This window comes from Paenibacillus glucanolyticus (genome assembly GCF_037333485.1).
Classification (GTDB): Bacteria; Bacillota; Bacilli; order Paenibacillales; family Paenibacillaceae; genus Paenibacillus_AQ; species Paenibacillus_AQ glucanolyticus.
In genome coordinates, this window is sequence record NZ_CP147845.1 from 57,672 (window position 1) to 115,342 (window position 57,671).

Below are 57,671 nucleotides of genomic sequence, written 5' to 3' on the forward strand. Positions count from 1 at the left end.
CGAGCTGCCCCAGCTCATCTCTTCTCGCGACATTCAGCTGTACGTTATAATTGCCCTTTGCCACATTCTGTGTAGCCTCGGTTAATTTCACGATGGGTTTCACGATATATCGCGTAATGACGCCAACCAACAGAATGCTCAGCAGGATGGCGATAGCCATAATGATCGAGAAGAAGATGCGCATTTCGCCAAACTGGACGGTAATATCGGGTCTGATGAAGAGTGCATGAGGGCTGCCGTCTACCTGCAGCGGAATGCCGATAGAGTTGCTTAATACATTGTCGAAGAAGCCGGTAATGAACAGCTCTGATGGAAACTCTGCGATGCCATGGTACACCGTACCGTTCAGCACTTGCTGCACGGTTTCAGGCGAGAGATCCCGTTCACGGAAGATACCGCCATAAAGCCACTCCTTGCCTTGATCGTTGACCAGATAGAATTGATAGCCGAGCTGCCCGATGTGCTGCAGATAATCATGAATATTGAGTTCCGGGTGGCTGTCATAGAAATCCCCGATGTCCTTGGCCATGGTGGTGACCTTCTGATCGTTATAAGGCTTAAGATTGTACTGGTAGTAGAGATTGGACAGCACAAAAGCAATCAAGCTGCTGGTCACCATAATAGCGATGGTGGTAAGTACGATGCGCGAATAGAGGGTCTTCATTGCGGCGAGGCCTCCAATTTGTATCCTACCCCCCGGATCGTTCGTATTTGAAAATCGCCGCTTCGGTCCGCAAAGCGCTCCCGCAGTCTTTTAATATGAACATCAACGGTGCGGTCATCTCCCTCAAAATCCGTCCCCCAGATGAGCTGAATCAGTTCCTCGCGTGAGAACGTCCGGTCCGGATAGCTTGCAAGCTGAGAGAGCAGCTCAAATTCCTTCATCGGCAGCATCAGCACCTTTCCGTGTCCCTGAACCTCATAACTTTTGCGGTCGATCGTGGTTTCGTTCAGATGAATTTTATCTGCGTTCACCATCTGATACCTCCGCAGCAGCGCCTTGATGCGAAACAATAATTCCTTTGGCTCAAAAGGTTTGGTTAGATAATCATCCGTACCCACAGCAAAACCCTTCTCCTTGTCCACGAGCTGATCCTTTGCCGTCAGCAGAATGACGGGAAAATCATAATACCGCCGAATCTCCTCGCAGAGCTGATAGCCGTCCATATTCGGCATCATGACATCCACAACAGCCAGATGAATCTGTTCTTCCGCCAAGCGAGCAGAGGCTTCCTTCCCATCAGCAGCTGTAAAGACCGTATACCCTTCCGATTGAAGATGATATTGCAGCAGCTCCCGAATATGCGCGTCGTCATCCGCGATTAAGATATGAATCATTACTAGAATAAACCCTCCTTCATATGCAGTTTCCAATTGACTATATATGTATCACAAATACCCCGGTCTGGTCGATTCCTGCCTTCACAACACGGGACTAGTGTGGCCTGAATTTACGTGAATCATGAAATATATCAAATAAGAAGTAGAAAAAATGGATAGAAAACGGTTGAAGCGATTCCGAGCCGTCAATACTGGAAAAAGAAAGCAAAAGCAATCATTGTCATGTCATTTCTGAGCATGCATGAGGAAGGAGGAGATACGGATGAATTGGATGAAATGGCTGCTAAAGGTCAGCCTTACCGCCATACTGGTGAGTACACTGACGATTGTGACAACGGGCATTGTGGTCAATGCTTATCTTCAATCGGTTCTTGCCAGTTTCAATATTCAACTGGAGACGGAGTCGGTGGGGGTTGGAGGCATTATGAAGACGATGCTGGGCATGGGTTCAGGCTCTATGCCAGATGGCAGCAGCGGGGACATTCCGAAGGCACAGGATCCCGCCGGTCAGGGTGCAGCATCTGATGATCTGACAGCAGGGGCAGGGGCAGATCAGAGCGGAGGGACAGAAGAGGACACCAAGGCGACTACAGGCTCATCGGGGGATTCGGACGAGCCGCCGGTTGATGATCAGGCACCGGAAGATTCTCTGCCCGTGATGGGGACCACTACGACGGAGTCCGATGATTCCTCCCTGGAGGATCAAGAGATCGTGATGTCTCCGACGGATATCGTGGATCGGAAAGAAAGTCTGTCGACAGCGGATAAGGAAGAGATTTTTACCATGCTGATGAATAAGCTGCCCCAATCCGAAATGCAGAAGATATCCGAGGCCATGGAGGATGGCCTGACGGCAGCGGAGCTTACGGAGATCGAAGAGGGCATATCCAAATATTTGAACCCGGAAGAATTCGATAAATTGATCTCGATGCTCAAAGAATAACGGTATGGCGGGTTTCAGACCCGGTTTGTCACTGTTTTGTCACTGACTGGCGAAAGTTGTATATTGGAAAAAATCAGGAAACCCGTGCTGCGCGCGGGTTTTTCGCTGTTTTCACAAACTTGAAATGATTGTAATGGCTATGTTAAAGTATACGAAGATCGAAAAGGTTAAAATTTTGATACCTTTTGACAGGTAGTGTCATATTCAATGCTAAGTCGGCAGGTTCAGATGAACAGAGTCTTACATATGAACAAGGCTTAAAGGAGAGAGACATGAAAGGTTCTAAGGGGAAACGGTGGATGAACAGCGTCTTGCGCAACCAGGCAGGCGAACATTCCGCCCACAACAACAACTCGAATAGCGGGTCCTCTGAGCCGTTGAGCCCACACAACCGGGGATGGAAATCACCGCGCAGATGGGTTTGGATATCGGCAGGGGCATTGCTCATAGCAGGATCGATATATACTGGCGGAAAAGCGTATGTGAACGCGAACACGATTCCGTTCTACCATGTGCTTGTAGATGGGAAGGCAGTTGGTACCATTCAAGATGATGCTCAGCTTGACCAGCTTCTGAAAGAGAAGCAGAAGGAATATCAGGAGGAGTATCCCGATGTTCTTATGGTACTTCATACTGAAGGTATCACAACCAAGGCGGACCGTTCCTATAAGCCAATCGTGAACAGCGAGGAAACCCTTGATAAGCTGGACGGCATGCTGAAGGCCTATGCCCGCGGCGTGGAGCTGAAGGTGAACGGAGAGACCGTGGCAATCGTGAAGGATCAGCAGACGGCACAAGCGGCCGTTGAGGCAGCGAAGCTGAAATTCGCTCCGGCTGCTGCCAAGAAGGAGCAGACGCAGAAGGTCGCCTTCACGAAGACCTCCGCATCGGCATCAAGCAAGAAGAACGATAACGGCAGCGGGCTCCAGTCGGTAGATATTAAAGAAAACATCTCGCTGGCCAACACGAAGGCCGATCCGAACAAGGTGCTGGACGTGGAAGAGGCGATGAAGGTGCTTACGGGCACCAAGGACAAGCCGGTGGTTTACACGGTAAAAGAGGGAGATACCATATCCTCGATTGCGCAGCAGTTCGGCATGAAGTCAGCTGACGTGATGGCATTGAATCCCCAACTGGAGGAGAAATACGTGCAGATCGGCGCCGAGCTGCAAGTGACGAAGCCGGAAGCGCCGCTTACTGTAAGAACGGTTGAGACGGTATCGGTGAAGCAGCCAAGCAAACCGGAAACGATTGTTCGCAAGAGCAGCGAACTTCCGCTTGGCAAGCGAAAAGTCGTCCGCCCTGGACGCGATGGTGTGAAAACGGTCGATTATATCGTAACCAAAGAGAACGGCAAGGTCATATCCAAGCAATGGACGGGTCAACAGGTGGTGCAGGAATCCCTGCCGGAAGTTGTGTACAAAGGCACCAAGGTGGCTCCTAAGAAAAAGACATCCACCGCAGCCATGAGCCAGAAATCCAGCGGCAGCATGTTTGCTTGGCCAGTGAGCGGAGCACGAATTACGAGTCCCTTCGGACATCGCTGGGGAAGAAGCCATGAGGGTGTGGATATGGTGGGAGGCAGTACCATTATGGCATCCGCCTCCGGAAGAGTTGTGTTTGCCGGTCAGCAGAGCGGCTATGGCAACGTCGTTATTGTCGATCATGGCAACGGATATCGTACCCTTTACGGTCATATGAGCAAGATTTCCGTTAGTAACGGACAATCGGTCGGACAAGGCTCCAAGCTGGGGGTCATGGGCAATACGGGCCGTTCTACGGGAACCCATCTGCATTTTGAAGTGCAAAAAAATGGAGTTGCCCAAAATCCGATGAATTATCTGTAGTTCTGTGTTATACTAGGGAAACCAATGCGACATAAGCCATTATTGGTTCATATATCATAATAGTGAAGATGGCCGCTCCTTAACGGGGGCGGTCATTTTTGCGTCTTGGCAGGTGGTGTGGGTGGAGGGGATGTGGGACAGAACGGGAAATATTTGCAGTGGTGTCGCAAGTGGTGTCCTTCTCCGTCGCTGTTGAATTCGGAAAATAGAAATGTGGCTTACGATGAAATTTTCCGAATTCAAAGGCGATCGCTCACGCTCTCCGAATGACCCCACTTGCTGCAGTCGAAGGTTTCCCTTATCTGTCGATCCATCCCCGCACCTTCCAGCCATGCTGCCGGAGCAAAGATGGCCGTCGCCTGAATCGGAGCGACCACTTAGGGGGGAGGGGATGTGGGACAGAACGGGAAATATTTGCAGTGGTGTCGCAAGTGGTGTCCTTCTCCGTCGCTGTTGAATTCGGAAAATAGAAATGTGGCTTACGATGAAATTTTCCGAATTCAAAGGCGATCGCTCACGCTCTCCGAATGACCCCACTTGCTGCAGTCGAAGGTTTCCCTTATCTGTCGATCCATCCCCGCACCTTTCAGCCATGCTGCCGGAGCAAAGATGGCCGTCGCCTGAATCGGGGCGGCCACTTAGCGCTGTGTGGGGGGGGAGAGGATGTGGGACAAAGCGGGAATTTGCTGCCGTTTACATTGAGATGGCTGCTCAGGAGCGGTGGGTGTGTAGCGGCGGCAGGTGTGGTAAAATGAAAAGAAGACCGTTTAAGTGAAGGTATGAGGTGAACAGGAAGATGCAGGGAACCATTCTGGTGGTGGATGATGAACAGCCCATCGCCGATATTTTAAAGTTTAACTTGGAAAAAGAGGGCTATGACGTCATCTGTGCTTTTGATGGCATTAGCGCCGTGGAGATTGCGCTCACGAAGCGGCCGGATTTAATGCTGCTTGATTTGATGCTGCCCGGTAAAGATGGAATGGATGTGTGCCGCGAGGTACGTGCCGCTAACCTGCAGATCCCGATCATCATGCTCACGGCAAAGGACGGAGAGATCGACAAGGTGCTTGGACTTGAGCTTGGCGCAGATGATTATGTGACGAAGCCGTTCAGCACGAGAGAAATACTGGCACGCGTGAAGGCGCAAATGCGCCGCCAGCAAAAGCCCGACAACTCAGCGGATAACACAGGCGGCACAAGTGCGGGTGGACAAGGCCTGCGGCTGTTCGAGCTGTTTATAGATACGGATATGTATATGGTATACAAGAGCGGGGAAGCGCTCGATCTGACGCACCGTGAATATGAATTGGTGTATTATTTGGCCCGGAATGCAGGCAAAGTGATGACGCGCGAACATTTGCTGCAGGCAGTATGGGGCTTTGAATACTTTGGCGATGTGCGGACCGTGGACGTTACCATCCGTCGACTGCGCGAGAAAATCGAAGAGAATCCTAGCAAGCCGGAATACATACTGACTCGGCGCGGACTAGGCTACCTGATGCGCAGCGCTAAAAACGGAGGCCTGTAATGAAGTGGCTGTCCTTCTTCCGCACCATTCAGGCGAAGGTCATCATCATTTATGTCCTTCTCATTCTGATCGCGATGCAGCTGATCGGGGTGTATTTTGTGAGTGCGATGAAGAACTCGCTGACCAGCAACTTCACGAAGGATTTGCAGGAGCGCGCCGAGCTGATGTCAGTGCTGGCAGCTAAGACCCTTGGCGGCGAGAATGATTCGGAAGAGGATTCGATCGACAGCCTGCGGACTATGGTGAACAATCTGTTCAATTTGAACGGAGCCGAGATTCAGGTGCTGGATTCCACGGGACGGGTTCTCACCACCTCGCTGCCTTCGCATGCAGACTACGTGAACACCAAGAATACACAAACGGTTGTCAGCCGGGCATTGCAGGGAATACAGGATAATGAGGAATATATTATCGATGATGATAATATCCGCAAGAAAGTGGTGGCCAAGCCGGTCATGTATAACGAGAAAATCGTCGGTGCCATCTACATTGTGGCCAGCATGAGCGAGCTGTACAGCACGATGCAGCGGATCAACAATATTTTTATATCGGGGATTCTGTTGGCGCTTGGCTTAACCGCGGTGCTTGGCGTCATTCTGTCGCATACGATTACCCATCCGATCAAGGAGCTGACCAAGCATGCCCGGGCCGTTGCGGACGGCCGGTTTACCGAGAAAACGCCGGTGTTCGGCAGCGATGAGATCGGCCAGCTCAGCCAGGCGTTCAACTATATGACCAGCCGTCTGCGCGAAGCCCTCTCGCAGAACGAAGAAGAGAAGGAGAAGCTTGCTTCGATTCTGACCAATATGAGTGACGGCGTTATCGCAACCGATGAAGCGGGACGTGTCATCCTGATGAACCGGCGCGCCGGGGAAATGTTGGGCGTGGAGGGGGAGGAGCTGGCAGGACATGATATCGTATCCCTGCTGGGCCTAGAGGAATCCGAATCGGAGGCGCTGGCGCGCAGTGAAGGGCATGATTCCAAGCTGCTGGAGATTGTGCCGCGCGAGGGCAGCGAGCCGTTCATGATGCGTGTGACTTTTACGCCGATTCACCGGCGGGAGATTGGTATTACAGGCACCATTGCCGTACTGCAGGACGTTACAGAGCAGGAGAAGCTGGAAGCGTCGCGGCGGGAGTTCGTGGCGAATGTATCCCATGAGCTGCGTACGCCGCTGACCACCATCAAGAGTTATACCGAGGCGCTGGAGGATGGGGCGCTGGAGGATAAACAGATGGGGCCGCGATTTGTCGGCGTCATCCAGAACGAGACCGGCCGGATGATCCGACTGGTAACGGACCTGCTGCACCTGTCACGGCTTGATTCCAAGGAGGCAGCTCTGCACAAGGAGCCGACGGACATTGTGGAGATGTTGGAGGATGTAGAGGATCGCTTCTCTTTCCAAATGAAGCAAAAGCATATCCGCACCATAATTGAGGTTAAACCAGGGGTATCCACAGCTATGCTGGACCGGGACGGCATCGATCAGGTTCTCGACAACCTGATCTCCAATGCCTTGAAATATACGCCAGACGGAGGCACTATCACCATGGATGCAAGCATTACGGAGGAAGGCATGCTGTCTTTATCCGTTAAGGATACCGGGATCGGTATTCCGAAGAAGGATCTGGACCGGATCTTTGAACGCTTCTACCGCGTAGATAAGGCCAGAACACGCAATTTAGGCGGAACGGGACTCGGTTTATCCATTGCCCGGGAAATTGTCAGAGCCCATGGAGGCTTTATTACCCTGCAATCAGAGCTTGAGAAGGGCACAACCGTGACCTTCACCCTGCCCTTGAACAACGAGGGGAGGGCGGTTATGTGAAGGAACGTATGAAGACCGTACTGCTGGTTGTGTTGGTCCTTGGCAGTCTGCTGCAAAGTTATGTTCTGATATTCCGTTTCCCGGGCAGCGATTCCGTTGTTCAATCCAAGGATTCCTATATCCGAACCGAGGAGATGGGACCGGAGGAGAAGCCGGAGAATCTGCTCTTTCCTGATAAAATGGTCATTCATCTGGGAGAAGACAAACATACGGTATTCTATTCGAACGATACGTTTTACAATCTCGTGTATAACCGGCTTAAGGGCCGGACCTTTGATAACTTTCAGCGCCGGATGGTCAGCAATATCGACTGGACCAAGGTTCGTTCGGAGAACCGGGGCATTGAGCTGAGCTTTGATTCGGGCATTCCGGTTACTCTGCTGCAGCGAGTAATGCAGATCGTGCCGGACACGCTGTTTGAAGGGGAAAGCATCAATAAAATATGGCTGTACAGTGTGGAAGGCGAAGCTAAGGTTCACGTCATGTTCTTCAGCACGGAGGGCGATGTCGTCTATGAAGCGGCGCAGGCTGATTTGACGGTACAGGACGTGGATCAACTGGTGGATTTCGGGCTGAGCTGGCCATCGTATAAGATGGTGGATGGGCGCTACTATATACCGGAGAAGGAACTGAATATGGTCAGTGTCGAACTGCCGATTGGCGAATATACGGTGGAGCAAATGCAGCGCAGCTTGTTCTTCGATCCTAGCATCACCCGCAACATTAGGGAAAAAGACGGCTCCGAGATTTATACGGACAGCAAGCGGAGCTTACAGGTTGACCAGGGGCAAAAATGGATCAGTTATACCGATCCGGCTGCGCCGCCATCCGGCGAGAGCAGTCCCGGAAAGGATGTACTGTCCGCTATTGATTTCGTGAATCAGCACGGCGGCTGGAACGGAACGTATCGACTGGGCAAAGCAGGCGAATCCGAGGACCGGACGCTGGTGAAATTCCAGCAGTACTATGGCGGATTTCCCATCCTGAATACACCGGGCTTCCAGTATGGGGTGATGGAACTGGATTTACAGCAGGGTACGGTCACATCCTATGAGCGTTCGCTGTTATATCTGGAGTCTGCCCCGTTGAAGAAGCAAATGGTAAAGCTGACAGGTGGCGAGGCACTGGAGACGAAGCTGAAGCCTTATGCTGAGGATAACTCCATCGCGAGTCTGGACCCTGCATATCTGCCAGTGCGAACGGAGGAAGACCTGCTGCTTAAGCCGGTATGGGCGGTCGAGCTTCAGAACGGGACAGTCATCACGCTTGAATAAGCGATAGCGTTCAACAATGAAGGAATAAGGAGGGAACATCATGGATTGGGGCCGTGCCAAAAATGTATTGATCTACGCGTTTTTGCTGCTGAATCTGGTGCTGGGCTATCAGCTCTGGATGGATTACCGTGAGCAGGTCGGCTCCAATCTCGATTTCACCTCGCTATCCGAGAGCACCCAGCAGGTGATGGAGGAGAATGGGATTCAATTACTGAGCCCGATTCCGACGGAGACGCCGCAGCTTCCTAAAATTAATTATATATACAGTGCAGAAGCGCAGGGCGAGCCGGTAGGGCTTGAGGAGCCGGTTGACACCAAGCTGGTGTATGCCGATGAGAAGGAATTGCGAAATGCCTTTGAAGGGAAGGTTGCCGATCTCGGAAACTATCGTCATGATCCGCAGTCAGACAAGGAGAACATATTCATATTCCGTCCGTTGGTGCAAAAGGAATGGCCGCTCTTTAATGTGGAACTGGAGTTCATTTATGAATCCCAGAAGATTCACGCCTACCGCGAACCGGTCTTTGAGATTATGCCAACCGATGATATGGAGGAGCAGAAGGTACTGTCCGCATCGAAGGCGCTTGAGACCCTCATTGAACGTAACTTTATACCGCCGGACACAGCGGTCAGAGAGATTCAGCTCGGTTATTATGGGCAGCTGTTTAATACGGAGGATCAATTGGCAGCGCCAACCTGGCGGTTTACGCTGGATCATGGCGAGATGATTTATGTACAGGGCATCAGCGGGGATGTCCTTACGCCAAAAAGCGATACGACAAAGGAGTAACAAGACTATGGGGATATCATTTTCCGTGCTGTCGAGCGGCTCAACGGGCAATGCGACCATTGTCCGCAATGAGGATACGACACTGCTGATTGATGCGGGATTGAGTGCACGGCGCATTGATGAGCTGCTGAAGGAACGCGAGATGATGGGGGAAGAAATCGACGGCATCCTGGTAACGCATGAGCATTCCGATCACATTCGGGGGCTTGGTGCGGTTGCCCGTAAATACAATCTTCCCATCTATGCGAATGAGAAGACGTGGGAAGCGATGACCAAGTCGCTGGGCAAGATTGCCGAAGAGAACCGGATTGTGCTGGAGAGTCATGAGGTCAAGGATTTTGGCACGCTGCGGGTGGAGCCTTTTGAAATATCCCATGACGCTGCGGCACCGGTCGGTTATTGCTTCTATGATGGCGATGAGAAGCTCGGCGTGGCTACAGATCTCGGTTATGTCAGCGATAAAGTGAAGAAAGCGCTGGATGGATCGGACGTGCTGGTGCTGGAGGCGAACCATGATATCGAGATGCTCCGGATGGGACGGTATCCATGGAATACCAAACGCCGGATTCTCGGCGACATGGGCCATTTGTCGAATATTTCGGCAGGTGATGCCCTGAGCGAGCTGCTGACGGGAGATACCAAACGGACATATCTTGCCCATCTTAGCCTTGATCATAACATGATGGAGCTGGCAAGAATGACCGTCCGTGATACGATGGAGGATCGCGGGTGCTTCTTCAAGGACAGTGAGTTTAAATTGTGTGACACGTATTCTGACCGTCCAACCCCTTGGGATAAGGTAAGCGAGTAAACGTAAAGCCATTATAGATTCATTATATAATCATTAGAAAAACAGCCCCACCGTCATATTTATTTATGACATGGAGCTGTTTTTGTTGTTATGGCCTATCCTGAGAACTTCGCCCGCGTTAACGCTTGCTGAGACTCTCCTGCGCCATGCGAACCATTTCCCGAACCATGGAACCGCCAATCGCACCGCCGACTTTTCCGGCCTGTTCCGTGGTCAGATCTCCGTTACTGCCGGGTTTAAGCGGTACCCCCAAAGACTTGGCGACCTCATATTTGACGTCTTGCTGACTCTGCGGGTCTACCTTGTAACCTTCATTCTGCATCACCTTGGTCATGAATTGCTGCATTTCGGGGCTCCGGTGCCGCCTTGATCTTCTTGCCATCCCATAACCCTCCTCACTGCTGTATGGTTTCCCCCTCATAACATTCCCCGTTGAGAACTTACAAATGAATGGATAACCTAACCATTTCAAATACTAGGGGGAGTTTGAGAGCTCCTTCTGGTTGTTAATAGGATCATTTCATAGACAAGACTCGGATAGGAGGCTAGCTGCTGGGAAATCGGAAGTATTTTTGCAATGGGAAGCTTATGAAGAATAAGTTGCCGGGAATCCAAATAGGAATGATGTGTAGGTCAACCGGAGCCTACTTCCTGGCCTGTCTGATTTGTATGGATTTGGCAGCTCTTGGCGATCTCCTTTGCCATATTCTTAACACATTTGTTCTGTATAGTTCTTGAAGGGGGAATGCACGATTGAGGGCTGAGACGTTCAGTGTCTGAGGGATGTCGAAAGAATGGAACATGGAATAATATCCTTGAAAATGGAACCTCTTGGTTGTCTCTCACGTATAGAAGGGTATCGTGTTAACCCGTGATTGTTGTTGTTCTGTAATGAAGAATTACGCTGTGTACAGACTTTTGGAATTGCCATCAATTTGGCATTTGTTTTTACAAAAGAAAGCTGACGTGAACCTCTGTTCGTGTGGTACAATAGGAGCACTAGAAGGCTGGATGCTTCTGTCAGAACCCGCATCGAACAAGACATCAGGGCCTCTGTATGGTATAGATCGAGCTGGTCCAGGTATTCCCAGTTTTTTTTACGAAAAACAGATGTTTCGCGCTTAAGCCGCCCTGTTTGTGGTAATAGAAAGATACAGGGTTTTTTTTGAACTGTCGGGTGGCAATACATACCTTTTATGGAACTAGATTTCAGCCGAAAGAGCCGGAATATTCGCTAAAGAGCCATATTTCGATAAAAGTTCAAAGAGAGGGTTCAAAAATGCAACTTTTTGAGCCGCTAAAGAGTTAATACAATAGAGAGATATTTAACAGGTGGCACGCTGCCGATTCATAGAAAGCTAGATACACTCGGTGCAGGGCGGTTGTTATGACGACAAGATGATTAAGTCGGTAATGGCGGAAGGTCTGAAGCTGGTAAAGTATCTTGACGTGTAGCAGCCAAGGGGAGAGAGGGATCGCAATGGGATTGTTTGACGATGATTTCTATTCAACTAAAATTTCCAGACAGAGCAAAAATACCAGCGAGGACCCATCTGAGCGAAAAACGAAGTGGCGGACTTCCCGCCGTAAAAAGAGTTTATCCACATTTCAGATATCCGCGATCAGCTCCGTATGCAGCGCATTGATTGCAGTCATGCTGTTCAGCTTCCTTACAGGACATCCTGCGACTTCGTCGCCCATGACCTTAATTAACGGCAGTCACCAGCTGTCCACGTCCGATGGCGATCCATACGAACGAATTATCAGCGCTGCTCAGAAGGTTCGGCCTGCCGTAGTCAGCGTACTGACACATAAAGAGACCATCCTTCCCGAAGAGGAAGGCCTTGAGGGAGAGGGTCTGGAAGAGGAGTCCGCTGTTCCACCGGAACAAGAAGGAGACTTTGAGCTTCCGGAAGGGTTCGATTTCGGGGAAGATTTTGACTTTGGCAATGATTTCGGGGGCTCGCAAGAGGATGCCTTGGGCTCCGGCGTTATCTTTAAGAAACTGGAAGGCAAAGCCTTCGTTATTACCAATAACCATGTGGTTGAAGGAGCCGATTCCCTGGAGGTTGTATTGGTAGGCGGGGAGAAGAGGAAGGCAACCTTGGTCGGCACAGACAACGTCAGCGATATCGCAGTTCTGTCCATTGATAGTAAAGGTATCGGCGAGGTCGCAGAATTTGGCGATTCCTCCAAGCTTCGTCTAGGCGAAACGGTCATTGCCATCGGCAACCCGCTTGGTCTTGGCGATACACTCACTTCCGGCATCGTCAGTTACACGAACCGTATTATTCCGGTGTCACTGAATCAGGATGGCATCTACGATTGGGAACAGGAGGTCATCCAGACTGATGCCGCTATTAACGAAGGCAACAGCGGCGGTGCGCTGGTGGATCTGAACGGCAAAGTCATTGGCATCAACACGATGAAGATTGCTGACACCGGCGTAGAAGGACTCGGGTTTGCAATTCCGGTCAATGAGATTACGGAGGTTGTGACCGAGTTGATGCTGAAGGGCCACATTGCGCGTCCATATCTGGGCGTCTACACGGTGGATCTAAGTAATCCGTATGCTCCGCTCAGCAAGAAGGAGAAGGAGAATCTCAAGCTGCCGAAGACGGTAACCGAAGGCGTGGTTGTACTGGATGCGCTTGGTCCTGCGCTGGATGCCGGTATGCAGTTGAATGACGTCATCATCAAGCTTGACGGCAAACCGATCACGACGACGCTGGAGCTTCGCAAGCACCTCTATCGTAACACGAAGGTAGGCAGTGACCTGAATGTGGCCTTCTATCGCGACGGCAAGCTGCAGTCGCTGAAGGTGAAGCTGGAAGAGAAGCCTGGAGAATAATACGGGCAGTTCTGAAGAATACGGAATCAGGCCCTTGAAGATTTTTTTGTGCCACGTGATCGTTCGTTGTTTAATGCAGCAAGTAACGGGTATATATTATCGTTAGTGTTGAATAGAATCCAATATAGAGAGATTTGAAAAAGGTTAGATTAGAGCCGATGAACGGCCGCGAAAAAAGAGCGTGATCCACGCTCTTTTTTTCATTTACCTGAAAGAGATGTAGAGAGCGAAGGACAAGTCCTGTGAAATCCATGGATGTGGAGGAAGCTTTTGCGGATTGAAATAAAGAGGGAATAGCCATTTGCGGCAAAAAGATTTCTTTTTGTCGTAGAGTGTGGTAGAACAGAAGAGTGGCTACACTTGATTGATGATAAAACACAACATGAGGCGAATGATAGAAAGGATGCATAGAATGTACGTCGTATGCAAGGAACATGTGGAACTAGCGATCGAAAATTTCGTGGATGAATATGAGGATGCCCCGGATATTGTTGATCTGAAGGAGACCGAGTTTTCGGACTGGGACCCACCGGTGAAGTGCGCGGAGTGCGAGAAGCATGCTGAGTTTTTAGTTGTGTAACTTTTGAACATTTGACTTGAATAGATGATACCGATGAGAAAGCGTGATGAATTCACGCTTTTTTTGTTAGAATCGATGGGATTATGGTTTCGCTAAGAGCTTGGGAATGGAGGGGACGTCGATGATACAGAGGAGCATCCGAGGCATCCGAGTGACGGATTATACCGATATCTATCTCCTGAACGTGGAGTTTAACCCGAATCTGCATGCGTTCTCGGAAGATAAAGTCAAAGAGAAAATCGAGACCCTCATCCACCATACGAACGATGTGGTTCTGCTATGTGAATCTGATGATGAGGTTATAGGCTACATTCATGGAAGTCCTTATGAGCTGTTGTTCTCAGAATCTTTAATCAATGTGTTAGGTTTTGTCGTAAAGGAGAGGTACCGGAATCAAGGGACGGGAAGTCTGTTGATCGAGAGTCTGGAGCAGTGGTCCCAGAGCCGCGGTTATTCCGGCATCAAGCTGCTGTCACATCCGAGCCGTGTGCAGGCTCACAGATTTTATGAAAGACGGGGCTACAAGTTTACCAAGGATCAGAAAAACTTTATAAAAAAGTTTGAATAAACTCATGCTATCGTACAGGGACTGCCTTTTCAGCGAGGGGTTGAAGAGGTAATAAAGAGTATGCCTGCATTCCGAACGTACTTGTCAGATGGAGTCATAGGCTTCGATGTACAGACTGTCAATAGTGTATGATGGGTCTATAGATGGAATGTGGCGCGGTAAATACCTATCGTGAATGGAGACGATCACTGTGGATGACTACGGGAAATCATGGGAGAATGAAATCAGGCGGGCCGCAGATGAGGCCTACGATAAGGAAATGGATGCAATCAATCAACAGCTGAAGCAAGAAATCCTCATTGCGCTCATTGGCGATGTGAATACCGGGAAGTCTTCCACCATGAACCGTATCGTCGGTGAAGAGGTGGCAGGCGTAGGGGCTGAGCCGGGAGAGACAACCGAGATTAAACCGCACAAGTACAAAGAGCACATTTATTTTATTGACACACCCGGATTGAATGACGTAAATACGGCCAATTCGGATGTGACCTTGAATTATTATAAACAGGCGGATATCGTACTGTTCTTCCTGAACGCAGCGGGTACCGTCTTCTCCGAGGTGGAGAAAAAGTCCTTTGAGAAGATTCAGAGTATCAACTCAAATATTTTGATTGTGCTGAACAAAATCGATGCCGCAGATGAAATCGACCGGCTGGTGGCGCGCATCAAGAAGGAGACCGGGGGGCGCTACGTTGTTGCGCCGGTATCCTCACGGACGGGTGAGAACATCGACCAGCTGCGGAGCAGCATTCTGGAGCTGCTTAAAAAAAAGTCTAAAGACATTCTCTTTGCCAAAAGTATCAAAGAGAAGTCTGCGACAGCCAATGCCTGGATCATTGGAGCCTCCGTCTCCGCAGGGGCGGTAGGCGCATCGCCTATTCCGGGCTCGGATATCATTCCGATTACCGGCATTCAGGTGAGCCTGCTGACGCGGCTGGCGGTGCTGTACAATAAGCCGATCAGCAAGGAGACAGCGAAGGAGCTGGTCATTGCCACGATATTCGGGAATATCGGCAAGAGTATTTTTCGGCAGATCGTGAAGGTGTTTCCGGGAGCGGGATCTGTCGCCGGAGCGACGGTTGCGGGCGCAACTACGCTGGCACTGGGGTATGCGGTGAAATATGCCTATGAGCACAATATCGAGATCAATACGGCGAATATTACGAAGCTTTACAAGAAGTTCAGGGATAAAGCGGAGTCTGAATCCAAGAGCGAGTCCAAGTAATCTGATGGAATAGAAAAAGGGGCCATCGGCCCCTTGATCGCAGCTGCTTACGGCAGCCGATACTTCCTTATTTACTTTACCGCAGCATGATCGGATTTTGCCTGCTCCAGCATCGATTTCCAATCCGGGAAATCCGTTTCTCTTGAAACATGCCGGTCAAACAGTTCATCTGGAATGTTATCGATATCTTCGTGAGTTTCCACCTGGAAGTTACCCTTTATCAGAAATTCCCCAAAGCTGCCGTGCGATGAATGTTTACGCATAAACGCTTCATTGAACAGCTTTTCCAGAGAAATGTTATCCGGATCCTCCTGTACCGACTTTTGTCCTTGCAGCTCCTTCAACAGATCGTCAAACGACATAGGCTTTTGCTTTCTCAGAGTACCACTCCTAAAACTTTTATTTGTTTTCAGTATAACATATCAGAAATATCTCATACGCATAACCGATTGGGCAGGGGCTTTTCAGTCAAGTTATCTTTTCAATAATGAAGACCATGTCTGCTCAAGCCAGGCATCAAAGTCAGCGCCCTTGTCACCTTCGTACGTATCGTAGAGGTCGATTCTCATCTTTTTCAACTTCTCTTTGAACTCTTCATACGTATGGTCGCGGGGCAGGCTTTTCTTGATGCGCAGCAGTACCTTCGTAGCGTCCTTTATCAGTTCGCCCTTCTGTCGTACCGGCATTTGCACATCTTCGCCAAAAGCCAGCAGTTTATGATAAGCAGCCTCCCGCACTTGATAAACCGCATCCGTATTCAGTCTATGCTTGAGGATGTCGATGGATTTCTGATTTTTCCAATTTCCTAATTCTTCTACCGCATCCAAACGTTCTCTCCAATTGGCGTTCCGGTTGGCAGAGCTCTTCAGCTCCTCGTAATTCTCGGGCATATCCGTTATTACTTCTTGATTGTCCAATCATTTCATCTCCTCAACATGTTGTATCAGGTGGATCTGTACCATATGTTTAATTATGGGGTATCTTTATGGTTTCCGGCGTCGGCTGTACCGTTCGCCTGCTTGGCCCCTTTACTGGTATAAGGTTTGGGTTTACTCTTGGCTCTTCGAGCGCTTGCATCCCACCGGCTCCAGCCCTTCTTGCCCGTGCCTCTGCCTGTTCCGCCCTTGCCTTTGGATTTACTCAACAAATCACTCCGTTATGGTTTAGTCTTGTCCATATATGCTGATTGTTTACCAGCACTGTTGAAATATACACTGTATTTGCCCATATGTATAGGATACCACGGAATTTAGCATAAGAATCGGATTTTATTGGTAGTTTTCATCAGAAGTCATGTTAGAAGTTGACTAATTTCTTTCGGCATGCTATTTTATTTTTGAACTGACCAGTCAGAATAAGAATGATGAATCGAAAATTAGCCGTGAAAGGGCAGATCCGATTGTGAGTAAAGATAAAATTATCCAAGCAGCCATTGAAGTATTCTCCGAGAACGGATACCACCGTGCAAGCATGGATGAAATTGCCGCCCGGGCACAGGTTGCCAAGGGGACCCTCTATTACAACTTCCCGGGCAAATCGCAGCTGTTCAAGACGGTTGTGAAGCAGGGCATCGAAGATATTATGCAGCGGACCGAGGCTGAACTGAACTCGCCTCTGCCTATGAAAGAGAAGATCGAGCGTGTGATCCGCGATCATCTGGACTTGTTTCTGGAATCCCGCCATTTTTCCCACATCGTGTTTAACGAGATTTCTAACGGAATCGAGCAGGATGTTCTGGATGAGCTGAAGGAGCTGAAGCGGAAATATTTAAGCTTCTTGGCAAGCATCATTGAGGAGGGTCAGTGTGAAGAGAACCTGTGCCGAGCCGTCGATGCCAATCTAGCGGCTGCCAGCATTGTTGGTACGCTGGAGAGCACCTGTAATTATTACCTGAACCATCAGGATGCGTATTCCCGCGATGATCTAGAGCAGTTTGCGTTCACGATGATTACCCAAGGCCTGTTTATATCGTTTGAATAAGCGAGGCCTTCTTTTTTTGAGCATGTACAACTGACCAGTCAGTACAAAATTTACGAAAGAAAGCGACGGTGTTGATCATGGATTGGAATACAAACGGTTTACTGGCATTGGACTGGTTCAAACAAATGCGAATGGACTCCCCGATAGCGGCAGTTGAGGGGGATAGAGCCTGGAATGTTTTCAAATACGAGGATGTCAAAGCCGTGTTTACAAATTATGAAGTATTCTCATCCCAAGGCTCGTCTTCTACCGATGATCCCATTGAATCCAGTGTTCTGCGGCAGGACCCGCCGAAGCACCGTCAGCTGCGCAAGCTGGTGTCTCATGCGTTCACGCCGCGCATGATTGAATCGCTTGCTCCCAAGATTCAGGAGATTACGACTTCTCTGCTGGATGAAGCCGAGAAGAAGGGAGCGGTGGATATCGTTGAAGATCTCGCAAGCCCGCTTCCGATTACGGTAATCGCGGAGATTCTTGGGGTATCGATGGAGTATCGGGAACGCTTCAAGGCATGGTCGGACGCTCTGGTGGGCAACAATTCGGATGCCTATTATCAGTGTCAGCAAGAGATGAGTGAGTATTTCTCCGAGATTGCCGAGGACCGCCGCCGGCATCCGCAGGATGACCTGATCACGAAGCTGGTGGAGGCGCGCATTGATAATGAGCATCTGACCGATCTGGAGATTATCGGGTTCTGTATTCTCCTACTCGTAGCCGGTAATGAAACGACAACCAATCTGATCTCATCAGCGGTACTCGCCTTTGAGAGCCTGCCGGAGGTTCGTGCGGAGGTGCTTGCAGACCCCTCGCTGCTTCCGGGGGCATTAGAGGAAGTGTTCCGCTACTTCTCGCCTGTTCAGTTAATGTTCCGCAGTGTGAAGCAGGATACGGTGCTTCGGGGGCAGGAGCTGAAGCAGGGCCAATTCGTCTACATCTGGATGGCCTCTGCCAATCATGATGAGGATGTGTTCGAGAAGCCGGACGTCTTCAACATTCACCGGAATCCGAATCCACATCTTGGGCTGGGAAGCGGCATTCATTACTGCATGGGCTCCCAGTTAGCCCGTATGGAGTCCCGAATTGCCCTTCAGACTCTGCTGGACCGTTATCCCGCATACCGCCGGGACCGCTCCGTTGAGCTGGGACGGATGGACAGCACGATGATGTTCGCGCTGAAAGAGCTGCCGATCATTTTGAAATAGATAGCAAGCGAAGAGTCGATCTCGGAGGAGAGCGGCTCTTTTTTAATGGTGATGTCATTGATCAAATAACGGTTGAACATGCATAGAAGCAATTGAAATGGCAATGCCCATAAGTTAAATGTTATGGCGGTCTCCTGTCGATTAGAAATTGAGGGAGGGGCTGTAGGAATGCGGAAGGTATGACCTTTAACTGGGGGCGCTACCATGTTAGAATGAACGTCATAACAGCAGAGATTAAGGAGCGAAAGCGCCATGAATATACAGATGATATGCGTAGGCAAGTTGAAGGAGAAGTACCTGGTGCAGGGCATTGCGGAGTACAGCAAGCGCCTTGCGCCTTACGTGCGCCTCTTTGTGCATGAGGTGCCCGATGAGAAGGCGCCGGAGAACATGAGCGAAGCGGAGATGCGGCAAGTGCAGGAGAAGGAGGGCGTGGGCATCCTCGGCCACATCAAGCCGGACACCCACGTCATCGCCCTTGCGATCGGCGGCCAGCTGTGGTCCAGCGAGGAGCTGGCAGCCCATATCGACAAGCTGGGCACGTATGGCACCAGCAGCGTAGCTTTTGTCATCGGGGGCTCTAACGGCCTCTCCGAGGACGTATTAAAGCGCGCCCAGACGAAGCTCAGCTTCGGGCGCATGACCCTGCCGCACCAGCTGATGCGGCTGGTGCTGGTGGAGCAGGTGTACCGCGCGGTGAAGATTAATCGGGGGGAACCGTATCATAAATGACGGCTAAAAATTGGGTTCTTTACTGCCGTCTTCGCGGCTTAGCCTGAAGTTGCCGAGGTCGCGAACGTTGTCTCCCGCTTTGAGAACGACGATGTAGCCCTGCGCGCCTAAGCAAAAATCGATTTCAAATTCGTCTTCCAGTTCAACACTTAGTTGGTTGAAGTAATCCTCGACCTGATCGAGGAGTGCCGCCGGAAGCGCCCCAACCCGGTGCAGCATGACAAGGTCCCGCTTAGTTTTGATGATTTTCAATCTATTTACCTCCTGAAAAAGAAAATGACCCCTCGAAAAGGGGGCTTGGTACTAGGTCACGAATATTATATATGTATCAAAAATTGCTTGAACCGGTTTTAAGCTAACTGGCAGATTAGCGAAAAAGGAAATTGCACATCAGTGACGATGTTGTAATCGTTAAAGCTTTGAATCTCATAATTACTCTTTTGTAAGGTGTGGTTAAATGGCCTTGGAAAACACAAAGTTTAAATACTTGGAGACTTTTTAAAATCCCGCCGTGAACGGATTAAGCCGGATCGTATGGTTTGGGCGGCTTTTTGGGACAAGTTGCAAAGCGTTTGGGAGCCGGCAAAGTATTGGGGACCGTTGGAAACCCAGAGAAAGCCAAGCTTGCCGCTTCCTTCGGATATGACGAATTATTTGTCCGGTCCGAATTTGCTGAGAAGACCCTGAAGTCCACCGGACAGAAAGGCGTTCACGCTGTCTTTGATCCGGTGGGGGGAAGCATGCGCAAACAAAGCTTAGAGGTGCTTTGCCCGCTCGGCCAGTTGGTTGTTGTCGGAAACGCCAGCGGTGAAGAGGATGTCTCGCATTCCTTTAACCAAATATGGTTTTCCAACAAACAGTCCGCTGGTTTTACATTAGGCGGATACGCCGAAAGCAATCCTGCAGAAACCGGGAAAGCGGCGCGGGAAGCGTTAAGCATGCTGGCAAGAAAAGAAATCCATGCTGAGATTCACGGCGTGTATCCTTTGGAAAAAGCGGCAGAAGCTCTTACACTTTTAGAGCAGAAAAACACTGTCGGCAAACTGGTTTTGAAAGTATAAGCTCGAAGCAAAACGAGAGAGCTTCACTGTGAGCCTCTTTCCTAAAATACAGTTATTGAAGTAACGAAGACGATAGTTGAATAAAGCGAGATCTAAGAAAGGGCCATCCCGCGAAGGATGGCCCTATAACTTGCCGTTATAAACAACGCGGAGAACCGTATCATAAATAGTGGTAAAGTGGAGGGTAGAAATTGAATATTGATGCCCAGACATTAATCAAGATGAGAGAGCCTCACACCCAGAAGCTGAACAAAAGCGATCTGCAGGGGCATTTGGGTTCCATAAATATATAGATTCGTGAGTATGTGCCCTGCCGCATTACCGGCTAGGAAGATTCGGCATAAAAAGTGTATGATACGGTGCAGCAGCAACAGCGCCGATATCTGAGGACGGTGAGAAGGAGGGAAGAGCAGGAAACACTCTATCATTGATGTGGACCTATAATATAGATACATAAGTAACAGGGCACTCTTCGAAGTAGAGTGCCCTGTTTATAGTGTTTTAGCCAAATATACCATATTACACCGGTAAAAATGATTAACCTAGTTGTTGCACACCTTTGTACCATACGGCTTGGATAGACAAGGTATCCGAGATATTGGTTGTCGGATCACCAGCTACCAATACAAGGTCAGCGAGCGCCCCTACGGCAATTTGGCCCCGATCGTTAAGACCAAAGCGACGGGCCGGTTTTGAGGTAGCGGACCGAAGTGCTTCTATCGGAGTAAACCCGGCCATAACCAGCAATTGCATTTCATGATGAACGCTGGCACCATGCGCGAGGCCTCCGAGATTCTTAACGGGAACGGGGGAGACATCCGTACCGACCAGAATATCCACTCCGGCACGGTGAAGATCCATCACGTTTCTAAAGCTATTCTCCATATGGCCTTGCGGGAAAGTATTGAAGCTAGAGTTCAAAATATCGATCCATTCCGGACTTAATTTGGAATAAACACGCGGATCATTCGCCAATTCCGATGCCGGATTCCCAAGAATGGACGAGTTCAATACCAAACATGGTGTTACGAACGCGCCTGAATCGGCTATGGATTTCACCAATTTGGCCGTGTGTTCGGGCCTGTCGATAAACAAGTGACCCAATCCTTCCACCCCAATATCAATGGCGCTCTGTGAGGAATCAGCAGTCAAGACGTGAGCTATGACGATTTTATCGAACTTATGGGCTTCTTCCACGGCTGCTTTTAGAATCTCATCGCTCAAAACAGGCAGGCCAGGAGCAGCCATGACCGTCCCTTCTTCGATCATGATTTTAATATAATCGGCTCCATTCTCCACTTGGGTATGCACATGTTTGATCGCTTCCTCCACAGTCGTTACTTGGGGCACTTCTTCGTGATCGTGAGCGTAAGCGGCTAGCATAGCTTCCCGGTCTTCTTTCGATAACTTCTCCAATTCCTTTAATATGAAATCAGGGATTTCATCCCCATCCGGAAGCAGTTCATCTGGATGACCGCCTGGAGCGGTGATCGCTGTACCGGCAGAACGGACATCGGCGACGTCATTCACATTTTTCAACTGGATCGCCCGCCCTCTTTTCGTAAAATCGCCGTTCATTTCGAGTTCTGTCGTAACGCCGAATTTTAAGGCATCCCTTAGTCCACCAATGGAAGTGTGAACATGCGCATCAATCAAGCCTGGCAATAATGTCGCGTTTTTCGCATCAATGATGGTTGCGTTTGCCGGAAGATCTCCACCTACCGCAATAATGGTTTCCCCTTTGATGACAACATTTCTTGAATCGATAACCTTTTCCCCGTCGAAAATACGTGCATTTGTAATCGCCGTAACTTTTTCTAAAGGAGAGCTTTGGGCTGCATTCTTCATTTTGTTATTCCTCCTTGGAGTTGTACGTGAATCACTTCGGAGTATAACTGTTAGATAACTAACTGTCAAAAAACTAATATTTATTTGACATGCAAGCTGGATCTCTGTATAGTTTATTTACTTACAGTTAGCTTTCTAACAATTTGAGGAGGTACGATCATGAAGCCTCGCAAGGATACGCCTTATCTGGATTTGTTTCAGATTATTGGCCTTAAGTTAAAGAAAAAAGCAGACGAGAGCATAAAAGAGTTGGGGTTAAACGCTCAACAAGGAAAAATAATTGGTTATATCTACGAGAACCAAGAAACTGAATTAATTCAGAGGGATCTTGCCGATCGGTTTCATCTGCGCGGGGCTAGCATTACAAGTATGCTTCAAGGTCTTGAGCAAAGAGGATTCATCGAGCGAAAAATCCCAGCCAATAATGAACGGCAAAAAAATATTTATGTTTTACCAAAGGCCGTTGAATTGATTGAAGACTTTAATGACTCCTTCCAAAAGGTGGAGGACGAAATCGTTCAAGTCCTTTCCGAAGAGGAGAAGCAAACCTTAAAGGAATTGTTGATCAAAATAAATGAACGCTTATAATGACTGCGAGGGTGATCTAAGCCTGATGTAAATTAGGCAGCCGATTACTTCGGCGGCTTTGTGTGCATCATTCTGAAGGCTTGATCATGGCCCAGAGATTGAGCAAAAAAGTTGGGAGTTAAGCGCCGAAGTGGAATTTTCGCCGATAGACCCGTTAAGCTGAACCGTATCATAAGTGACGGCGAAAAATATACTGTACTGTTCTACTGATCTTCTATCTTTTTGTAATTTATGTTATGTTAGAATCTGGATTTAAAGCCAAGTAGCAGAGGTGATTACTCTGAGTGAAGAGTCTATGTTAATTTTAAAACTTCCATTTTATTGGAGAATGATCGATTCAGTAGTGAGTACTTTACATCAATACCCTAATGTTTAATTAGGAGGGGTAGACATGAGAAGAAAAAAGTTAGTAATCTCGCTGACAATCATATTTGTTATTGCATATGTTTTATTTGGAGTATGGATTGCTAATGACACAAAAGTTGTTTTAGAAAAGGCTATGAGTGGAGCAGCCGATTATCCCGAATATATGAACCAAACGACATATCAAAAAATTAATCCAATCGAACGTGGAGTTGGAAAAGAAAATTTCACGTATGACAAAGAGTTACATCGTATAGGATTTGTTTTTCCCTTGCATTTCTTTTTTGTATCGAAGGTCTATGTAACACAACAGTATGAAAATGATAGTCTCGGATTAAAGGAACCTGTCAATTTAAAGCTAAAACTGAAATCTGGTAGATGGTATGCTACCAACGCACATATTAAACCTTAAAGAACAAAGAACAAGGTCCCATTTAAAGTCGCTAAATTAGCGGCTTTTTTTGTTTTATCGGTACAAGTTGTTGTCCCGAGCCAAGGACAACAACTTGTACCGATTGCCATAAAGGACAAGAACTTGAGGGCTGTCTAAGGTGTACAAGTCCATGCGCTAAACAAAAACTTGCGCCGTTACAGACAGCGCGGTGAACCTTATCACAAGTGACGGCTAAATATTTCGGGGAGAAATTCGGGCCTTCGACGCACGACGTGTGTAGGATGCGTTTGAGGGCGTCTCTGGAAATGCTCGCGCCAAAAGCGGCGGATGATGGGTAAATCCAAATCATAGCTGATCCATGGCTGGGAGCATAACCACGCTTCAAAAGACTCCTTGTCGTCAAATGTTGGTTCAACGTAATCAGGAGGTCCCACCAACGCAAACTCCTCCTGCATGTACGGGATATATTCGATTCCAGGGGCAGTAAGCTTTTGCGACATGATGATGATCTCTACCTTTTCCTCAAGCAGCCAGTCAAGTAGCTTGGGAGCGACACCGAGATAGGCAACGACGCGCATCTGGTAGGTGCCGATATAAGGAGCGATATATTCCCGAAAAAACTCATGTGCAGACCCGATTCGAAGTACGGGCAAAGAAGTGATCGCACTTGTCTTGAGGGTTTGTGTGGTTACTTCCAAAGCCTCGATTAGCGGAACCAACTGTGTATATAGTGCTTTGCCTCTCTCAGTCGGAATCATTTTCCGGGGAGCTCGTGTAAATAAAGGTTCACCCACCTCTGCTTCCAGATAAGCCAAATGCTGGCTCATGGCTGGCTGGGTCATCATCCTTGTTCTGGCGGCTTCCGATACGGAACTATGCTTGTAGATACTAATAAAGCTTCGGTACCATTCAAAGTCCGCCATGTTCGCGTTCCTCTCTTACTTGAGACATTTCTGGTGCTGTGCTCCTCATATCGTAAACAAAATTCCGATGACTGTCACGAGCGAAGCAACCCAAGGTACGGCAGGGAGCCCTCCTGCAAAGCCCGCATCAATGACGGTACCCCGATATAGGCACCAAGTGCATTGCCCAGATTAAAGGCCGCGATGTTCAATGTCGAGGCAAGTCCTCACGTGTATTATTCGCCTAATTTGCTTAATACTGCATTTGTGACAGCGAGCGTAGACTGAGGATTTTGTCCGGTAATCAGATTGCCGTCGACCTCTACATGTGTACTCCAGTTTGGTGCCGCTACCAAAATGGCACCCAGATCACGGATTTTGCTCTCCAAGAGGAACGGCAGGTAAGAGCCCAAGCCTGTCGTTTCTTCTTCTCTGTCGGTGAAAGCATTCACCCGCTTGCCTGCGACCAGCGGCTGTCCATTGGACAAAGTTGCGCCAACGAGACCGGCAGGACCATGGCAAACAGCGGCGACGATTTTTCCTGCTTCGTAAAATTCACGAAGCAATTGCTGGAGCTTTTGGTTGTCCGGCAGATCGAACATCGTGCCATGACCGCCAGGCAGGAATATCCCCTCGAATCCTTCTGCCATCACATTATCCAGCTTTTTGGTATTTTCCAGATGCTTGGAAGCGTCCAGGATTTCTTGCGGTGTTTGGTCGCCCACGCTGCCCGGGTCAATCGGGCCAGCTCCTCCCTTTGGGCTTGCTACGGTGATTTCATAGCCGTTTTCTTGGAAGGCCATATAAGCCTCCGCGAATTCCGATAGCCAGATTCCTGTCTTTTTGCCTTCCTGCATATCTGTATGATTGGTGACAACCATTAAGATTTTTTCCCCCATTTATATTGCCTCCTATACTTTTGAACTCTGCTTACAGGTGTTATTTTGCGGCCGCGTTATCAATAAAACAAATTATGTTTTATGTACATACATATAAATATATTTATACTTTGTGCGTGGTAAGAGCAGTGCCGCCGCGCGGCACACTTAAGCGCATTTTTCGCTGATAGACCCGTTAAGCTGAACCGTACCACAAGTAGGGCGGAAATTTCGCAAGAGGGGACCTTTATCCTTCTCAAGGGTCTACCCAAGCATTACTTTTTGGTTTGGATAACTGGGTTTTCCATCGAAAATCGAAAATACGAGATGGTGTAAATGAAATGACTTCGCCAGTCTCCAACGGGATTTCAGAGATGACTGGAAAAGTGTCCAAACTGTCCAGCAAACGATGCAAAGAGCGAACGAATTAAAAAAACTGATTAATGGTCCTTTTATGATCATACCTTTGAAAACTGGGAATAAAATTAAGAAATAGATGGAAAAAATGTGGGCTTCGTTTTGTCATGACTGATTTCGTCGATTTTAGACCTTTCTTATGAACTGATTATTATTAATTCACAACGATCGTGCGAAAGGATGTGAAGCATGATTAATATTTGGTTTGGTGAAATTCAAATCGGCAAAGTATCAAGCTCATCGGGCGTTTTTTCAGGAAGTAATGAACAGTGGAAGTTTAGGAATACATCCAAGCAAAACCAAGCGTTTGGATCTATTAACGGAGAAGGGTGCTCGATTACCGATATCCTTGTCGTCCTGAATGATGATGATAAGGTGGATTCATCTTCGAGTTCAAAGCCTACTCAAAAGTGATAAACCCCTTTCGTAAAAAACAGCACCCGCGTACAGATGAGCTGATTCATGATATCCGTGGGCGATTGGAAGAGATGGAGTCTCTGTTAAAACGCATGGAGCAACAACTTAGCCAACCGGAATGCCCTCATCCAGGCATTCAGATCGAGACGGTCCACATTCACCAACCTGTTTTGGAGAATCTGGAATTTAGGCTAGATGCTTTGGATATCGACCAGCTCAGCGGATCACTCAACTTGGGCAACAACTTCGGAACTAAGTGGATCCGAAGTCGTAGCACCTCCAAAGCCAAGAGCGGTTCCTCAAGCACTGCTGCCAACTCTGAGCCATCCAAGGAGAAAATTCATCCAACGTCGTCAGGCTATCGTTGGAATAATCGGGGGTGATGACTGTGGCTTCTTTTATGTCACCGCAATTCGTGATCGGGTCGATTCGTATTGGATCCGTGGAAAATGCTTCATGCATCAATATGGGGAATAACCGGCCGGCCGGCTTCGAGAACCATCAGAAATTGACCCAAGGTTTCGGAGCGGTCAGCGGAGATCGGAACCTGGTAGCCGGCATCCGCTCTTTGCTCAACGATTCCGATTTCCTGGATATGCTTCATGTCACGGACGGAGACATTCCCGAATGGCTCAACGGTATCATTTCCAAAAACGAGCACATAAAATAGGGAAGAACTTCATTTGGAGAAGGGTAGTGACTGAAGCGATGGATAAAAAAAAAGCCCCTAATAGCATTTGGCAAGGTTTCCTAGATAATTGGTCTGAGCAGATGCTTTTTGCAAACAAGGAATTGAACGCAAAAGGCATCGAAAATTTCGTTCAAGAAACGATGAAAAATTACATGCCCAAAACTATGCTTCAACAGGCAGGCCTTCATCATTTTGCCGACTCACTCGATTACGAGCTGTTCGAAACGCATCAATCCATCTTCATAAGATGGAGTATACCAGCCGATGTTTCGCTGAAGAACATAAGATTTTACGTCAATAGTCGAATTTTAAAAATCGTACATGGCGATTCTTCCGAGGAGATCGCGCTCCCTCACGATGTGGATCCAGACCAGACATCCTCAAAATATGATCAAGGCGTCTTGGAAATCAGTCTTTCCAAGGTAGGCGATCCAGAGCCGTTTCGGGAGATCTTTGTTCGCGACGGGGGCAAATGACTAAACGTTAATCCGAAAATGATAGGGCATTTGAACCAAATTGGCCATTCCTTCAAGCAGAGGCTGTCTGCCCGAAGGAATATCCGTCTTTGCGATGGGAAGCTCGGCGAGTTGAGTCATGCGGCTTGTCGAATGCGGTAGGATATCCACGATCCGGACATTATAGCGGACGGAAGAATAAGGGGATATATCTACGGTCATACAAAATAACCGAATCATTCATGACACCAAGGAGCCTTAGACGGAATATAAATGTAGAGATAGTCTCCTATTGGGGGTGAGCGGGTTGGCTGTAATCATTACGTTGGCAGCGGGAGCTATCAATGTGAATCAAATGAATAGGGGAAGCGGAATTTCGATAGGAGAGAACTCGCTACCCGGCTGGAGCCAGAATGGGAAAGACAATTACGGCAACGGTCAAAATATTGGGGCTAACGTACAAGTGGGATTCGTGGCTACCGTTGTTGATCCAGATGCAATTGATAACCCTATAGGTGAAATTCAACCTTCCGCTTCGTTACAAAATCAAACGATTTAAGAAAAAGGGAGGCGTGACCCATGGGAGATAAGCCGATTTTAAAACCTTGCATTCGTTGTGGGCGAATACCGGGCGAGGAAGATGAGTATTGCAGCGACTGCGGAGTTCCGATTCTAAACCGTTGTTCGGACGAACCCGGAATATTTGGCAAAGGATGTACTTTTGTGAATCCTCCAACGGCGGTTTATTGCACAAAATGTGGGGAGCCTACCGTTTATCAATTAAATGGTTTGATCCAGCCGAAGTATCCCAATGGAAACAGACCCAAGTCTTCGGATATCAATTAGTTTCTCATATGGGGCCGCCGATGATATAGCTTATGTTTGCCTTCCTTAATCAAGATTCTCGCTTGGAGGGATTAGTATGGAGGAGCGGATAAAGACGAATACACCGAAAGATTTCTACAGCCAGGTGACTGAGGTACTCGGCGATGACTTTTGGAGTGAAATGAGTGAGCTTCTACCTAATTCGGGTCCTCGGATCGACGTCTTTCATACTTCAACAACGGTGGTTGTTTTAGTAGAGCTTCCCGGTTTGGAATCGGTGGAGCAAATAAGACTTCAATTAATCGGGCAGACGCTGGAATTGGAAGGCGACTTGCCTTGTCATTATCCCGTTACCGGTCCTCGGATCACAATAAGTGAGAGGTTCTTTGGCCCGTTCTGTCGGTCGCTGGCTTTGCCGAAGCCTGTGTCCGCTGAAGCAATTTCCGCGAAGTACACCAAAGGTTTGCTGGTCGTGGTGCTGCAAATTATCCAAGATGAAAATCAAACCCCGATCCAAGTCGATTTTGAACGATCCTGATCCAGCTAATGATGTTAATCATGAAGAACCCTGTTTACGAAGTAATTAGACTGGGATAGTTCACGACATTGTTTAAGAGAGAAACGGAAAAGTTTAGAGCATCAGTGTATTCATTACTTCTGATAAAGGAGGTCTAGTCGTTGAACGTATCGGGACAGAAGGCAAGCGTCATATTTCAAAAAATGATCGTTAACCATCTCGAGGATACTTCGGGGATTTTTATTGGGACCAACCAAGCGATTGGGTGGAGTACGATTAAAAAAACAAACCAAGGATTCGGCGAGTTGAGTCATACGGTTTTGTCGAATGCGGTAGGTGTTCTCCATGATGAGGATATTGTAGACTTCACCATTCAGGATTATCATAATATCATCTTAACGGAAGTTCCCAATAACCAGCAGCAATGCGCCATTCATTTCGGCTCCCTCCAGACGAATTCTTTAATCAACTCTTGTGCGATTGACTTGGGCGACAATAAGCAATTGGGATGGAGAACTGCCCGTAAAGATAACTTTGGAGTTGGCAAACCCATTGGAATCAATTCGCTAAAACGGACCATTGGGGTACTTAACGATAACGATGCCGTGGATGCGACGATAATTACAAACCAGCATGACGAAGATATATCTACGGTCATAAAAAATATTCTAATCACTCAGGACACCGAGGAGACTTAGATGGAATGTAATTATAGGGATAGGCTCTTATCGGAGGTGAGTTGGTTGGCTATCAACATATCGTTGGGGGCGGGAGCTATTAGTGTGAATCAATTGAATAAGGGGTGCACGATTGCAGTAGGAGATAATTCTCAGCCCGGTTGGAGCCAGAAAGGGAAACACAATTACGCTAACTGTCAAAATATAGGGATCAACGTACAAACGGAATTCTTCGCTATCGTTTTCGATAAAGATGTGATCGATAACCGGATAAGTGGCATCAAATCTTTCGCTTCGTTGCAAAATCAAATGGCTTAAGAAACATCTTTCTATGACACCTTGGGATCGATTTGATGAGGCTGTAGAATGGTATCAACTGAAAAATGGGATGGAGGCGAAAAGGAACGGTCCTGACGCCAGCAAAAAAGCTTTTCTTTTCATGCTGATATGGGACAGGCTAACCTAAAATCGTAATTACGGCTTTTTTGGACATGGATACTTTTGGCTTGATGTGGCGATGGCGACTATGGCGATACCGGCTGAGAGTAGAGAGCGGTTGTTGGATGTATATTTGGAAACGGCAAATGGACAGTGAGCGAATTGAGTATTCTTGAGGGTTTTGCTGGAGTCATGTTTGGTTACTTCGCTTTCTAGATTAACGGAAACGACAACGAGAGTTGAATCACTGACAATCAGGCCGCCGATGACTTCGGTGGCCTTCTGTCATGTTAAGTAGGCTTGGATCATAGCCCTTGGAGCGAGTAAGATTGGCAACTATGTGTCGCGGGGGATTTTTCACCGGTAGACCCGTTAAGCTGAACCGTATCATAAGTGACGGCGAAAAATGTTGTGACAAGAGGGATGTAGATGCAGCCTTATCTCTTCTTTGCAATGATGGGGGAGGCTTAGAAAGGAAAATGCCCCCGTACCTTTGGCAAGGATTGACGGGAGCATTCCAATCAATTGTTGAAGTAGTGTGACTGTTGGAGGTTGGGGAGCAGTGCTGGCTGGACGGGCCTCCATCCCAGAAGTTCCTGCGTTGCAGTGCTTGATCTTGGGATATCGAGCCCTGCAAGTGAGTAATACACCAATTGACCTAAAAGGAGCTTGACAAACACACCCCAATTACGCGGTATGGCAAACATTAGTTTCTGGGCAGAGGATCTCAAAGCGGCAAAAGAATGGTATACGAAGCTACTGGGGGTGGAGTCGTACTTTCAAGATTGGATTACCGCATCGGTAGTTGATCCCTTTGGAAACATTATCGGTATCATTCATAGTCCGCATTATAAAGAAATTTGGGATTCTTTTCACCAAACATAACCTGAACTTCTAGCTGGTGTCGTTACGCAAACTTACATCAGCTTTTCTGTGAATCCTGCTGCGCTTCGCACCGCACCGTCTTGGTCTGCCAGTTGCTTCTCCAGCATGGCTGGTCTTAACCTTGGGACGATTTTCACGGCGGTTCCCGAAGCGATGTGCTAACCCCATACTCGCTTGACCTCCTCTAATCGCTCTGCATCATGAGCGCTGGATTAACCGTCCGATGGAGTGTACTTCCCAACGTCCAGCTCGAAAGTTGCTTCATTGGACGGGTCCAGCTCTACTTGGATGGTTCCTCGATTGTCGGTCAGCACAAGCATGCGCGAGCCGACGAGAGGAACGCGGTCAGCGCTGGTGCGCATGTGTGCTAATACGACATGAGGGGAACCTTCTGCAATATAAGTTACTTCAACTGTGAACATCGGATAATTGAAGAGCCAGTGGTTATCGAATTTTATGGCGGTCAACGTCCCGCGAATGACGAGCCCTCCATGCGGAGGCGCTCGATGTCTGCTTGCCGCCGCTTCGCGTGGACGATGGAGCCGGGCAACCGCAGGAGTACGATGACGGCCCAGAGGGCGAAGCCAGCTCCAACGATTGCTCCGAGTTCTGGTGGGATTGTTGGCGATGTAACTATGGCCTCAAGGTCGAAGGGACGCGATGGATTGTTTATAAGCGTCCAGAGCAGAAGGACTCCCGCAACAGCAGAGATTCCACCTGCGATTGATAGCATTGAGTACAGGCCGGCGACCCTGATTTGTCCGAATTGATCGTCCGCTCGCGAGTACAGTCCACCGGTCACACCGATCGCGGCGAGCAGCAGTACCACGGCGGCACCCACCGTTACAGGATGACCGAGGAACTTGCTGATCTCCGGTGTCGGCGCAAGGCCGAGCAGGGCGCCGAACGGTACGGAGCTTGCCAGCGCCCATAGTACAGCAGCAGCGAGCAACCATGACAGCAGCGGAGCCACACGTCCGACAGGGCGTCCCGGTTGGAGCGCAGTCATCCGTCCGTTCTTGTCCGTGGTGGAAAACAGCGGCAGGATCTCAATATGGTCTTGCTGCCCGTGCTTTTGCTGACCTTCCACAGTATTCCTCATTGGTATGTCCCTCCCGAGAAAGGTTCTCGTACCTCGAGCTGCGAAGGTAGAATCCCCACGGCGCAGCCGGGCTGATCAACAATAAAATTCAATTTAATATAGTTGAGAAGCTAAAGGTGAATTTTTGTAGGCATCCATAATTTTTCTATATATTACCACATGAATGTTGCCCACTGTAATACCTTCCACATACATTTTTTTACGAGTTAGAAGGTAATCATAGATTTGCAATATGGTGTGAGCAACTAACAGTCTTCGTAGATGTGAGGTTTGCAAGACTTTGATCGCGAAGGTGTATATATCCCGATGGAAAGTTTAAGCCAGATCATGCCGTGACACGCGCGGAATTTGTAGTCATGCTAATGAATGCGCTGAAGATGCAAGAAGCAGGATCGGAGCTGATATTCACAGATAAGGCTGAGATCGGAGCATGGGCACAGAAAGCAGTCTCACAAGCACTACAACTGGGCATTATTAAGGGCTGTGAAGACGGTACCTTCGGTCCGAATCGAAATATAACGCGCGCTGAGATGGCGATGATGATTGCGAAGACACTCAAGTTACCGAACGAAGAGAACGCGATAACTTCTTTCAGAGATGACAAGGAAATTCCTGTCTGGGTTAAAGGTGCAGTGGCAGCTCTAAAGGATAATGGCATTATACAAGGAACGGGTACTAACCAATTCAACCCTCGTGCCGAAACTACGAGAGCAGAGGCAGCAACCATATTATTAAACATGTTAGATGACTTAAAATAAAGAATGAAAGGCATCTAAGAGGATGCCTTTAAATTTAGCTCTATAGATGCTGTGAACCGTATGTGATCCAGTATGACGATGTCAGAGGTGTGTTCCGCATCCATCCTTGGAGGTAAGAGATTATTTTGGTAAAAAAGCGTACCCTCAACTCTTCAACGATACATTGTATAATGTCTGAAAAGGGATCGAAGGAGAGAAGAAGCATTGGGTTTTATCGAAGACTTTAAGCAACATATCCTCCGCAACGTCATGAAGGATATCGAAAAAGAATTTCAAAAAACATGGAGCATCGATTATAAAGGGCATGTGATCGAAATTCATCACGCGCTGAAAGAAGAGCAGCTCATACTGGACGGGCAAATCGTGGACCGCAAGCAGAAGAATCTGATGTTCTATTTGAAGTTGAAGCCGTATTCAACCTTATCCGGCACACTTGATGTAGGCGATGGCGTGAAGCAGAAGGTGAAGGTCAGGTTTGGAGGTCTTATCCGATTCAAATGCGTCGTCAAAGTGGGTCGGGCCGTCGTATGGAAGGAGTCAATCAAATTAGATTTTCTTCCGTGGAATCATAAGGAAATGCTGGTTCCTTTCATTGAGCAGCAAGTTCAGATCCACCACCGCGTGATGGATGATGCTTTGCCTGATGACGAATACGTGTATAGCGACCATCATCCGCGGGTGGCTGCCGGTTATGCCGATCGGCACTTAGATGATGTGCCTACGCCGTTCTTTTCAAGAAAATTGCTTAATAGATTCGCGAAGCAGCTTCATCATCCTACGATCAAGACGCGAAAGGCCACGTACGAGGACATTATATTTGACCGGTTCGCCAGTTACGGAGGGGAGTTCATCGAACGCTTGGAGAAGGCGAATCTGGATGAAGCGCTTATGCAGCAAGAGGCCGTATGGCTGCTCGAGCATGCCGCCCATCGAGAGGTCGTCAAATTCGCCGTCATGGTTCTAGGTCATACGAATTGTGAACCGTTCAAGGAACGTTTGTGCGCGATCGGCATGCATGAGGAATTCACCGAGTACGTTATTTCTGCCTTGCTTCGTGGTACTCGAGAACCCAACCCGCTGATCTGGAAACTTGCTCAGTCCGTTCAGGGATGGGGCAAAATCGAGGCGGTGGTGCAGCTTGAAGCAGCCACGCCTGAAATAAAGCGCTGGTTGCTGACCAAGGGCTGCGAAAGCACCGTTCAACATGGTTATTTGGCCTATACTTGTGCGGTGAAAGGAGAACTTGCCTCCGCCTTGATGCAAGAGACGATCTCCAAAGAGCTGTACGACGGGACTGGTCGGATCATCGAGAAGATATTGCAGGAGGGTGATCCGGACCTGGTCGATTATTTGCTTGAACATGCGATCCTTTATCGTTTTGTCAGCCATGCTGCCGTTCATTGCAACAACGAAGAAGACTATCATGCTCTGATGCAATTAGCCCGATATTTAGCTGACGAAGAGGCATGGGAAGAATCTTTGGAAGATGTATGGAAACAGGAAGAGCGCAGATTGATCCAGCAGAAGCTGCAGCCCTTGATTGATGAATCAAGATGGCAATTGAGTCCAACTTGAAAAACAAATTACTCAAGGTCTTGGGGGACTGCCCCCGTAATGTAGCTACCCCGTAGAAAATGAAGGCAATTAAAATGAGATTAGCAGGTATCCCGACGAGGGCTCGGAGCTGCGCTTCATCCAGTTCCCGCCTCCCAAAATAAAGGAGAACGCCACTACGGCGTTCTCCTTATCGCTTTAGAAGTATAAAACTTTCCCTATTCATTCAAAAGGGACAGTGTTGATTAAAACGGGAATTTTCGTTCTTCTATTTGAATAGAAACCCATTTGGTTTCTGTGAATTCGTCGATCACCCAAGGGTTACCGAAACGGCCCATACCTGAGCCTTTTACACCACCGAATGGTGTATTTTCAATCGCATTGACGGTTTGGTCATTCACGTGGGTCATACCAAACTCCAAATCAGCTGCCAGCTGCTCACCTTTCTCCAAATCCGCTGTAAAGATGGCTGAGCTCAAACCAAATTCTGTGTTGTTGGCAATTTCGATGGCCTCTTCATCTGATGCTGCTTTAATGATGGATACAATCGGTGAGAAATATTCAGTTTGTGCTAAACGACTGTCAGGGAACACATTTCCGAATATGGCAGGTGTCAAAATATTTCCCTCACGTCTGCTATCCAGCAATACTTCTACACCTGTAGTTTTTGCTTCGGCAATAAATCCTTGTACTTTTTCAAGTTGACGTGTGTTAATTATAGGTCCAATTATGGTAGAAGGGTCCAGTGGATCACCTATCGGTAATTGCTTTGCACGTTCAACAAACTTAGCAACAAATTCATCATAGATATCTTGGTGCAGCACAATGCGGTTAATCATCATACAAATTTGACCTTGGTGAAGGAATTTGCCAAAAATCGAAGCATTAATAGCTGCATCAACATTTGCATCTTTTAAGACCACCAGTGGTGCGTTACCACCAAGCTCCAATGCCACTGGCTTTAACAGGCCACCAGCTAGTCTGCCAATATGGCGTCCAACCGGCGTAGAGCCTGTGAAGCTAATAAATTTCGAGTGGGGATGCTCGATCATAGTATCACCGATCTCAGGAATTTCCGTTAAGATGACATTGAAAACGCCAGCTGGAATACCTGCTTCTTCAAAGGCTTTTGCCATAATAGTACCACCCGATAATGCAGTTTGAATGTCGCCTTTGTGCACAACGGCATTTCCTAATGCTAATGCAGGGACAATCGTACGCATCGACAAGAATAACGGGAAATTAAATGGAGAAATGGAAGAAATAACGCCAAGCGGCTTGCGGTACACTTTATTTACTTTGCCAGGCATCGTCATGGGTACTTCACGTCCACCTAAAGAGTCCACATAAGTTAAAGCTTCTTTTAAACAAGCAAGTGTTAAATCAAGCTCTACTTTTGCTTTAATATAAGTTGAACCAGCTTCTACAGCTAGTACTTTAATGATTTCTTCTTCGTGATCCATAAAATATTGTATCGTTTTCTTTAACACTTCCTCACGAAGCGCAGTATTGGCTGCCCATGCTTTGTAGGAAGCATTCCCAGCTTCATAAGCTTCTTCAAGCTGCGCTTTTGTAGCGATTGGAAACGTTGCAAGCACATCATCATTATACGGATTTGTTAATGTATAGCTTGAACCTTGTCCACTTACCCACGCACCATTTATATAGCTTTTCGTTAGTTGTTCAAAGTTCATCGCTTAAGTCCCCCTTTATTATGCTTTGTAGGTTTTATCTAAAATTAGAATAGGTTTAATCGCAGAACCATTTTTCGAATCTTCAAACGCTTCATTAATTTGCTCGAATTCATAAAATTCAACCATTTTATCGATTGGAAATTGACCATTCTTGAAGAATCGTACAAGTTTTGGAATGATTAATTGAGGAACGGCATCGCCTTCGATAACACCTTTTAATGTTAATGCATTCGCTACTACATCATTGAATATATTAATGGTTAGATCACGTTTGCCAACGGCTACAGTTGCAGCGACACCTTTAACCCGAAGGCAGCGTAAGGAGGACAATGTTACTTCTGGCACACCCGTTGTTTCCAGTGAATAATCGGCGCCTTTACTGGTAATTTCTTTGATTTTCGCAACAACATCTTCGTTTTTGCTATTAATGGTATGTGTAGCTCCTAATTCTTTCGCCAGTTCAAGACGGCTGTCATGGATATCTACTGCGATAATAGGGTGACAGCCTGCAATTTTAGCAGCCATCATCCCACTTAGACCAACTGCACCTGTTCCGAAAACGACAAAGCTTGAACCCGGTTCTGGAGTAAGTGAATTGAAAACGGTACCACTTCCAGTCATAATTCCACAGCCAAATGGACCTAGGTAGCGTAAATCTACATCTTTATCCACTTTCACAATATTGTTCTCGCCTACGGTAGCATAGGTTGCAAATGAAGATTGTCCAAAAAATTGTGAAACATCTTGTCCGTCTTCTGTATGAAGAGGGGTTACACCGTGATTATTTTTACCTGCAAAATTTAACGGAATCATATTTTCGCAGCCGCCTGCATTGCCTTCTAAGCAGTTTTCACAGTGCCCACAATAGGAGAACCCTAGAACGACATGGTCGCCTGGCTTTACAGTAGTAATATTACTGCCTACTTGCTCTACAATACCTGAACCTTCGTGTCCTAATACTGCTGGGTACGGTACAGGTAATGTTTGATCCAGAACCGTTGCATCTGTATGACAGATGCCTGATGCCACAATTTTAACAAGAACCTCATCAGCTCTTGGCTCATCCAATACAAGTGTTTGTTTTTCAAAATTGATTTCGCCACTCGTTACCAAAGCTTGTATCTTCATGTTGATCCCCCTTAAAATCTATGATGTAGATCACTTTATAAAATGATATTTATGTGTCACCTATGTTATATTACCTTTGACCTATTGCTTCAATCATTAAAAGATTTTTTTTGTATGGGTTTTCAACACTTTTTGCAGAGTGTCTTTTTTGGAGGTGAGGATATGGAAAAAAAAGAGGATCGTCGTATAGAACGAACTAAGGATAGTTTACGCAAAACATTTAAAGAACTTGCTTTAGAACGAGGCTATTCACGCGTCCGTGTAAAAGATATTGTTGAGGTAGCCAATTATAACCGGACGACCTTTTATGTACATTTCCTTGGAAAAGAAGAACTTGCGAAGGAATTGATCGAACATGAAATGAAAGATTTTGTTCATGAATTCTGTAAACCATTGCGCGACAATCCGGTGCTTGACTTACGCCAAATGAGCCCGTCAGGGACCGATGTCTTTCATTATATTAAAGAGAATCGGAGCTACTATGATTTACTGGTATGCGATGATCCAATTCCGGATATAAATCGAGCATTGCTTCGAGAGTTACAAGATATTTTTCAAAATCGAATGTCCTTTGTAGGTGATCAGGCTTCTGAAATTAATGCACAATACTTCATCCATTACAGGTCATATGGTATTTATGGATTTATTCTAGAATGGATTCGCAGTGGCTATGACGCCACGCCTTCTGAAATGGCACGACGAATTATTAATCTGCTATATTATCATTCGCCAATCATGGAGCAAATTAGTGAAAATACCTAACCTTTTTAAAATAAAGGTGAAACGTTTCGGGCCATCGTACAAGGATGGCTCTTTTTTTGCCGTTACGATCTCGGAAGCCCTCAACTTGTACAGTTTTTGTACAGAATAGAATGATACAATTCGCGAGGGGGGAAAACCCTCGGGTGAAGATTTTTTTCCGCATAAAAGTATTGCTCCTTAGGGGATGGAGGTCGGCGGTTTGAAGTGGCGAAGTGGACGTAAGGTCTTGTGGATAGGACTTGTCTTATGGTTAGGCGCAGCCTTGGGGATCGGAGAAAGTTTGATCCAAGCCAAGGGGGAAAATGTAACGAAACGGTTTATTACGATGAATATGATCAACCCGAATGGCACGATGGCTACCTATTTACAGGGAGCGGAATCGGTCAATCCTGAATGGGCAGCGGGACGAGAGGCTCTCTCCGAATCCCTTGGGTTCTGGATGCAGGCGGCGCTGGCTAGTCATGACCTTGTTGCATTTGAGAAGAGTTATGACGCATTAACCCGTTATTTTACGGCAGATCGTCAATATATTGTATGGAAACTAAATCCTGAAGGCGGGGCGGAAGTCAGCACAAACGCACTTGGTGACGATTTGCGGATTATAGGGGCTCTGGTGGAAGGTTCCCGGATATGGAAGGGCCACTCCGAATGGACGGCGACTGCCAGCGATCTTGCGGAAACCTTGTTAAGCCGGTCACAAAAGAACGGGTATCTGGTGGATTTCTACGATTTCTCCACGGAGGAACTGCCCGACACCCTGAGTCTTGCTTATGTGGATCTTTCAGCACTGCGTAGGCTCTTGGAAGAAGGCATACTGGATATGAAAACGTACAACCGATATCATTCCCTGCTGCAGGGAATGCCGGATGACGGCGTGTTTTATCCCAAAGCTTATCATGTGGTAAACGGGGAATATACATATGATGAAAATGTGAATTTAATTGATCAGCTGCTGGTCGCTATGCATGTCGGGGAAACGCAAAGGAGCCAAGAGTCGCTGCTTCAATTCCTCAAGCAGGAATTGAAGCAGACGGGAAAGATCGCGGGACAGTATAGACGCGCCGACCGAAAGGCCGTGGTGAAATACGAGTCTTCCTCAGTTTATGGTCTCGCTATCATGTTTGCTATCCAAATGGAGGACAGGCCCTTTGCCGTCAAGCTGAACAAACGTCTGCAGACCTTAAAAGGGAAAGATATCCGTTATCCTGGGGGGTATGTGTTCGAGAAGAACACGCATGTTTTTGATAACTTGCTTCCTTTATTAGGGGAATATGCTATTGATCGAGGTGGACATGGAAAATAAAAGATGGGTTCAACGCGCAGTCTGGGGATACGCCCTTCTGATCGGTTTAGCGGTGGTGCAGGAGCTGCTGGTCTATATCAATGTCTTTAGAGACCAATCCTTTACCTTACTGGAGCTGGGATTCGCCATTGGCTGCCTTGCGGCTCTGATGCTGGGCTTCCTGGCCCCTGCCGGGGTCTCGGTCGTTTGTATTTTTGTATATATCGTGGCTTATTTTGTATGGCTTACGACTTATGCGAAGGTCGATGTGCTGTCCATCTCCTGGCTCTGGCTGCTGCCAGCCAATGTAGCCGTTGCCGCATTCATCAAAACCGGGCTGGTTCGCAATAAGCGGCTAATGGAGCGGCTGGAGGAGCTGCAACGAAAGAATCCGGAAGTGGATTTAGCCACCGCGCTAGGCAATAAGGAAGCTTTTAGGGAAACGCTGATCAAGCAGTCTAATCTCGCTAATCGTTATTCAGATATGTATAACTTCTGCCTGGTCATGTTTAAAATTGAATTTCTGCCGATGGTGCAGGAATCCCTAGGTTCACAAGGCTATGCCCAACTTCTCGCCTCCTTATCGGAAGGGATACGGAAGCATATTCGTTACGAGGATTACAAATTCGCCCTGGACCGGGGAAGATTTATTGTGCTGCTCCCTATGACAGACCAGGAGTATTTAATGACATTGACAGACCGGATTAGGCACGCGCTGGTAGACATTCCGTCTCAGGACGGGAAAGGCGGGGAGCTGAATCTGGTGATCCGTACAGGGGCCCTGGTCTTTGCTAAGGAGCAATTCAGTCAATACGAAGATGCGGATGCCGTCATTGCCGCACTTGAACGCAACACGGAGACGGATTTGATCGGAGAATATATATGAATTTTTGCGCATTATTCAATAAGCAGCAGGCAGAGAAGGAGATGTAATAGATGTCTTACACTGCGTGGTTTGTTCCGTTATGCAAGATTGTCAGCCTGATGTTTGCCTTTGCGGTTCTGGGGCTGTTCATTGCAACGCTGAGCCTTCGGGTTCGTGTGAATCGAAGATACGACCGGAGGAAGAACAGTGGCTGACGCATTATTAATGTTTTGTATTATCAGCATATGGGGTGCGGTGTTTCAATCGATCCTGATAATGGGGGGAGCGGTCCGGTATATTTTCAGACAGAGCCGTAAGGAATGGACCATTCCCGATGTGGATCAGATGGCACATTTCCCCAAGGTCACCGTTCTGGTCCCCGCACACAATGAAGAATTGGTGATCGCGGCAACGGCGGAGCATATACTGCGGCTGAATTATCCGAAGGATAAGGTGCAGCTCATTGTCATTGCCGATAACTGCAGCGATGGCACCGCTGGAAGACTGAAGGCTCTGAACAGCAAGGCAGCGTATCGGGACCGGGATTTCATGGTATTTGAGCGTTCAGGAACGGGCGGTAAATCGGGGGCGCTTAATGATGCGCTGGCGTTTGCCAAACATGAATGGATTTGTATTTTTGACGCTGACGCGGCGCCGGAGCGGAACGCACTGTACTTTTTGATCGAGAAAGCAATGGAAGACCCCAAAACCTATGGAGCGGTTTTCGGGCGGAACAAGGCCAGAAACCGTGGGCAGAATTTTCTCTCCAAATGCATTAATCTGGAGCTGGTTACAGCTCAGCGAATCTATCATACCGGACTGTGGGAGCTGTTCAAGCTGGGAACCATTCCGGGGACGAATTTTATTGTGAAAACAGATCTGATCCGTGAGATCGGCGGCTGGGATACGGAGGCAATTACGGAGGATACGGCCATATCCTTCGAGATTATGACCCGGGGACAGCTCATCGCGCTGGCTCCCCAGGCGGAAGCTTATCAGCAGGAGCCGGAGCAGCTCAGTGTGTACTTGAAGCAGCGGGAACGCTGGGCCAAAGGAAACTTTTCCGTTGTGATGGAGAATATCCATCATTTGTTTGATCGGTCAAGCTGGCGCATTAAGCTTCATGTACTGTACTATGCGGCGAGTTATTTCTGGTTTTTACTGTCCATTATCGTGTCGGATATCATCATCGGCGTCAATCTGGTTTATTGGATGATCGCGCTATTCAAACCGGATGTGGTGTCACCGTTCCAGTTTGCAGATGATGTATATGTTTATCTGATGGTGGCCTGGGGATTGATGTATTACCTTTTTGTACTGCAGATCAATCTGGCGCTGGCAACCGATGTCGGGCAAAGCTCGATACAGAACTTTATTCTTTCCTGCCTATCGTATTTCACGTATGCTCAGCTATTCCTGCTGATTTCCTTGCGTGCCCTCTATTCTTTTTTTGTAGACAAAGTGACGGGGAGAAAAGCCAAGTGGTACAAAACGCAGCGATTTGGATGAGGGGACCGTTGCAGGAGAAGTTCTGATATAATGGGCCGGAGGAGGGGAAGAACATGCACACAATGGAGAGCTTAATGGAGCAATTGGAGCAGCTTGGCATTGACGGCTCCGGGACGCTGCTGATCCATTCTTCAATGAAAAGCATAGGTCCGGTCGAGGGTGGCGCAGACACCGTATTGGATGCGTTTACAGCGCACATGCAAGAGGGGCTGCTGGTGCTGCCCACTCATACGTGGTCTTATATCAATGAGGAACATCCGAAATTTTACGTGGATCAATCACCTGTGTGCGTCGGGATCCTGCCCGAACTTTTTCGCAAACGTCCAGGTGTGGTGCGTTCGCTGCATCCCACGCATTCGGTGGCCGCATTAGGCAGGGATTCCATAGCGTTCACAAGAGACGATCACCATTTCGATACGCCGTGCGCCAGGGGTTCCTCCTGGGGGAAACTGCTCGACCGAAGGGCGACCATTTTGTTGGTGGGGGTCGATTTAAAGCGCAACACCTTTATTCATGGAATCGAAGAGTGGGTGGACATACCGGGCAGGTTAACGGATGGGCATGAGAAGCTGTACACGGTTTTACCCGATGGCACGGAAATTCCGGTACCTTCCCGCAGACATTGCGGGTTGTCGTGGTCGGAGCATTTCTGAAAGTCGATGAGGTCCTTGAAAGTCAAGGCGCGATGCATAAGGGGCGGTTTGGCGATGCCGTTGTTCGGGTATGCGATGCAGCTGCGGTGACGGATATCCTGACTGAGATGCTCCGGGACAATCCGGATTTATTCTCGGATAATCAGCCCTTGGAGGGTCAGCATGCTGAAGGAAGAGTTCGTTTATAATACATAGGATATATCCGTTTTCACATTCGAAAGAGGAGATAGTCTGAGTTGTCTGCCGCTATTAAATCGGTTTGGCATAAGGCAAGGATTTCGGGAAATGTTAAAAATCGTCCTTCGAAGATACGACCTATTGGAATGCTATCAATTGACCCTTGAGAAGCATCCAGCGGCTGAAAATAAAGGGAATTTAAGAGCGCTCACCTGTCAGGTAGCGCTCTTATTTAAGGTGAACCCTATCCTAAGGCGTCTGCTTGCAGATCGGTCACCTTAAGTTTGGACTTGGTGCGTCTGGAGAGTTAAGTCCGTTATTCCGTCTTTATGGAGAAATTACGCCTAATGTTCGTTTAAAAGCCTCCATATTGTCTATCAGATACTTACTATTTTCGAATCCGGTCTGGGCAATGATGTTGTTGATATCCTGGACGAACTCGGGCAAGCTGGCGGTTGAGGCATGCTCGAATCTGTTCTCACCCGCGATGTCCCCGAACTGTCGTGCAGCTTCCTCCCGGTATTCCTCCACCCAATCCTTGCGAGTCGATACATTCTTGGCAAAGTTCAGCAGGATGCTGTTCCAATCTTTTCCGTTCACTATCGCTTCTTGCAGCTTGTCCAGCGTGCTCGGCTCAAATTTCTTCATCATATAGGTTAGATCTATATAATCATCCGGGGCTCCAACCGGCCTCTGCGGCGGTGTTTCGTAATGGACCTCATTTGTCTCAGGATCCACCGTTCTGGTTTGGGAGATGGCTCCGATTTGACGGATCGTATTCATGAATTCCGCTGCTTCGTCATCTTCCATGTAGTTATCTGCCATATACTGGGCTTGAGTGAGTCCTAATTCCAATAACGCCCCTCGTTCTGCCTCTCCGGTTACGTCTGTAATGAAATTGGACTGAATGATGCCGTAAACGGCTTCCTTCACCTCCGGGGGTTGATCGGTGAGAAGACGATTCAGCGAATCATTGATTTGAGTGGTTCCAAAATAGACAGCCGAATGATTCACAATATCCGATGCCGCCAACTGTCTGGCAGCCGGGCTGATCTCCACGCTGTCGGTGTTATGCGGAATTATGGGCATCATGTCTGTGACCAGGGAAGGCTTCTCCGCATTCTGCTTTGAGTTTATGTATAGGTTTAAGTCTTGTTGGGTCGAGCTATGAATCTTCATCATTAACGCACCCCTATCCTATGTATTCCCATTGCTCTTCTTTCTACCTTATAGTATCGGAATAATCTTCCATATTCTTTATGTTTTAATGGATAGAAAATGGCGATAGCGCTTCATAGAATCCGGGGGAACCGAGCGCAGCATCAGACTGGGCCTATTATAGCTTCATAATATAGACACAAGGATATCTCAATCCTTCTTCCTACCGCGATGTTAGATGTGGTAGATTATGGGTGAGCGCCTATATTAGTGAATGGATTAGGAGAGGAATATTCCTTGGTAAAGGACCCGCCAAGCTACCAAATAAGAAAGAGCCATATCCTGTTATGGATAGGGTTATTCATCATCGTTCTATCGAGCATGCGCATATTGTGGATGGATTGGTTTCCTGATCAACGACAGGTTCCCATAAAGAACGGGCAATTGGATTTGCGTGATTGGAAGGCTGAAGATGGCGGCATTCTGTTGCTTGATGGGGAATGGGAGTTTTACCCTTCACAATGGCTGCAAGGGAGCAGCCGGCAGCATGCAACGGGCGAGCTGGAGCCGAGGCTGATCTCGGTTCCCGGAGGATGGAATGAGGCTTTGCCTGGTGAAGGCGAGAAGCCAACTCCATATGGATTCGCATCCTATCGCCTGCGAATTCTTGTAGATCCGGAAGAGGCTACTAATTATAATATTCGCGTACCCAGCGTGCGTACGTCATCGGAGTTATATGTCAACGGCCGATTGCTTGCCAAATCCGGGCAGGTGGCGGACGTGAAGGAAGAATATACAGCGAAGAACCTACCTTATTCCACAAGCTTTGCGGCAGACGACAACGGCGTCATTGAACTCGTGATTCAGGCCGCAAATTATGTGGATAGTCGAAACAGCGGCATTGTCAGGTCCGTTACATTCGGTTCCGAGGAAGCTCTTGCAAGGGCAATGAAACTTTCCGTTTCGATGCAGACGCTGGGGGCCGTCATATTTCTTATGCACTCTGTCTATGCACTCATTTTGTTTTTGCTGGGAAATCGGGAAAAGAGACTGCTTTATTTTTCTTTACTGGCTCTATGTATAACCATCAGCAACGTATTCAGCAACGATGAGAAGCTGTTTCACCAATTATTTTACATTGGAAGCGATTGGGATTTCCGGCTTTCCAATATGGCATTCATCATCGGATGTTATGCGTTGTTGGAATGCACGAATCATCGGGAGCTTCCTTATTGGAGCAGGATGTATCCTGTTTACACGGCCATCAATCTGGGGACTGCGGGCATTACGATGTTTCTGGCTCCCCATCAGGTGATTATGCTCTTCCCGATTTATTTCTTGTTGGCCGCTGTAGCTGTCGTGATTACAATCATGGCCATCTTTAAAAGAGTCATCCAGGATATCAAACACCATCTGTTATTGCTGTGTTCCATGCTCGTACTGGTTCATCATCTGTTATGGTCGTTATTCTGGCGGGAAAGCGGCTTGAGTATGATCCACTATCCGGTTGATTTGGTGATCTCGATGGGATGCCTGGCCTCGATCTGGTTCAAGGGTTATTTCAACATGCATGCAAATACCAGGGAGCTTGCCGCAACCTTGCAAAGAGTGAATGACCATAAGGATCAGTTCTTGGCAAACACCTCACATGAATTTAAGAACCCGCTCCATAGCATGTTAAACATGTCTCAATCCGTTCTGAAAAGGGAACGCCCTTCGCTGCAAAACAGGAGCATCAAAGAGCTTGAAACGATTCTGGCTGTAGGGCGTCAGCTGACCCTAATCTTAAATGATCTGATTGATGTGATGAGTTTACGGGAAGGTAATCCGCGGCTGCAGAAAAAAACCATATCGATTCAGCCTATCGTGACCGGCGTCATAGATATGCTGCAGCTTAACGCAGAAGTGAAGTCGGTAGCCATCTTGAATCAGATTCCGGAAGATTTTCCTTCCGTCATGGCGGATGAGAGCCGCGTGATTCAGATCGTGTTCAACTTGCTGCACAATGCCGTGAAATATACGAATGAAGGGAACATAACGATTCAAGCATTTGCAGATTCCGGAAGAGCTTATATCGTGATTGCTGACACGGGGATCGGAATGGATGAAGACATGCTGAAGCGTCTATTCCTTCCGTATGAGCAAGCGAGTGCTAGCGAGACCATGATTGAAGGCGGCTTTGGGTTAGGTTTAAGTATAAGCAAGCAGCTCATTGAGCTTCATCAAGGTACTTTAGAAGTATCCTCTGCACCGGGAGAGGGCTCGACGTTTACCTTCTCGTTAGAGCTGGCAGGTATGAACGCAGAGGAGGAGCAGAGCGGATCAAACCCGTTCGAGCCAGTGGGATTACGATGGACGCCGATCCAGGAAACAGCCGTAGCCGGCTTGGAAGAAGTGGAACGAATGCCGCCAGCTGCAAAACAACCGGTTGTAATCGAGAATAGTCGTGATCGCCCGCGTCTGTTAATTGTGGATGACGATCCCGTCAACCTGCAAGTGCTAGAAGCCATATTGCCACCTGACGAATATGATGTAACAATGGCAACCAGCGGTAAAGAAGTGTTGGCTGTTCTGGATGCTCAGGAATGGGATCTGGTCATCTCCGATATTATGATGCCGCAGATGTCCGGTTATGAGCTGACTCGAAGGATTCGCGAGCGTTTTACACTCACGGAGCTCCCGGTGCTGCTTCTTACTGCAAGAAGCCAGCCGAAGGATATCCAAAGCGGATTTTTGGCGGGAGCGAACGATTATGTGACCAAGCCGGTGGAAGCAATAGAGATCCGGTCGCGGATCGAGGCGCTGACCACGATTAAACAAACGGTCCGGGAACAACTACGACTCGAAGCGGCATGGTTGCAAGCTCAAATCCAGCCTCATTTTTTATTCAATGCATTAAGTGCTGTAACCGCTCTAAGCGACGTGAATCTGGATAAGATGCGTACCTTGCTTGATGAGTTCAGCCATTTTTTGAGGTATAAATTCAGGTTCCAGAATACGGATGGACTTGTTCCGATTGAAGAGGAGCTGAGTCTAATTCGATCTTACGTCTACATTGAAAGTGTTCGGTTTGAAGACAGGCTGCAGGTTGTATGGGAGCTGGATGACTGCGAGGAATTAAAAGTTCCGTTCCTTTCGATCCAGCCTTTAGTGGAAAATGCGATCAGACACGGCATTATGAAGCGCACGCGCGGAGGTAAAATACATATTCGGATTGCTGTCCGAACCACGCATGCAGAGATAACGGTTCAAGACGACGGTGTCGGCATGAGTGAAGCTAAATTGCAGCAAATATTGGATAGGAAAGCAGAGAAACGGTCGGGCGTCGGCTTGATCAATACGGACCAGCGGTTAAAACGGCATTTCGGAGCAGGACTCCGTATCCAGAGTGTGTTAGGTAAAGGGACCGAGGTAACTTTTCATGTGCGTCTCGGAATGAAGTGACAACGTAAGAGCAGTTTGAAACGCAGCCCGGTGTGGTTGCGTTTTTTTATGATTACTCGCTCGAACGCGGGCGGCTCTACGGAGGTTCGCTGACTTGGTTTGGCATATTGCCGCATCCTAAATTGGATCATCTGAGGTGCGAAGCCAAATTTCGCTATCTCATCTATGGATGCTGCAGCTACTCCTTGCGTTTTTCTCCAGGCACAGCTTGGAGTGGGTCTTATTGTATTACAAGATTTTAAGCTGACAGCCGCAACTTCCTGGTATATAAACGGGATGTTGAAAGCTTGAATACTCCGGTGAGTATTAACCTCCAAGCCTTGTTACCGCACCACAACTAACAGTACAATAATTCCGAGCCAAATCAGCCAGGTTACTGGGTGACCGAAATTTAATCCCCAGCCGACTCCGAACCTTTTCTCGACGATTAGGTTTGGATCTTTGCGATTGAAATAAATCATACCTAATAGCCATTTATCATCATCATGGACAGGTCTGACATTGGAGTAATTGGTAGATCGTTCCAAGCGGCTTCCGCCCTGACCAGCCCAGAACGATAAGGCGAAGGCGTATAGGATGATAAAGGCTATTATGATTAGGATAATGGGGATAGCGAAATTGATGTTAAGCAGAGACATCATGTTTAGTTGCACGACGGAAAACAGGATAACTATTAAGAAGCTTGCTGTAATCATAAAACATGACCAAGTACGGCGGAAAGTTACGTCTTGTCTGATGGAACGGTCAGGATCAGTGGGTTGAACCTGCTGCTTCACTCTGCGAATACTCCAATTCTCAAATATGAACAAAAGTGTTATGAACACTTGCACTATCGTAGGCATAAACACAGAACTATAAGATTTAGCTGCATAGCGGTCTACGTTCCAACTGCTGTTGTAATGGATCGGAATCTGATCAGGAATCAGATCGTAGTTGCGTAGCACAGTTACAATACTAACAACAATAATTAAAACATGAATGAGGAACCAATTACTAGACAAGCCAATGTTTCTTTTCCGAAATCCAGTGTCCACTGCCATGATCGATGGTTCCGGAGCAATAGGCAGCATAGGTAGTAACCTTTTCATTTTGAAATGATAGCTAATGTTTATGATTAGGGAGATTACGACCATGGCGAGTGAATAAGTGACAATGATCCAACTTTGTTGCTTGGAATGTTGTTCATCACCGTATATTAGGCAGATGATACAAACAATGAATAGGATGGTATGTATGCAAGGTAGCACTAATCCTGGCATATGACTTCCGCATCTGGCGCAAAGGCTCACTGTGGAATTGTACAGCGCTGACGGTGACCCCAAAACTAATCGTTTCTCTTGTTAAATAAGGCATGCTTACCATGAGTACAATGGTAGGTACAAATACAAAGACCATTACTATAACAGGCATTATCGTCATATCATTCGCCTCCTCTTATACATAAGTGTGTATTCGAAAACTCTATAACCCTTATAACATAATTGAAGAAGGAATTATTCCAATGCAGATCTCAGATGATGGTATTATTAAGCCTCAATATGCTTGGCGGGGAATAACGCTGAATAATAATGAACATCTGACACTTTATCCGACGGATGAGACCCGTGGACTATATGCAGTCAAAGATACAAATATGAGCATTAGATATCAACTAAACAGATCTGCTAATCATTATGCTTGGCTTAGAGCTTATTACACCCCAACTTATGAATGGAGATCTGAGGGTACAAAACAAAACAGTAACAGACACATATAAGGCTCCAGTTTCAGATTATTATATAGGATTTCTTCGTAATCTGTCCTCTGATGCATTTACCATCAATATATTTGAAATCAAGTTTTATGCCAACCTTGGGTAAACCGATGTTCTGTTTCTTATGGGCATAGTAAGAGGACTTAAAAAACACTAATTGTCTTCTCCGTACATAACACGACGAAATGTGACATAATGGAAGCGAAAAAGGTCCGTGTTTCCCAGAGATCCCCCATTTTGTATAAAAGCATTGGCAACGTTCGTTTTGGAGGGGAACTTGGAGAAGGCCTGAAATAATTTAACGGCTTTTAAATAGCATATAACTATCATATAATAGAAATATCATATTTTTTTTGACCGGGAAGGGATGTACACTGTCTTGAATGAGAGCGCCTACATCTTTTCTTCAAATATTAACGTGTAAGGACGGTAAACATGAGCAACCGACAAACCGAAACAGACGTTATTTTAATTGGTGCCGGAATTATGAGTGCGACTCTGGGAACATTGCTGAAGGAATTGGTGCCGGACTGGAAAATCACTGTGTTTGAGAAGCTGGCAAGCGCAGGGGAAGAAAGCTCTAACGAATGGAATAATGCGGGGACGGGGCATGCTGCGCTGTGCGAGCTTAACTACACAGCTGAACGACCGGACGGTTCTGTAGATATTAGCAAAGCGATAGACGTGAATGAGCAGTTTCAAGTTTCTATGCAGTTTTGGTCTTATCTGGTGAATGCCAATCTGATTCGTAATCCGCAAGATTTTATCATGCCATTGCCTCATATGAGTTTAGTGCAAGGGGCAGAAGATGTCGCATATTTGAGAAAACGTTATGAAACGATGTCCAATCACCCTCTGTTTCAAGGGATGGAGTACTCCGATGACCCGAAACAGCTGATGGAATGGATTCCGCTGATCATGAAAGACCGTACATCGAATGAGCCCATAGCGGCCACGAAAAGTGACTCGGGTACGGACGTTAACTTTGGCGCTTTAACGCGCATGCTGTTCGAGCACTTAAAGAATCAGAACACCGATATCAAATACAAGCATAGCGTGGATGATATCAAACGCACGAGCGATGGCTCATGGGAATTGAAAGTGCGGAATGATCACGGTCAAGTCGAGCGCCATACCGCCAAATTCGTCTTCATCGGCGGCGGCGGCGGAAGTCTGCCACTTCTTCAAAAATGCGGTATCCCTGAGGGAAAACATACCGGAGGCTTCCCGATCAGCGGACTGTTCATGGTCTGTAACAATCCTGAGGTTGTAGCGGAGCACCATGCCAAAGTATATGGCAAAGCGAAGGTGGGTGCGCCCCCGATGTCGGTTCCGCATCTGGACACCCGATTCATTGATCATCAGAAATCGCTGCTCTTCGGACCTTTTGCCGGCTTCTCGCCAAAGTTCCTGAAGACCGGTTCCATGTTTGACTTATTCGGTTCGATCAAACCGAATAATGTGCTGACGATGCTGGCAGCAGGTGCCAAGAACCTGTCATTGACCAAATACCTGGTCCAGCAAGTCATGTTGTCCAAAGAAAAGCGCATGGAAGAGCTGCGCGAGTTTATCCCGAATGCCAAGATCGAAGATTGGGATATGTTGGTGGCCGGTCAACGTGTGCAGGTAATCAAAGATACGGATATCGGCGGTAAAGGAACGCTTCGATTCGGCACGGAAGTGGTTAGCGCCGCTGACGGATCGATTGCAGCCTTGCTGGGCGCTTCTCCAGGGGCTTCCACCGCTGTTTCGGTTATGCTGGAGGTTGTCGAAAAATGCTTCCCGCAGCATGTTAAAGCGTGGGAGCCGAAAATAAGGGAAATGATTCCTTCCTATGGCTTGTCGCTGTCGGAGAATCCGGAACTTATTCAAGATATGCATGCTTCCACCGCGCAGGCGCTCGGTCTGAACAGTAATTCGAAGCTTCAAATCGCGCGTTAAGGGGCATTAGTCCAATAAGCATCACAGGAGAGCAGAACAATCAGGTTCTGCTCTTTTTTTTGCATAAAAAAACCCCGATTCAACCGGGGGGATTATTTATTTAGAAGGGCTGCCGCTTCCAACTTGCGAAGGGGCAGCCCAGGTGTAATCATTTATTTATTTCCCTTACGTACCTTGAGCAGCTTGCCTTTCACTGTGGTGTTCTGCATCATCTCGAGCACCATAGGACCTTTGCCATTGAGTATCTCCACATCGGTCACAAAATCAAAAATGGTAATGATCCCGATGTCATCCGCGGTGATCCCATCCAGCTTCGCAATCGTTCCAACGAAGTCCACGGCGCGAAGCTTTTTCTTCTTGCCGCCATTGAAATTAAGCTTCATGATCTGCTGGTTCAGCTGCTCACGCTTGTCTTTTTTCAGCTTAGGCCGAATATTCAGCTTGCGTTCGAACGCTTCCCGGCATTCATCAACCTTCTCTTCAGAGGGAGCGGTCATCTTCGGAATAGCAAAGCCAATATACGCTTCGATATCGGCTAATCTCCCGGAATCCCTTGGGGTGACGAGGGTAATAGCACTGCCGGTCTGGCCGGCTCGCCCCGTACGTCCTGTGCGGTGTACGTAGCTTTCCTTCTCCAGCGGGATATCGTAGTTGATGACATGAGTGATATTGGAGATGTCGATCCCCCTGGCAGCAACGTCGGTCGCAATGAGATAGCGGAATTGCCCTCGTCGGAATGCGTGCATCACTTCGAAACGCTCTTCCTGCTCCATGCCGCCATGAATCCGATCACACGGGTACCCGAGATCAGCCAGCGCCCGGAATAGGGTATCTACATGCTCTTGTGTCCGGCAAAACACAATGCAGCTGTCTGGATTCGTGGTGATAAGCAGATTTTGCAGAACAGCGAGTTTATCCGCCTCTTTGACCTGGACCTGAGCGTGGTCAATCGTCGCAGTTGTGAGCCCGCTTGCCTTAATCTCGATCTGCTCCGGGTGATTCATGTACTTGTGGGCGAGTTTAGCCACATCCTCGGGAAACGTAGCCGAGAACAGCATGGTCACCCTGTTGTGAGGGAGGGCTTGAATGATCGACTGTACCTGCTCAATAAAGCCCATGTTCAGCATCTCATCCGCTTCGTCGATGACGAGATGCGAGATCCGATCCAGTGACAGCGATCCGCGCTCTATATGGTCCAGCACCCGCCCCGGCGTGCCTACAACGATATGCGTTCTTTGCTTGAGCTCGGCTTTTTGCATATGGAAGGGATGTCTCCCATACAAGGGCGTCGCCTTGATTCTCTTGAAGCGTCCAATATTCGTAATGTCCTCGTTGACCTGTAGGGCAAGTTCACGGGTGGGGGTTAGGATTAAGGCCTGCGGCTTATTCTCATTCCATTCCACTTGCTCACAGAGCGGAATGCCGTAGGCGGCGGTTTTGCCGCTGCCGGTCTGGGATTTGACAACAAGATCCCGTTTTTCCAGCGCAACGGGTATGACCTCTGTTTGCACCTCGGTTGGTGTCGTGTAGCCAAGACTATCGAGCGCTCTTCTAATCTCTTCACTTAATGGATAATCTGTAAAACGCTTGTCGCTCATCATTAACCTCTTCTACGTTATATTCGAATACCTATATATACAGGCTTATACCATGCATTTATCGTATACCTATCTATTATACTCCGAATCTTTCGGTTGTATTTGTTTTATCCAGAAATCAGGGGGTTCATAGACAATGAGGGAGTAGTCCAGTTCATGGCCTTGAGCAGTTGCTAATTGAACGAGCAGTTTTTTATTTAGATCAAAAGGTCGTAAAGCGCTCGTTTTTATCGATATTACCTGGACCCCGTCCCGTGTAGGCTTCCCACTGAGAACGATTTGATTGCCATGTGTGTACACATATGTAACCGTTGTCTGAAAAACAACGATATATAGATCAAGGTCCGTTCTATTCTGGAACACGGGGAACTCAATGCCTACATTTTGCTTAAAGTCTAATTCGCTGGAGATTCCGATGTCATATGTTGTGAATAATCGGTGAAGCGCATAATGTATGCGCATAGGCATGTAGCTCCATCGGCCACCTCAATAGGTGCTATGCCAGTGTTCTTCATATACAGGTCTTCGAAAGTCCGGATCATTCTTCAGTATTATAAAGGGAACGGCCGTACCTTTCTGGAGAACCTCTGAAATCGGGATGATGTCTTTAGGATAGAATGAGTCATCAATTATATCTTCTGGCCATTCCATAATGGTCTGGGGCTTGGATGGTTCCAATCGTTCTAAACGATGTTTAACATCCTCGCCCTCTGGAGGGGGACAGGCTGGAATGGTATAATCTCAGAAAGAATGATTAGAGTGGGAGGCATGAACGATGAGTGAGGAGCTTTTGGAGCAGCTGGAAGAGTGGCATGAAGAGGATGAATATGAAGAAATTGTCGATGTTATTATGGAAATTCCCGCAGAAGAACGGGATTATGTGCTGATCAGCCATTTGGGCAGAGCGATGAGTAATCTTGAGCGTTATGAAGAGGCAGTTGAGCAGTTCTTGCTGATTGCAGAAGAGGGTAAGGATGATCCGCTGTGGCATTACCGCATAGGCCTTGCTTATTACTATCTGGAGCAATATGAGGATGCCCGGAGAGCGTTTGAAGTGGCTGATCACTTGGAGCCCGGCGATGACGATACTTTGGAATTTCTGGAATGGATTCGAAACAAAACTGCTCCGAAACCTGTAGTGGAATCTGCGGTTATGGCCTATACGGATCCTGACGTGCTGAGCTTTTGGAATGATAGCGCCCCTGCGGCAGAGAAATATGTTTCAGCCCCGCCGACAGATGATGTAATTGAGTCGGTGGAGGAAGCACTGGTCTTCAAACTGCCCGCATCTTACGTAAATATGATGAAATTACATAATGGGGGGATTCCCCACAATCGGTATTTCCCTCTGGGAGAAGCAACAGCTGAGGGAAAAGACGCCATTGAGATTTCCGGTATTCTGGGAATTGGACGAGAGAAGAAAAAATCATTGGCCGGAAGCTTAGGCAGCCGATTTATGATTGAGACGGGCGGTTATCCGGAGGTTGGCGTGGTCATATGTGACTGTCCTTCAGAATCCGAGGTCGTCATGCTGGATTACCGTTCATCCGGCAACGACGGGGAGCCCGAGGTTATCCATGTGGATAAAGGACAGGATTACAAGATCACCCGGCTTGCCGTAAACTTCGAGGCCTTCATTAACGGATTGGTGAGTAAGGGGTAGCAAATATCCAGAAACATGCGATTTACAACGCAAGAAAATGCCTCTACAAAAAGGCCCAACTTCTCTGTAACGTTATAGAGGAAGTTGAGCCTTTTGCGTTATTAACCATAAATTGATGTAAACTGAGCCTGTGGAGGAAGCCGTTCATGCATTCATGGAGTTTGATAGCAACATGGGAGAACTGTATTCTGTACACAGACGATTGATGGTCTGGGTTGCAGACGAGGAGCAACATGATTTTCAAATCCACGGATTTTACCAGCACCATGGGTAGTGCTGCAGATCCACCCATGCGTAATGCAATTTTTTTCATGTCCTAAAATATTCCAACCTATGCTAAAATGTAAACAAAACAGAAACGTTAGGGAGGCATTTATTTTGATAGGGCGCAGTGGGAATCCAATACTCAAGGAAGAAACGTTTGAGAAGAGTGGGTATTACAATGACCAGGAAACGATGACGATTGGCGGAACGGTGAACAAATCGTTCATGCTGCTCGCGCTGCTGATCGGGGCAGCGGTCATTTCGTGGGTGATGTTTTTCAACGGGTATGAGGTATTCCCGTTCATGATCGGCGGAGCGATAGGCGGTTTTGTCCTGGCGCTGGTCATCAGCTTTGTGCCGAAGGCAGCACCGTATTTGGCACCAATCTATGCGGTTCTGGAAGGCTTCTTCCTTGGGGCATTGTCCGCACATTACGAATATCTGTACTATGGAATCACGCTGCAGGCGGCCTTACTGACGATGTGCATATTCCTGGGCATGCTGCTCGCTTATAAGACAGGTCTGATTCGGGCGACCCCAGGCTTCAAAAAGGGAATTATTGCAGCCACGATCGGCATTGCGCTTGTATATCTGCTTAGTATGGTTCTGGGCCTGTTTGGTGTAGCCGTGCCTTACCTTCATGACAGCACCCCGATCGGCATCGGGATTTCGATTGTCATCATCATCATAGCTGCACTGAATTTCGTGCTCGACTTTAACTTCATCGAAGAGGGAGCACAGCAAGGCGCACCCAAATATATGGAGTGGTACGGTTCCTTCGGTCTCTTGGTTACCCTCGTATGGCTGTATATTGAAATCATCCGCTTGCTCTCGAAGCTGGCGAATCGGGATTAACGCTTTATTTTAGAATGTGAATGATCGCTGTCGGGATGTCCTCGGCAGCGATTTTTTAATATATGGGATGGGGCATGGGTCCGCAGAATAATTAATTCTCGAAAGTAAAACCCTATAAAGTGCGACTTGTGTTTAAATAATAAGTAGGGTAGATATCGTCATCATTAAACTGCGTGAAGAAGGAGATCCCATGACAGACAAGAAAGCCATGATAGATATAGGTTGGAATTTAGACAACAGTTATGCTCAATTGCCGGAAACTTTTTTTACAAAACAGGCTCCCACGCCTGTGCGTGCACCGGAATTGATTGTGCTTAATGCGCCACTGGCGGCATCTCTTGGTTTAAACGCCAAGGCACTGCAAAGCCCGGAGGGTGCAGCCGTGTTGGCGGGTAACGAAATGCCCGAAGGAGCCTTGCCGCTGGCACAGGCCTATGCCGGGCACCAATTTGGGTATTTTACGATGCTCGGTGACGGCCGGGCGGTTCTGCTGGGCGAACAGCTCACGCCGCAGGGCAAACGGGTGGATATTCAGCTTAAGGGTTCAGGCCGGACACCATATTCCCGTGGAGGGGATGGCCGGGCGGCTCTAGGCCCGATGCTGCGCGAATATATCATCAGTGAAGCCATGCATGCCCTGGGTATTCCGACCACCCGCAGCTTGGCGGTCGTGTCCACCGGTCAGCCTGTTACGCGTGAAAAGGATCTGCCGGGTGCGATTCTGACCCGCATAGCGGCCAGCCATCTGCGCGTCGGTACGTTTCAGTATGTAAGGGGGGCGGGGACAACCGAGGATCTGCGAATTCTCGCGGATTATACCCTGCAGCGGCATTACCCGGATGCAGAGCCTGGAGCTGGTGCTAACCGCTATCTGGTCCTGCTGCAGGAAGTTATCAAGCGCCAGGCCGCTCTTATTGCCAAGTGGCAGCTCGTAGGTTTTATTCATGGGGTCATGAACACCGATAATATGACCCTGAGCGGCGAAACGATTGATTATGGTCCTTGTGCTTTCATGGATACCTTTGATCCCAATACGGTATTTAGTTCTATAGATTCCCAAGGGCGCTACGCCTATGTCAACCAGCCCTATATTGCGGCGTGGAATCTTGCCCGATTGGCGGAGGCCTTGCTGCCGCTGCTGCATGAGGAGGAGGAGCAGGCTGTCAAGCTGGCCGAGGGTGCCATCGGCGCATTTACCGATCTGTATCATGAGCAGTGGCTCGCAGGCATGAGAGCCAAGCTGGGAATTTTTCATATGGAGGAGGAAGACGAAGCCTTGATTGAGGATCTTCTCAAGATGATGAAAAATCATCAGGCCGACTACACCAACACCTTCCGTGCTTTAACCTTTAATAAGCTGGAGGACACGCCTTTGCAAGGCACACCGGAGTTTGCCTCCTGGTATGAGCGCTGGCAGGCCAGACTTGGCAGGCAGCAGGAATCGTGGGATGATGCCCGCGAGCTTATGCGCAGCAGCAATCCTGCCGTCATTCCGCGCAACCATCGGGTGGAGGAAGCGCTGGAAGCAGCAGAGCAGGAAGGGGACTACAGCGTGATGCAAGAGCTGCTGGACGTTCTGGCAGAGCCTTATGCGCATTCCCCGGAGCAGGCGGAATATGCAGTCGTGCCTAAGGGGTCCCGTCCTTACCGGACCTATTGCGGAACGTAAGGGAATAGAGGGTCAAGCAAGGAAGCTTCTTGCTTGACCCTTTTTTATATGGGCTCAGCCTTGTCCATCTGTTACTTCCGAATTCCGCATGAATTCAAATACAACACAAAAAAGCCCCTGGACCTAGAGTCCAAGGGCTGTATATCGTATGGCTATTTTATTCGAGACCTTATTCAACATCATAGCAGAACCGAAAGAAACAGTCTATATTTTTGCCCGGAAATACCATAGAGTGAGGAAGCCGGCAAAACAAATGAACGGGAGCGTGGTTTCATGGGGTGGACTTGTCATCTCGATCAAGCGGATTTACAGGAGTATGTCGAGAAGGTTCTGGGTACCGGTTATGTTGTGGCGGAAGTGACGAGGATGCATGGTGGCGCGCAGAAGGTCGTCTATAAGATTCATTGCGATAACGGTTTTGTCTGCGTGCTGTATGTGTGGGATTTAACGATGAATTATTTTCAGGAAGAAATAGCGAACGAGCATGATGTGCACGAACGGCCCTTTGGCGCTCATTCGTTTGAAATGAATAACAGATGGCTAAGGGAACACGGCATTTTAACACCTGCTCTGTATGACCTTCATGTCCATACGAAACAGAGCCGTTACCCGTTTGACTATGCTCTTGTTGAGTATATCGAGGGACAGAAGGCGGAGGCTTATGTTCAGCACCCGGATCAACGGGTCCAAGATGAGGTGCTGGAGCGGCTGGGCGACATGATCGCCGGTATGCATGCACATCAAAGACAGATCTATGGAAAATCTGATCCAAGCGAAGGGCGGCGCCAGGAGCCGTGCCATCTTATGCAGCTGGATAACGCCAAGGAACAGCTCTCATACGTTGTCTTGCATCATGCAGCGATCCGAGACCATCACGACAGGCTGATTGCTATATTGAATGAGCTTGAATCCAGAATAGATTCCCGTAAGCGGTACGGTTATATCCATGGGGAGCTGGGACCGGACCACGTCTTGGTCACGGAAC

The 57,671-nt window shown here is 47.9% G+C and carries 57 protein-coding genes and 2 pseudogenes (2 of these 59 cut by a window edge); 40 read left to right on the top strand and 19 right to left on the bottom strand.

Going from position 1 to position 57,671, the window contains the following annotated elements; translation table 11 throughout:
- Positions 1-664, bottom strand: partial view of a sensor histidine kinase gene (locus tag WDY75_RS00255; RefSeq protein ID WP_006207313.1) — the beginning only. 719 nt of this gene lie to the left of the window's left edge; the window shows 664 of its 1,383 coding nt (coding positions 1-664); it begins with the start codon at positions 662-664; its stop codon lies off the left edge, out of view.
- Positions 661-1,338: a response regulator transcription factor gene (locus WDY75_RS00260; RefSeq protein ID WP_063478195.1), complete on the bottom strand. Its 678-nt coding sequence runs from the start codon at positions 1,336-1,338 to the stop codon at positions 661-663. The genes WDY75_RS00255 and WDY75_RS00260 overlap by 4 nt, the downstream gene beginning before the upstream one ends.
- Before the next feature lie 265 nt (positions 1,339-1,603).
- Between WDY75_RS00260 and WDY75_RS00265 the strand changes: the two genes are divergently transcribed.
- From WDY75_RS00265 to WDY75_RS00295, 7 genes are all read left to right on the top strand, one after another.
- Positions 1,604-2,284 carry a hypothetical protein gene (locus tag WDY75_RS00265; RefSeq protein ID WP_063478194.1) on the top strand — a complete coding sequence of 227 codons (681 nt, stop codon included), beginning with the start codon at positions 1,604-1,606 and terminating at the stop codon, positions 2,282-2,284.
- 272 nt (positions 2,285-2,556) lie between these two features.
- A complete protein-coding gene (locus WDY75_RS00270) occupies positions 2,557-4,131 on the top strand; it encodes a peptidoglycan DD-metalloendopeptidase family protein (RefSeq protein WP_063478193.1) in 1,575 nt (524 codons plus the stop codon).
- 796 nt (positions 4,132-4,927) lie between these two features.
- On the top strand, positions 4,928-5,659 hold the full coding sequence (gene yycF / locus WDY75_RS00275) for a response regulator YycF (RefSeq protein WP_006207308.1): 732 nt from the start codon (positions 4,928-4,930) through the stop codon (positions 5,657-5,659).
- A gap of 74 nt (positions 5,660-5,733) precedes the next feature.
- Complete coding sequence (gene walK, locus WDY75_RS00280) at positions 5,734-7,488, top strand: cell wall metabolism sensor histidine kinase WalK (RefSeq protein WP_409348343.1); 1,755 nt, start codon at positions 5,734-5,736, stop codon at positions 7,486-7,488.
- Positions 7,485-8,762: a YycH family regulatory protein gene (locus WDY75_RS00285; protein WP_063478191.1), complete on the top strand. Its 1,278-nt coding sequence runs from the start codon at positions 7,485-7,487 to the stop codon at positions 8,760-8,762. The genes walK and WDY75_RS00285 overlap by 4 nt, the downstream gene beginning before the upstream one ends.
- Positions 8,763-8,802: 40 nt before the next feature.
- Positions 8,803-9,552, top strand: coding sequence for a two-component system regulatory protein YycI (gene yycI, locus WDY75_RS00290; RefSeq protein WP_006207305.1), 750 nt, complete (start codon positions 8,803-8,805; stop codon positions 9,550-9,552).
- 7 nt (positions 9,553-9,559) lie between these two features.
- Entirely contained in the window at positions 9,560-10,363 is an 804-nt protein-coding gene (locus tag WDY75_RS00295; RefSeq protein WP_063478190.1) for an MBL fold metallo-hydrolase, read from the top strand.
- A gap of 118 nt (positions 10,364-10,481) precedes the next feature.
- On the opposite strand, the gene WDY75_RS00300 is transcribed toward WDY75_RS00295, so the two are convergent.
- Complete coding sequence (locus tag WDY75_RS00300) at positions 10,482-10,745, bottom strand: alpha/beta-type small acid-soluble spore protein (protein ID WP_173937127.1); 264 nt, start codon at positions 10,743-10,745, stop codon at positions 10,482-10,484.
- Positions 10,746-11,843: 1,098 nt separating this feature from the next.
- Between WDY75_RS00300 and WDY75_RS00305 the strand changes: the two genes are divergently transcribed.
- From WDY75_RS00305 to WDY75_RS00320, 4 genes are all read left to right on the top strand, one after another.
- The gene (locus WDY75_RS00305; RefSeq protein ID WP_063478189.1) at positions 11,844-13,214 is read left to right on the top strand and encodes a S1C family serine protease; all 1,371 of its coding nucleotides are present in this window, start codon (positions 11,844-11,846) and stop codon (positions 13,212-13,214) included.
- A 412-nt stretch (positions 13,215-13,626) separates the two neighbouring features.
- Positions 13,627-13,794 (top strand): CxxH/CxxC protein, encoded by a 168-nt coding sequence (locus tag WDY75_RS00310; protein ID WP_006207301.1) that lies wholly within the window; start codon positions 13,627-13,629, stop codon positions 13,792-13,794.
- A gap of 121 nt (positions 13,795-13,915) precedes the next feature.
- Complete coding sequence (locus WDY75_RS00315) at positions 13,916-14,362, top strand: GNAT family N-acetyltransferase (RefSeq protein WP_006207300.1); 447 nt, start codon at positions 13,916-13,918, stop codon at positions 14,360-14,362.
- A 190-nt stretch (positions 14,363-14,552) separates the two neighbouring features.
- On the top strand, positions 14,553-15,587 hold the full coding sequence (locus WDY75_RS00320; RefSeq protein ID WP_063478188.1) for a GTPase: 1,035 nt from the start codon (positions 14,553-14,555) through the stop codon (positions 15,585-15,587).
- A 71-nt stretch (positions 15,588-15,658) separates the two neighbouring features.
- Here the strand turns inward: WDY75_RS00320 and WDY75_RS00325 are convergent, their stop codons facing one another.
- From WDY75_RS00325 to WDY75_RS00335, 3 genes are all read right to left on the bottom strand, one after another.
- Entirely contained in the window at positions 15,659-15,949 is a 291-nt protein-coding gene (locus tag WDY75_RS00325) for a hypothetical protein (protein ID WP_036640466.1), read from the bottom strand.
- Positions 15,950-16,060: 111 nt separating this feature from the next.
- Positions 16,061-16,504, bottom strand: a complete 444-nt coding sequence (locus WDY75_RS00330; protein WP_063478187.1) for a HEAT repeat domain-containing protein — start codon at positions 16,502-16,504, stop codon at positions 16,061-16,063.
- Between the two features lie 53 nt (positions 16,505-16,557).
- The gene (locus tag WDY75_RS00335) at positions 16,558-16,731 is read right to left on the bottom strand and encodes a DUF3934 family protein (RefSeq protein WP_006207297.1); all 174 of its coding nucleotides are present in this window, start codon (positions 16,729-16,731) and stop codon (positions 16,558-16,560) included.
- 257 nt (positions 16,732-16,988) lie between these two features.
- On the opposite strand from WDY75_RS00335, the gene WDY75_RS00340 reads away from it, so the two are divergent.
- The 3 genes from WDY75_RS00340 to rlmH all read left to right on the top strand — a co-directional run bounded on the left by WDY75_RS00340 (position 16,989) and on the right by rlmH (position 19,501).
- Complete coding sequence (locus WDY75_RS00340) at positions 16,989-17,567, top strand: TetR/AcrR family transcriptional regulator (RefSeq protein ID WP_063478186.1); 579 nt, start codon at positions 16,989-16,991, stop codon at positions 17,565-17,567.
- 77 nt (positions 17,568-17,644) lie between these two features.
- Entirely contained in the window at positions 17,645-18,769 is a 1,125-nt protein-coding gene (locus WDY75_RS00345) for a cytochrome P450 (RefSeq protein WP_231887966.1), read from the top strand.
- Between the two features lie 252 nt (positions 18,770-19,021).
- On the top strand, positions 19,022-19,501 hold the full coding sequence (gene rlmH / locus WDY75_RS00350; RefSeq protein ID WP_063478184.1) for a 23S rRNA (pseudouridine(1915)-N(3))-methyltransferase RlmH: 480 nt from the start codon (positions 19,022-19,024) through the stop codon (positions 19,499-19,501).
- A gap of 3 nt (positions 19,502-19,504) precedes the next feature.
- Here the strand turns inward: rlmH and WDY75_RS00355 are convergent, their stop codons facing one another.
- Positions 19,505-19,753: a hypothetical protein gene (locus tag WDY75_RS00355; protein ID WP_036640454.1), complete on the bottom strand. Its 249-nt coding sequence runs from the start codon at positions 19,751-19,753 to the stop codon at positions 19,505-19,507.
- 287 nt (positions 19,754-20,040) lie between these two features.
- Between WDY75_RS00355 and WDY75_RS00360 the strand changes: the two genes are divergently transcribed.
- Positions 20,041-20,562, top strand: coding sequence for a zinc-binding dehydrogenase (locus WDY75_RS00360; RefSeq protein ID WP_231887965.1), 522 nt, complete (start codon positions 20,041-20,043; stop codon positions 20,560-20,562).
- 537 nt (positions 20,563-21,099) lie between these two features.
- Here WDY75_RS00360 and WDY75_RS00365 read toward each other — a convergent pair.
- A complete protein-coding gene (locus tag WDY75_RS00365; protein ID WP_063478183.1) occupies positions 21,100-22,410 on the bottom strand; it encodes an amidohydrolase family protein in 1,311 nt (436 codons plus the stop codon).
- Between the two features lie 159 nt (positions 22,411-22,569).
- Between WDY75_RS00365 and WDY75_RS00370 the strand changes: the two genes are divergently transcribed.
- Both WDY75_RS00370 and WDY75_RS00375 read left to right on the top strand, forming a co-directional pair.
- Positions 22,570-22,998: a MarR family winged helix-turn-helix transcriptional regulator gene (locus tag WDY75_RS00370; RefSeq protein WP_006207256.1), complete on the top strand. Its 429-nt coding sequence runs from the start codon at positions 22,570-22,572 to the stop codon at positions 22,996-22,998.
- A gap of 391 nt (positions 22,999-23,389) precedes the next feature.
- Entirely contained in the window at positions 23,390-23,773 is a 384-nt protein-coding gene (locus WDY75_RS00375; protein WP_036640448.1) for a hypothetical protein, read from the top strand.
- Between the two features lie 200 nt (positions 23,774-23,973).
- On the opposite strand, the gene WDY75_RS00380 is transcribed toward WDY75_RS00375, so the two are convergent.
- From WDY75_RS00380 to WDY75_RS00390, 3 genes and pseudogenes are all read right to left on the bottom strand, one after another.
- The gene (locus WDY75_RS00380) at positions 23,974-24,678 is read right to left on the bottom strand and encodes a LysR family transcriptional regulator (protein ID WP_082834277.1); all 705 of its coding nucleotides are present in this window, start codon (positions 24,676-24,678) and stop codon (positions 23,974-23,976) included.
- 45 nt (positions 24,679-24,723) lie between these two features.
- Positions 24,724-24,881 (bottom strand): annotated as a pseudogene (locus tag WDY75_RS00385) (MFS transporter); the annotation flags it as partial.
- 12 nt (positions 24,882-24,893) lie between these two features.
- Positions 24,894-25,556: a type 1 glutamine amidotransferase domain-containing protein gene (locus WDY75_RS00390; protein WP_063478182.1), complete on the bottom strand. Its 663-nt coding sequence runs from the start codon at positions 25,554-25,556 to the stop codon at positions 24,894-24,896.
- 585 nt (positions 25,557-26,141) lie between these two features.
- Between WDY75_RS00390 and WDY75_RS00395 the strand changes: the two genes are divergently transcribed.
- The 9 genes from WDY75_RS00395 to WDY75_RS00435 all read left to right on the top strand — a co-directional run bounded on the left by WDY75_RS00395 (position 26,142) and on the right by WDY75_RS00435 (position 30,857).
- On the top strand, positions 26,142-26,366 hold the full coding sequence (locus WDY75_RS00395; protein WP_006207251.1) for a hypothetical protein: 225 nt from the start codon (positions 26,142-26,144) through the stop codon (positions 26,364-26,366).
- A 95-nt stretch (positions 26,367-26,461) separates the two neighbouring features.
- Entirely contained in the window at positions 26,462-26,752 is a 291-nt protein-coding gene (locus tag WDY75_RS00400; protein ID WP_006207250.1) for a hypothetical protein, read from the top strand.
- Complete coding sequence (locus WDY75_RS00405; RefSeq protein ID WP_006207249.1) at positions 26,752-27,039, top strand: hypothetical protein; 288 nt, start codon at positions 26,752-26,754, stop codon at positions 27,037-27,039. The genes WDY75_RS00400 and WDY75_RS00405 overlap by 1 nt, the downstream gene beginning before the upstream one ends.
- A 26-nt stretch (positions 27,040-27,065) precedes the next feature.
- Positions 27,066-27,536 carry an Hsp20/alpha crystallin family protein gene (locus WDY75_RS00410; protein WP_063478181.1) on the top strand — a complete coding sequence of 157 codons (471 nt, stop codon included), beginning with the start codon at positions 27,066-27,068 and terminating at the stop codon, positions 27,534-27,536.
- Between the two features lie 277 nt (positions 27,537-27,813).
- Entirely contained in the window at positions 27,814-28,074 is a 261-nt protein-coding gene (locus WDY75_RS00415) for a hypothetical protein (protein ID WP_231887964.1), read from the top strand.
- A gap of 363 nt (positions 28,075-28,437) precedes the next feature.
- On the top strand, positions 28,438-28,878 hold the full coding sequence (locus WDY75_RS00420) for an Hsp20/alpha crystallin family protein (protein ID WP_006207245.1): 441 nt from the start codon (positions 28,438-28,440) through the stop codon (positions 28,876-28,878).
- A gap of 140 nt (positions 28,879-29,018) precedes the next feature.
- Positions 29,019-29,555, top strand: coding sequence for a hypothetical protein (locus WDY75_RS00425; protein WP_063478179.1), 537 nt, complete (start codon positions 29,019-29,021; stop codon positions 29,553-29,555).
- 36 nt (positions 29,556-29,591) lie between these two features.
- A complete protein-coding gene (locus WDY75_RS00430; RefSeq protein ID WP_231887963.1) occupies positions 29,592-29,852 on the top strand; it encodes a hypothetical protein in 261 nt (86 codons plus the stop codon).
- Between the two features lie 789 nt (positions 29,853-30,641).
- The gene (locus tag WDY75_RS00435) at positions 30,642-30,857 is read left to right on the top strand and encodes a hypothetical protein (RefSeq protein WP_063478177.1); all 216 of its coding nucleotides are present in this window, start codon (positions 30,642-30,644) and stop codon (positions 30,855-30,857) included.
- A 9-nt stretch (positions 30,858-30,866) separates the two neighbouring features.
- On the opposite strand, the gene WDY75_RS00440 is transcribed toward WDY75_RS00435, so the two are convergent.
- From WDY75_RS00440 to WDY75_RS00450, 3 genes are all read right to left on the bottom strand, one after another.
- Positions 30,867-31,025: a hypothetical protein gene (locus WDY75_RS00440; RefSeq protein ID WP_156515035.1), complete on the bottom strand. Its 159-nt coding sequence runs from the start codon at positions 31,023-31,025 to the stop codon at positions 30,867-30,869.
- A 44-nt stretch (positions 31,026-31,069) separates the two neighbouring features.
- Complete coding sequence (locus WDY75_RS00445; protein WP_231887962.1) at positions 31,070-31,219, bottom strand: hypothetical protein; 150 nt, start codon at positions 31,217-31,219, stop codon at positions 31,070-31,072.
- Positions 31,220-31,320: 101 nt separating this feature from the next.
- A complete protein-coding gene (locus WDY75_RS00450) occupies positions 31,321-31,959 on the bottom strand; it encodes a hypothetical protein (RefSeq protein WP_231887961.1) in 639 nt (212 codons plus the stop codon).
- Between the two features lie 362 nt (positions 31,960-32,321).
- On the opposite strand from WDY75_RS00450, the gene WDY75_RS00455 reads away from it, so the two are divergent.
- Positions 32,322-32,717 carry an S-layer homology domain-containing protein gene (locus tag WDY75_RS00455; protein ID WP_160163966.1) on the top strand — a complete coding sequence of 132 codons (396 nt, stop codon included), beginning with the start codon at positions 32,322-32,324 and terminating at the stop codon, positions 32,715-32,717.
- A gap of 204 nt (positions 32,718-32,921) precedes the next feature.
- A complete protein-coding gene (locus WDY75_RS00460) occupies positions 32,922-34,292 on the top strand; it encodes a hypothetical protein (protein ID WP_063478176.1) in 1,371 nt (456 codons plus the stop codon).
- Between the two features lie 224 nt (positions 34,293-34,516).
- On the opposite strand, the gene WDY75_RS00465 is transcribed toward WDY75_RS00460, so the two are convergent.
- Both WDY75_RS00465 and WDY75_RS00470 read right to left on the bottom strand, forming a co-directional pair.
- A complete protein-coding gene (locus tag WDY75_RS00465; protein ID WP_063478175.1) occupies positions 34,517-35,965 on the bottom strand; it encodes an aldehyde dehydrogenase family protein in 1,449 nt (482 codons plus the stop codon).
- A gap of 18 nt (positions 35,966-35,983) precedes the next feature.
- Positions 35,984-37,093, bottom strand: coding sequence for an NAD(P)-dependent alcohol dehydrogenase (locus WDY75_RS00470; protein WP_063478174.1), 1,110 nt, complete (start codon positions 37,091-37,093; stop codon positions 35,984-35,986).
- A 162-nt stretch (positions 37,094-37,255) separates the two neighbouring features.
- Between WDY75_RS00470 and WDY75_RS00475 the strand changes: the two genes are divergently transcribed.
- The 6 genes and pseudogenes from WDY75_RS00475 (at position 37,256) to WDY75_RS00500 (ending at position 42,352) form a co-directional block, all read left to right on the top strand.
- Entirely contained in the window at positions 37,256-37,855 is a 600-nt protein-coding gene (locus tag WDY75_RS00475; RefSeq protein WP_063478173.1) for a TetR/AcrR family transcriptional regulator, read from the top strand.
- Between the two features lie 199 nt (positions 37,856-38,054).
- Positions 38,055-39,158 (top strand): glycosyl hydrolase, encoded by a 1,104-nt coding sequence (locus WDY75_RS00480; RefSeq protein ID WP_082834275.1) that lies wholly within the window; start codon positions 38,055-38,057, stop codon positions 39,156-39,158.
- Positions 39,148-40,023, top strand: coding sequence for a GGDEF domain-containing protein (locus tag WDY75_RS00485; RefSeq protein WP_063479720.1), 876 nt, complete (start codon positions 39,148-39,150; stop codon positions 40,021-40,023). Before WDY75_RS00480 ends, WDY75_RS00485 begins: the two co-directional genes overlap by 11 nt.
- 50 nt (positions 40,024-40,073) lie before the next feature.
- Positions 40,074-40,217 (top strand): hypothetical protein, encoded by a 144-nt coding sequence (locus WDY75_RS00490; protein ID WP_006207234.1) that lies wholly within the window; start codon positions 40,074-40,076, stop codon positions 40,215-40,217.
- Positions 40,210-41,511: a glycosyltransferase family 2 protein gene (locus WDY75_RS00495; RefSeq protein WP_063478170.1), complete on the top strand. Its 1,302-nt coding sequence runs from the start codon at positions 40,210-40,212 to the stop codon at positions 41,509-41,511. The genes WDY75_RS00490 and WDY75_RS00495 overlap by 8 nt, the downstream gene beginning before the upstream one ends.
- Before the next feature lie 53 nt (positions 41,512-41,564).
- A pseudogene (locus tag WDY75_RS00500) lies at positions 41,565-42,352 on the top strand (AAC(3) family N-acetyltransferase).
- A 316-nt stretch (positions 42,353-42,668) separates the two neighbouring features.
- Here the strand turns inward: WDY75_RS00500 and WDY75_RS00505 are convergent.
- Positions 42,669-43,523, bottom strand: a complete 855-nt coding sequence (locus WDY75_RS00505; protein ID WP_338841692.1) for a hypothetical protein — start codon at positions 43,521-43,523, stop codon at positions 42,669-42,671.
- Between the two features lie 273 nt (positions 43,524-43,796).
- Between WDY75_RS00505 and WDY75_RS00510 the strand changes: the two genes are divergently transcribed.
- On the top strand, positions 43,797-46,943 hold the full coding sequence (locus WDY75_RS00510) for an ATP-binding protein (protein ID WP_063478169.1): 3,147 nt from the start codon (positions 43,797-43,799) through the stop codon (positions 46,941-46,943).
- A gap of 323 nt (positions 46,944-47,266) precedes the next feature.
- Here WDY75_RS00510 and WDY75_RS00515 read toward each other — a convergent pair whose 3' ends face one another.
- Positions 47,267-48,013 (bottom strand): DUF1648 domain-containing protein, encoded by a 747-nt coding sequence (locus WDY75_RS00515; RefSeq protein WP_063478168.1) that lies wholly within the window; start codon positions 48,011-48,013, stop codon positions 47,267-47,269.
- Positions 48,014-49,131: 1,118 nt separating this feature from the next.
- Between WDY75_RS00515 and mqo the strand changes: the two genes are divergently transcribed.
- Positions 49,132-50,637: a malate dehydrogenase (quinone) gene (gene mqo / locus WDY75_RS00520; protein ID WP_006207227.1), complete on the top strand. Its 1,506-nt coding sequence runs from the start codon at positions 49,132-49,134 to the stop codon at positions 50,635-50,637.
- A gap of 152 nt (positions 50,638-50,789) precedes the next feature.
- Here mqo and WDY75_RS00525 read toward each other — a convergent pair whose 3' ends face one another.
- Positions 50,790-52,235 carry a DEAD/DEAH box helicase gene (locus WDY75_RS00525; RefSeq protein ID WP_063478165.1) on the bottom strand — a complete coding sequence of 482 codons (1,446 nt, stop codon included), beginning with the start codon at positions 52,233-52,235 and terminating at the stop codon, positions 50,790-50,792.
- 775 nt (positions 52,236-53,010) lie between these two features.
- Between WDY75_RS00525 and WDY75_RS00530 the strand changes: the two genes are divergently transcribed.
- The 4 genes from WDY75_RS00530 to WDY75_RS00545 all read left to right on the top strand — a co-directional run.
- Entirely contained in the window at positions 53,011-53,898 is an 888-nt protein-coding gene (locus WDY75_RS00530) for an SMI1/KNR4 family protein (RefSeq protein WP_063478163.1), read from the top strand.
- A 378-nt stretch (positions 53,899-54,276) separates the two neighbouring features.
- Positions 54,277-55,017, top strand: coding sequence for a Bax inhibitor-1/YccA family protein (locus tag WDY75_RS00535; RefSeq protein ID WP_006207222.1), 741 nt, complete (start codon positions 54,277-54,279; stop codon positions 55,015-55,017).
- Positions 55,018-55,207: 190 nt separating this feature from the next.
- Entirely contained in the window at positions 55,208-56,686 is a 1,479-nt protein-coding gene (locus WDY75_RS00540; RefSeq protein WP_006207221.1) for a protein adenylyltransferase SelO, read from the top strand.
- A 273-nt stretch (positions 56,687-56,959) separates the two neighbouring features.
- Positions 56,960-57,671 carry the 5' portion of an aminoglycoside phosphotransferase family protein gene (locus tag WDY75_RS00545; RefSeq protein WP_063478162.1) on the top strand. The gene runs 281 nt beyond the window's last position, so 712 of the gene's 993 nt are visible here — the first part of the coding sequence; it begins with the start codon at positions 56,960-56,962; its stop codon lies off the right edge, out of view.

What these genes read in the sequence shown, in the direction of transcription:
- WDY75_RS00370 (WP_006207256.1), top strand. Translation starts at nt 22,570, where the DNA reads ATGAAGCCTCGCAAGGATACGCCTTATCTGGATTTGTTTCAGATTATT.
- WDY75_RS00260 (WP_063478195.1), bottom strand. Translation starts at nt 1,338, where the DNA reads ATGATTCATATCTTAATCGCGGATGACGACGCGCATATTCGGGAGCTG.
- WDY75_RS00390 (WP_063478182.1), bottom strand. Translation starts at nt 25,556, where the DNA reads ATGGGGGAAAAAATCTTAATGGTTGTCACCAATCATACAGATATGCAG.
- WDY75_RS00405 (WP_006207249.1), top strand. Translation starts at nt 26,752, where the DNA reads ATGACTGTGGCTTCTTTTATGTCACCGCAATTCGTGATCGGGTCGATT.
- WDY75_RS00295 (WP_063478190.1), top strand. Translation starts at nt 9,560, where the DNA reads ATGGGGATATCATTTTCCGTGCTGTCGAGCGGCTCAACGGGCAATGCG.
- WDY75_RS00470 (WP_063478174.1), bottom strand. Translation starts at nt 37,093, where the DNA reads ATGAAGATACAAGCTTTGGTAACGAGTGGCGAAATCAATTTTGAAAAA.
- WDY75_RS00420 (WP_006207245.1), top strand. Translation starts at nt 28,438, where the DNA reads ATGGAGGAGCGGATAAAGACGAATACACCGAAAGATTTCTACAGCCAG.
- yycI (WP_006207305.1), top strand. Translation starts at nt 8,803, where the DNA reads ATGGATTGGGGCCGTGCCAAAAATGTATTGATCTACGCGTTTTTGCTG.
- WDY75_RS00490 (WP_006207234.1), top strand. Translation starts at nt 40,074, where the DNA reads ATGTCTTACACTGCGTGGTTTGTTCCGTTATGCAAGATTGTCAGCCTG.
- WDY75_RS00475 (WP_063478173.1), top strand. Translation starts at nt 37,256, where the DNA reads ATGGAAAAAAAAGAGGATCGTCGTATAGAACGAACTAAGGATAGTTTA.
- WDY75_RS00305 (WP_063478189.1), top strand. Translation starts at nt 11,844, where the DNA reads ATGGGATTGTTTGACGATGATTTCTATTCAACTAAAATTTCCAGACAG.
- WDY75_RS00265 (WP_063478194.1), top strand. Translation starts at nt 1,604, where the DNA reads ATGAATTGGATGAAATGGCTGCTAAAGGTCAGCCTTACCGCCATACTG.
- WDY75_RS00310 (WP_006207301.1), top strand. Translation starts at nt 13,627, where the DNA reads ATGTACGTCGTATGCAAGGAACATGTGGAACTAGCGATCGAAAATTTC.
- WDY75_RS00485 (WP_063479720.1), top strand. Translation starts at nt 39,148, where the DNA reads ATGGAAAATAAAAGATGGGTTCAACGCGCAGTCTGGGGATACGCCCTT.
- WDY75_RS00455 (WP_160163966.1), top strand. Translation starts at nt 32,322, where the DNA reads ATGAATGCGCTGAAGATGCAAGAAGCAGGATCGGAGCTGATATTCACA.
- WDY75_RS00530 (WP_063478163.1), top strand. Translation starts at nt 53,011, where the DNA reads ATGAGTGAGGAGCTTTTGGAGCAGCTGGAAGAGTGGCATGAAGAGGAT.
- WDY75_RS00525 (WP_063478165.1), bottom strand. Translation starts at nt 52,235, where the DNA reads ATGAGCGACAAGCGTTTTACAGATTATCCATTAAGTGAAGAGATTAGA.
- WDY75_RS00380 (WP_082834277.1), bottom strand. Translation starts at nt 24,678, where the DNA reads ATGGCGGACTTTGAATGGTACCGAAGCTTTATTAGTATCTACAAGCAT.
- walK (WP_409348343.1), top strand. Translation starts at nt 5,734, where the DNA reads ATGCAGCTGATCGGGGTGTATTTTGTGAGTGCGATGAAGAACTCGCTG.
- WDY75_RS00515 (WP_063478168.1), bottom strand. Translation starts at nt 48,013, where the DNA reads ATGCTGCCTATTGCTCCGGAACCATCGATCATGGCAGTGGACACTGGA.
- WDY75_RS00440 (WP_156515035.1), bottom strand. Translation starts at nt 31,025, where the DNA reads ATGGGGTTAGCACATCGCTTCGGGAACCGCCGTGAAAATCGTCCCAAG.
- WDY75_RS00395 (WP_006207251.1), top strand. Translation starts at nt 26,142, where the DNA reads ATGATTAATATTTGGTTTGGTGAAATTCAAATCGGCAAAGTATCAAGC.
- mqo (WP_006207227.1), top strand. Translation starts at nt 49,132, where the DNA reads ATGAGCAACCGACAAACCGAAACAGACGTTATTTTAATTGGTGCCGGA.
- WDY75_RS00365 (WP_063478183.1), bottom strand. Translation starts at nt 22,410, where the DNA reads ATGAAGAATGCAGCCCAAAGCTCTCCTTTAGAAAAAGTTACGGCGATT.
- WDY75_RS00325 (WP_036640466.1), bottom strand. Translation starts at nt 15,949, where the DNA reads ATGTCGTTTGACGATCTGTTGAAGGAGCTGCAAGGACAAAAGTCGGTA.
- yycF (WP_006207308.1), top strand. Translation starts at nt 4,928, where the DNA reads ATGCAGGGAACCATTCTGGTGGTGGATGATGAACAGCCCATCGCCGAT.
- WDY75_RS00375 (WP_036640448.1), top strand. Translation starts at nt 23,390, where the DNA reads ATGAGAAGAAAAAAGTTAGTAATCTCGCTGACAATCATATTTGTTATT.
- WDY75_RS00540 (WP_006207221.1), top strand. Translation starts at nt 55,208, where the DNA reads ATGACAGACAAGAAAGCCATGATAGATATAGGTTGGAATTTAGACAAC.
- WDY75_RS00400 (WP_006207250.1), top strand. Translation starts at nt 26,462, where the DNA reads ATGGAGCAACAACTTAGCCAACCGGAATGCCCTCATCCAGGCATTCAG.
- WDY75_RS00505 (WP_338841692.1), bottom strand. Translation starts at nt 43,523, where the DNA reads ATGATGAAGATTCATAGCTCGACCCAACAAGACTTAAACCTATACATA.
- WDY75_RS00465 (WP_063478175.1), bottom strand. Translation starts at nt 35,965, where the DNA reads ATGAACTTTGAACAACTAACGAAAAGCTATATAAATGGTGCGTGGGTA.
- rlmH (WP_063478184.1), top strand. Translation starts at nt 19,022, where the DNA reads ATGAATATACAGATGATATGCGTAGGCAAGTTGAAGGAGAAGTACCTG.
- WDY75_RS00315 (WP_006207300.1), top strand. Translation starts at nt 13,916, where the DNA reads ATGATACAGAGGAGCATCCGAGGCATCCGAGTGACGGATTATACCGAT.
- WDY75_RS00450 (WP_231887961.1), bottom strand. Translation starts at nt 31,959, where the DNA reads ATGAGGAATACTGTGGAAGGTCAGCAAAAGCACGGGCAGCAAGACCAT.
- WDY75_RS00300 (WP_173937127.1), bottom strand. Translation starts at nt 10,745, where the DNA reads ATGGCAAGAAGATCAAGGCGGCACCGGAGCCCCGAAATGCAGCAATTC.
- WDY75_RS00270 (WP_063478193.1), top strand. Translation starts at nt 2,557, where the DNA reads ATGAAAGGTTCTAAGGGGAAACGGTGGATGAACAGCGTCTTGCGCAAC.
- WDY75_RS00345 (WP_231887966.1), top strand. Translation starts at nt 17,645, where the DNA reads ATGGATTGGAATACAAACGGTTTACTGGCATTGGACTGGTTCAAACAA.
- WDY75_RS00445 (WP_231887962.1), bottom strand. Translation starts at nt 31,219, where the DNA reads ATGCGCACCAGCGCTGACCGCGTTCCTCTCGTCGGCTCGCGCATGCTT.